The organism is Colwellia sp. C2M11 (genome assembly GCF_018860915.1).
Classification (GTDB): domain Bacteria; phylum Pseudomonadota; class Gammaproteobacteria; order Enterobacterales; family Alteromonadaceae; genus Colwellia.
The window spans coordinates 1-57,671 of record NZ_JAHKQD010000039.1; the positions used below are offsets into that span (position 1 = coordinate 1).

Here is a 57,671-nt window from a genome sequence, read left to right on the forward strand (position 1 = left end):
ATCTTGATATAAATAATAAAGACGACCTAAGTCGCCCTTATTATTTATAGCAAATTAAACCTTACTTTACAGATAGTTCGTTTAGAGCAAAAAGAAGGCGCAGCATTAATATTACTCAATGAAGACCTTCGATACAGCTATTGGACGAAATAACAAAAGATTCAGCTTAATTAGCCACCGAAGTCATCTAGCATGATGTTTTCATCTTCAACACCAAGATCTTTTAACATATGAATAACCGCAGCATTCATCATAGGAGGACCACACATGTAGTACTCACAATCTTCTGGAGCTTCATGGTCCTTCAAATATTCTTCGAAAAGAACATTATGAATAAAGCCGGTTAAGCCATCCCAGTTGTCTTCAGGCTGAGGATCACTTAATGCAACATGCCATTCAAAGTTATCATTATCAGCAGCTAAGCCGTTATAATCATCTTCATAAAACATTTCACGAAGTGAACGAGCACCATACCAGAAACTCATTTTACGTTTAGACTTCAAACGCTTAAGTTGATCAAAGATATGAGAACGCATTGGAGCCATACCTGCACCACCACCAATAAATACCATTTCATTATCAGTGTCTTTCGCAAAGAACTCACCAAACGGACCTGAAATTGTTACTTTATCGCCTGGCTTCAAGCTAAAGATGTACGATGACATTTTACCTGCCGGTAAATGCAAACGTCCAGGAGGTGGCGTAGCAATACGCACATTAAGCATAATAATGCCTTCCTCTTCTGGATAGTTAGCCATTGAGTAAGCACGTAATGTGTCTGTATCTACTTTAGACTCTACATCGAAGAAACCAAAATGGTTCCAATCACCACGATATTGTTCATCAATATCAAAATCACTGTATTTAACGTGATGCGCTGGTGCTTCAATTTGAATATAACCACCGGCTTTAAATGGTACTGATTCGCCATTAGGAATTTGTAGCTTAAGCTCTTTAATGAAAGTTGCTTTGTTATCATTAGAGATAACTTCACATTCCCATTGTTGAACACCAAAGATTTCATCTTCTACTTCAATTTCCATGTCTTGCTTAACAGCAACCTGACAGGCTAAACGACAGCCTGATTTTGCTTCACGCTTATTGATATGACCTTCTTCCGTAGGAAGAATATCACCACCACCTGAATGCACTTCAACACGACATTGACCACAAGTACCGCCGCCGCCACATGCTGAAGGTATAAAAATACCTTGATCAGCTAATGCGCCTAATAATTTACCACCTGCAGCAGTAACAACTGCTTTAGATGGATCACCGTTTATGCTAATCGTTACGTCACCACTTGATACTAACTTAGATTTAGCAAATAAAATTACTAATACTAAGGCAATAACTATCGCTGTGAACATCGATACGCCGAGAATAATTTCCATCGACCTTTCCTTAAAGTTATCTAAGGGTGCAACGCATAGAAACCTGCGTTACACCGACCAAATTTATAACGAAATACCACCGAAAGACAAGAAGCCAAAAGCCATTAGTCCAGCAGTAATAAATGTGATACCTAAACCTTTCAAGCCGTCTGGTACATCAGAGTATTTCATCTTCTCGCGGATACCAGCGAGTAAAACAATCGCTAATGCCCAACCAACACCAGAGCCAATACCATAAACAACTGATTCACCAAGCGTTAAGTTTTTAGATACCATAAATGATACCGCACCAAAAATCGCACAGTTAACGGTTATAAGTGGTAAAAATATACCAAGGGCTTGATACAAAGAAGGAAAATATTTATCTAATACCATTTCCAAGATTTGAACTAAGGCAGCAATTACACCAATAAAGGTAATAAAAGATAAGAAGCTTAAATCAATCGATTCACTTGGATCGGTAATGCCTAATACAGCATCAAGTGCACCTGGTGCTAATACTGCTTGGTAGATAATTTGGTTCATTGGCACAGCCAAACCAAGTACTACAACAACAGCAACACCTAAACCAATTGCCGTATCTACTTTTTTCGATACCGCCAGGAAAGTACACATACCTAAGAAAAACATTAATGCGATGTTTTCAATAAAAATAGACTTAACTAATAATGCAATATAATGTTCCATGGTATTAATCCTTCTCTACTTGTTCTGGTTTCCATTGGCGAATAGCCCAAATGATTAAACCAATAACGAAGAATGAACTAAATGGTAATACTAATAAACCATTCGCCTGATACCAGCCATCATTTTGAATCAATGGTAGAATTTCAATACCAAATAAAGTACCAAAACCAAATAATTCACGGAAAAAAGCAACTAGCATTAATATTAAACCGTAACCTAGACCGTTACCGATACCATCGATAAAGCTCACAACAGGTTTTTCTTTCATGGCAAATGCTTCCGCACGCCCCATTACAATACAGTTAGTAATAATCAAACCAACGAAAACCGATAGTTCTTTAGATAACTGATACGAAAAAGCTTTAAGCACTTGGTCAACTACAATTACTAAAGATGCAATAATAGCCATTTGTACGATAATACGCACACTTGAAGGTATATAGTTACGAATACTAGAAATGAATAAGTTAGAGAATGCCGTTACAAAAATAACAGCTAAACTCATAACCAAAGCATTTGCCATCGAACTGGTTACCGCTAAAGCAGAACAAATACCTAATACTTGTAATGCTATTGGGTTATTGTCAACAATAGGACCCGTTAATACTTTTTTAGCATCTGAAGACATTATTTAACCCCTTCTGCACGATATTTAGTAATGAAAGGAGCATAACCTTCTTTACCAAACCAAAACTGTAATGTATGAGTAACACCGTTACTTGTTAAGGTTGCACCTGATAACGCATCCACACCGTGAATATCATTAGGTTTAGCACCGCCTTTAACTAGCTTAACTTTAACTTCACCAGCGTCGTTATATATTTTTTTACCTGGCCATAAGGCTTTCCATTTAGGGTTAAGTACTTCCGCACCTAGTCCTGGAGTTTCCTTATGATCAGAGTAAATAACACTTTTCACTGTATTTAAGTCTGACTCTAAGCCAACGTAACCGTACATTAAGTCCCATAAACCAGAACCTATGATAGGTAATACAACAGTATCAATAGAACCTGAATCTGATTTGATTAAGTAAACAACCGCTGTATTAGAACGACGATTGATACCTGCTATATCATTTTCCGGTTTAATTGATAAAGCTTTATCACGAGCATTACGACGCTCATCAAATAATAATGGGTCACTATCAATGAACTCACCTGAATCAAGGTCAATCATTCTAGCATCAACATATTTATTATATGTACCAACAATATCGCCGTTTGCTTTTTCGATTAACTTTGCAGCTTCTAAAACTTTAGTTTGCTGATCAAGTAACTTGTTTGCGTCTTGTTTATCTTTTAAGCCAACTGCTGAAATAGATACTAAAGCAGCACAGACTAAACAGATCGCTAGAACGAATAATATCGTTCCTAATGGAGTTTCTTTATTACTAGACATTACGTGCAAGCCTCCGTTTAACATTGCTTTTTACCACAAAGTAATCAAACAATGGTGCGAACAAATTAGCGAATAAAATAGCTAACATCATACCTTCTGGGAATGCAGGGTTTACTACACGAACTAGTACAACCATGACACCAACTAAAGCACCAAACCAATATTTACCTGTATTGGTAAAAGATGCTGAAACAGGATCTGTTGCCATAAACATCATACCAAAAGCAAAACCACCAATAACTAAATGCCAATGCCAAGGCATAGCAAACATTGTATTAGTATCACTGCCAACAGCATTGAATATTAATGAAGTAATTACCATACCACCGAACACACCTAAAACGATGCGCCAAGAAGCAATACCTTTATAAAGTATGTAAGCACCACCAAGCAAGATAGCAAAAGTTGATACTTCACCTACAGAACCAGGGATGAATCCCCAAAAAGCGTTCCACCAATCTGCATTAATTGAATAATCAACAAGGCCTTGATTAGCAGCACTTAACATTGTAGCGCCAGAGAAGCTGTCAGCAGCAACCCATACAGCATCACCTGAAATTTGTGCAGGATAAGCAAAGAATAAAAACGCACGACCCGCTAATGCAGGGTTTAAGAAGTTTTTACCTGTACCACCAAAAATTTCTTTTGCAATAACGATACCGAAGGTAATACCAATAGCTACTTGCCATAAAGGAATACTAGCCGGCAGAATTAGTGCAAAAAGAATAGAAGAAACGAAAAAACCTTCATTCACTTCATGCTTACGTACTGCAGCGAAAAGTACTTCCCAGAAGCCACCTACAATAAAAGTAACGGCGTAAATAGGTAAGAAGAACATGGCACCATAGAAGGTCATATCCAATAAGCCTGAGCTTGCTGTTAATGAACCACCTAAAAAGTTGAATAAATCAACCTGCCAAGATTGTGGTAAAGAATAACCAGCTGCCAAAGCATCAACTGCCTGATAACCTATGTTATACATACCAAAAAACATGGCTGGGAAAACCGCAAGCCATACTGTGATCATAATACGCTTTAAATCAATGCTATCACGAACGTGAGTTTTACCCTTACTTACATAGCCAGGAGTAAATAAACCCGTTGCAACAGCTTCATATAATGCAAACCACTTTTCATGTTTACCGCCTTTTTCAAAATGCGGCTCTATATCTTCAATAAACTTTTTCAAGCCCATGACTAACCTTCCTTCTCGATAGTAGTTAGACAGTCACGAAGAATGACACCGTAATCTGTTTTGCCTGGGCAAACAAATGTACACAGTGCTAAATCTTCTTCGTCTAGCTCTAAGGCACCTAGTTGTTGCGCACTATCAGTATCACCTGAACAAATATCACGTAGCAACAAGGTAGGTAAAATATCTAATGGCATAACACGTTCAAAATTACCAATTGGTACCATTGCACGTGAACTACCGTTAGTGGTTGTTGTCATGTTGAACAACTTCTTCGGGAAGAAGTGAGACATATAAGCACGTGTCACTGAGAATTTATTTGGGCCTGGATACATATATCCCAAAAACTCTTTATCGCGTCCTTCAAGAATCAAAGACACTTGCACATGATAACGACCTAAATAGCTATGTACTGCTGTTGCCGTTGCGCCCATTAATAATGAACCTGAGACTACACGCACTTCACCATCAATAGTTTCACCGGCAGTTAATTCACCTGTATTAGCACCTAAAGTAGTGCGAATTAAACGAGGATTTTTAGCTGCTGGTCCGGCAATCGAAATAACACGGGTGTTATCAAGTTCACCTGTAGTAAATAATTTTGCAATAGCAATCACATCTTGATAACCGACATGCCAAACGAATCTTTCAGCACTTACAGCTTTTAAGAAATGAATATGCGTACCCACTAAACCAGCAGGATGTTTACCTGCAAATTCAGTTACAGTCGCATTAGCATCAACAGGAATATTAGCCCCTGGTGCTTTATTCACAAAAACTTCACCTTCAGTTAAACGAGACAGAATCGTTAAACCTTGTTGGAAAGCTTCTGCTTGCTCAGCAATAATTACTTCAGGGTTAGCAGCTAATGGATTTGTATCCATCGCACTAACAAAGATAGCTTGAGGAGTACTATCAATTGCTGGAATCTTACTGAATGGGCGAGTTCTAATTGCAGTCCAAAGACCAGATTCAACTAAGTTTTCAACCACTTTCTCACGTGATATAGCACCTAATTCATTGGCAGAGTAACTAGCAAATATTTCTTTATCAGAGCCATCAATATCGATAACGACTGACTGTAAAATACGTTTTTCACCACGGTTAATTTCTTTAACAACACCGGAAGCTTGAGCTGTGAATTTAACGCCAAGGTTCTTTTTATCACTAAAAATTACTTGACCTTTTTTAACGCGATCACCCACTTTTACAAACATGGTTGGACGCATACCCACAAACTCTTCACCTAATGTTGCAACGGTTTTGATGGACGGACCATCATGGATTACCTGCTGTGGAGCTCCCTTAACAGGAACATCTAAGCCTTTTTTTATTGTAATCATAAACACTTGCACTACTTTTGATGGGAGTAAAAAATCAACGACATATTTATCCTTAATAATTGGCATAACCCAACAAAAAAAGACATATAAGTAATTGATTTCAGTGTATTTCAGTAAAGAACTTATTCCTTCATATGAAAAAATAAGACCCACTGGCTCTAAGTTAAACTTTTCTGACACAAATATTACCACAAAAAAGTCTTTTCATTCTACGCCCATTAACAAATTTTCACTACAATTTAGACTATAGTGGTATCTTTTGGACTAAAAAAAGAACAAAAGCTTCTACTTGAGCATTTATTGAATAAAAAAGGCTGGTTTTATGATACAGATCAATTAGTTTTTTAGGATATTCTCTAATAATGAAGATTACAATAAAATACGTTAAGTCGTTAATTTAATACTATTGGCACATAAAAATAGTCAGTTAACTAAATTTTAAAAAATACAATTACGCCCACTATTTTTTGCTTGGTAGAGCTTTTCATCTGCTTCTTTTAACTTACTTTCAATTTCGCTATATGTATGAGCAATCGTTACCCCAAGGCTCATTGTTATTTTCAACTCTTGGTTTTCATCTTTTAGCTTCATTTCACTGACCGCACAACGGATTTTTTCAGCTATTTTCATGCCGGTATCATAGTCCGTATTTGAAAAAATAATTAAAAACTCCTCTCCCCCAACTCGAGAAACAATATCTTCATCACGAATCGACTTTTCCATTGTACGCGCTAATTTTTGTAAAATACGATCACCGGTGTGATGACCATAATGATCGTTAAAGCTTTTAAAGTTATCAACATCAGCCATAATTAGTACCATAGGAAACCTGTTTGGCACTTTCGCTTTGCTAGCAGGGAAAAAAACGGCATCAATAAAACGGCGATTAGGTAAATTAGTAAGTATGTCAGTATTCGCTTGCTGCTCTTTAGATATATTAATATTTGTCATCGCTGAATGACTGTGCTCGCGAAAATATTCGTTAATAAAACTAAGAATGTTGACGACAAAAAAAGAAGAAAGGAAACGAATAACTTCTGAGTCAGAATAATGCGCGATTAATATTTCCTGATTATTAAGCATAAGTAACAAGGATACAAATACAAATCCGTTAGTAATAGACCCATAAAGATAACCAAGCATAGCAAAAAGTACTAGCGGAAATGGGAAGGTCCAATAAAGCGCAGTGTTATCAATTCCTCCTTGATAAACTAATACTATACAAAAAATAACAATACTTAAACTAATGACATTACAACTTAAATCTAAGCATTTATATAAGTAAAATAACGCTAAATTAGCAAGAAAAATAAGAAGGGTAACAAAGACAGTTAAGAAAATGACTTTATCGTTATTGATATAATTAATATAGCTAAAGAATGATAGTGCTATACAGCCAAAACAACTAAAACCTAAAAAAGAATACAGACGTCTATTGTAATCGACATAATTACTATCATTACGTTCAAAAAAATGTGAAAACAAAGAAGTAGACATATCATTAGCTAAAAAGTTTTAAGTTATCTTCATTATAGTTGAGTATATTAAGTCCTTCAAAAAGAAAAAACCGATGACATGCATCGGTTTTAAATATTCACTATTTCAAAAGATATTAACTCAGATTATTAATGCCGACTTCCGGACTGATATCTGCGTCATAATCAACCCCATCCACATCAAAACCGAATAATTTTAAAAATTCGTGATGATAGCCAACATAATCTGTTAAATCATCAATAGTCTCTGTTTCTACAGTATTCCAAATGTCAGTTATACGTTGTTGAACGCTATCTTCTAGCTCTTTGTAGTTTTGACGAAAACGTCCCTCTTCATCAAGACGAGGACTATTACTATAAATATTCTCTTTAAACAAATTAGCTATTTGTTCAATACAACCTTCATAGGTACCATCAGCTTTCATTACTTTAAACATAGCTGAAATATATAAAGGCATAATTGGGATGGCTGAGCTTGCTTGCGTTACTACTGCATTAAGTGATGTAACACGCGCTTGACCATCAAGACTCGCCGTTGCAGCATTAATAGCTGTAGCCGCGCGATCTAAATCTTCTTTTGCTTTACCAATAGTCGCTTTACCGTATATTGGCCATGTTAACTCTTTACCAATATAAGTATAGGCAACAGTTTTAACACCTTGTGCTAACACATCAGCTTCTTTTAATGCCTTTAACCAAAGCTCCCAATCAGCGCCACCCATAACATCGATAGTACCTTGAATTTCTTCTTCATTTGCTGCTTCTACTGAAACTGAATCAATAATGCGTTTAGAAGTATTTAAGTTTCGGGTGGTAACACTTTCACCAATTGGTTTTAAAGTAGAAGAGTATACTTCACCCGTATCAGGATCAGTTCTACGTGGAGATGCTAATGAGTATATAACTAAATCGATTTTACCTAAATCAGCTTTAATTGTTTCAATTGCTTGCGCTTTAATTTCGTGAGAAAAAGCATCACCATTAATATTTTTAGAATAAATTCCTGCGTCGTCTGCTGCTTTTTGAAAAGCGGCAGTATTATACCAACCTGCTGAGCCTGTTTTCTTTTCTGTTGGTGGCTTTTCAAAGAATATACCTAATGTACTAGCATTATGACCAAATGTTGCAGTGATACGAGAAGCCAAACCATAGCCAGTAGATGCACCAATAACTAAAACGTTTTTAGGACCGTTATCACTAAATGATTGATTTTTAACATAAGAAATTTGTTCGTTAACATGTGCTTCACAGCCTACTGGGTGAGCATTAGTACAAATAAAACCACGAATTTTTGGTTTGATAACCATAAGAAAACCTTTTAAATTACTTTTATAAAGAATAAATTTATTCTCATATTACACCACGATAGTATGAGAATTTTCCGCTATTGTACCTTGCTAATAACTCAAAGAGGTACGAGCAGTTAAAAAAAGAAGTAATAAGTGGTTAAATTACTTACCTCCACCTAAACAGTTCGGTGACAACGGCGTATTGTCAGCATAATAATCATGCCACTCTTTTTCTGTATATGTATGTAGTGCAAGTGCGTGTATTTTTCCTGCTAGCTCTTCAGCTAATAAAGAGTTAATTGCGCGATGACGCTTAATTAAGCGTTCTCCCTCAAACTTATTAGAAACGATTGTCACTTTAAAGTGTGACTCACTTCCTGGCGGTACATTGTGATTATTGCTTTCGTTAATTACATCTAAGTGTAACGGGGAAAAAGCAGAGAGAATTTTTTCTTCAATGACGGTAGCTATAAACATTATTATTCTCGAGAAAATGAAAGGTGTACTAATAATTTTAGTCGATTAAATTCTATATGCCATAAACAAGGAGACAAAAGTAAAAATTTAACAGTAAATTTAGTTTGGTATTATTAATCTATTTAATTTTTTATTAAATCTTTTTTTATTTTAGTTACTTTTATGGGGATGAAGCAACATTTAAACAAGTATATTTTGAAGTCGCTTGCGGATATGTCACAATAACTCATATTAATTTCTCTCCAACATTACTTTTAAAATGCTTAGCCCTTTTTTTCTTCATGATAAACAATTAACACTGGTTCGTTTTCCATTAGCCCAAGTAAATCGCAGTTTACAAGCATGGGATGCTGCTGATGAATATTTACTCAATTATATTAATACTGAACAACTGTTCTCTGAAAAATCTCGCATAGTCATTTTTAATGATGCTTTTGGTGCATTAACGACACACTTTTGCCTTCCCAAAACGACGAGTATCACTCAACCAAATAACCCAGATGTCTATTGTGTTAATGACTCCTATATTAGCAGCCAAGGAATTGCTTGTAATATTGAGCAAAATTCATTGAGTAATAACAATATCACGCAACTGAATTGTTTAGACACTCTTCCTCAAGATATTGAGGTTATTCTATTTAAAATACCTAAAAGTAAATCGTTGTTAATAGAACAATTAATCATGATTAAGGATAGTGTTGATCAAAATGTAACAGGACAAAAACCTATCTTTATTGCAGCTGATCGTGCAAAAGATATTCATAGTTCGACACTGAAATTATTTGAAAAATATTTAGGTACAACAACAACCTCGCTTGCGGTAAAAAAAGCCCGTTTAGTGTTTTGTCAATTTGATCAAAAACAAAAGCATAAATCACCTTTTCCAACGATATGGCCACTCCCGAATAAAGCGCTAAATTGTGATTTTACTATTAGTAATCATGCCAATGTGTATTCACGAGAAAAACTCGATATAGGGGCTCGATATTTTATTGAGAACTTACCCTGTGTAGCAGAAAATAGTGAAGTAATAGACTTAGGTTGCGGTAATGGCGTTATCGGTTTAAGCATATTAGCTCAACAACCTAGCGCAAAAATACAGTTTTTTGATGAATCTCATATGGCAATAACATCTGCCAGAGAAAATATTAGTAATAACTTACCTAATTTAATCACGCATTGTCAGTTTCAGCTCAATGACTGTTTAAGCAATGTTGAAAGTAATAGTGTTGACTTAATTTTATGTAATCCACCTTTTCATCAGCAAGCCGCGACGACAGACCATATTGCATGGCAAATGTTCAAAGATAGCCATAGAGTATTGAAAAAAGGAGGAGAGTTACGCATTATTGGTAATAGGCAATTGGCATATCATATAAAACTAAAACGGATTTTTGGTAATGAAAAGCTAATTGCCAGTAATGATAAATTTGTTACACAATCGGCAATAAAGCGATAGTCCGATATGATACTCTAGTCTATATACTGATGTTGAAAATAATGACTCATTGCAAAAAATTGATTAACAAGAAAAGCGACGACCTCTCATGAAATTTAATACTGTTATCCATCAAGTTACGGCATGTCTACTTTTATTAGGGTTATATGGATGTGCCAATGTTCCTAGCCACATAATTATTGCCCCTGAAATAATGAACGTATCGAATACTGTGCAAAGCAATAAAAAAGCTCAGCTTGATGTTGTCGACATGCGCACGTCAAATCATATCGTGCAAATTATGCGAGAGGGTAAAGCAGCTATACTCGTTTCAGCTCAAGAAAGGCTTGAAAATACGATTCAAGATACTTTAACCGAACATTGGAAAAAGCAACATTTAACACTGAACAATAATGCTATTAACAACATTAATATCAGTATTGATAAAGCGATTATCAATGTTGAACAAGCAACCTTCGAATATAAAGTACAAACAGAAATCATATTAAAAGTGATCGTGAATAATGGCTCGGAAACACTCACGAGTACCTTTAAAAACCGTGGTAATAGTGATGGGCCATTCAAGGCTGATATTGCCGTATTAGAACGTAATTTTAATGAACGTTTAGCCAAATTATTACAGCAGATTATAGCAAATCAAAAAATCAATGATTTTTTAATATAACTCCCTTAGAGGAATTCATACAATGCGAATGTTTTATAACTTAATGACTACTCATACATTTACCCGTGCACTGCTACTTAGTTTGACTTTATTTAGTGCAGTAACCTTCTCTAAAAACCTTGCCATTGATCCAACCAATATTTACCCAAAAGTGAAATTAGAAACTACAATGGGAATAATTGTTATTGAACTAGATCGTGTTAAAGCACCAATAACTGTTGATAATTTTTTAACTTATGTTGTTACCGGTGAATACAACAATACTATTTTTCATCGTATTGTCGAAGACTTTATAGTACAAGGTGGTGGCTATGATGTTGACTTTGTTCCTAAAAAAACGAACGGCGACATTATTAACGAATCAGGTAATGGTTTAAAAAATGAAGTAGGCACGATCGCTATGGCAAAAGAAAATAGACCGCATACAGCCAACAGACAATTCTTCTTTAATATTAATGACAACTCTAACTTAGATCCCGGTAGACGTTGGGGATATGCTGTTTTTGGTATGATTATGGAAGGTGAAGAAGTACTGGAAGCGATAGCTAAGGTAAAAACTGAATATAACGAAGCTGTCGGTTGGGAAAATGTACCAGTAAAGCCTGTAATGTTAATTAAGGCAACACTGTTACCCGCGGAGTAATGACCTAAAAGACACTCAAGTAATAGCGTCATAAGGTCGCTTTAACGTATGAATGTTTTCTTGTTAACTAGCTAAAAAATTGCTTCGTTCTATAATGAATTAATATAATGTTACATATTTATTAAAAATAATAGCTAGTTTTTTTTGACAAAAAAACCTTTAACATTAATAAATGTATATACTTAATTCTTTTAATCCTTCGTTGTCGAGCATGACAACTTATAAGTTTCATCCATTAAATTTTTCGGGAAGCAAGGATGTCTTCATGGGGTCCTTCATGATAATTGAGCAATTTATCAATGCTAAAGTAATACAAATGGTGGCGTATGTTAACGCCGTTATCAACAGGACTATTCACTATACTGAATTAGATAATTTTATTATAGATACTATGAGTGAATGGACTTTGTTAAATGTAGTAGATGAAACACCGAGTAGCGCGCAAGAACGTGTTTTTTGGCATTTAGTTCATGAAATAAGTGTCAATGGTGCGCAAGCTTTAAAAGATGATTTATTCTTTAAAAGTGAAATTAACACCTGCCTTGATTTTTTTAATGGTGTTGGTAGTTATCCTATTGATTGTATCGGCTGGCGGCCTATTGCTTAATCAACATTGAGCTTAATCATATTAATGTTCTTCTGCTCAGCTCAACTGTCTGATAAGCTTGTATAATCAATTTTACACAGTAGTAATTAATGTCGAATACATCGTTTAAACAAGCTATTTTAAACAAGCGTATGCTAATTTGTATTTTTACAGGTTTTAGCTCTGGCTTACCTTTATTTGTACTTTATCAATTAGTACCTGGTTGGCTTCGTGATCAAGGCGTTAGTTTAGCAGAAATAGGCTTATTTTCTTTAATAGGCATTCCCTATGTATGGAAATTTATTTGGTCTCCCTTGATAGATCGTTATTCGTTAGGCGGCCTTGGTAGAAGACGAAGTTGGATGCTAGCAACACAGCTATTATTACTTGGTTCAATCGCTGCTTTTGGTTGGCTAAACCCCGTAGCCAATATTTGGTCTGTCGCCTACTTGGCTGCCGCAGTAGCTTTTTTTAGTGCTAGTCAAGATATTGTCTTAGATGCATATAGACGAGAATTACTCCCTGATAATGAATTAGGTCTTGGAAACTCGATCCATGTTCAAGCATATCGTTTATCTGGCCTTGTACCTGGCTCATTAGCCTTTATCCTTGCCGATCATATTAGTTGGCAATCTGTTTTTATGATTGTTGCTGCATTTATGGTTGTCGGTGTTTTATTAACCTTATTTATTAAAGAATTAGATACTGAGCAAAGCGCCCCTAAATCCTTAAAAGATGCAGTTATTCTACCTTTTAAAGACTTTATACAAAGTAATGGCTTTAAACCAGCCTGCTATACACTCGCCTTTTTAGTGTTATATAAATTAGGGGACAATATGGCCACAGCCCTACAAACGCCATTTTTTATTGATATGGGATTTAGTAAAACAGAAATTGGTGTTATCGCTAAAACATCCTCACTCATTGCTATGACAGTCGGTATAGTTGTGGGTGGTCTTGTCATGATAAAGGTCAGTATAAATCGTGCCTTGTGGTTGTTTGGTTTTGTCCAAATAGCAAGTATTCTTGGGTTTGCTGCCCTTGCTGAAATTGGTCATAATAATTATGCTTTAGCCATAGCAATGGGGTTTGAATATTTAGGTGTAGGTTTAGGCACTGCGGCTTTTACCGCTTTTATAGCACGTACAACCAACCCTGCTTTTGCGGCTACACAAATAGCTCTTTTTACGGCATTAGCTGTACTGCCTCGAACATTTGCTAATGCCACAACAGGTTTTATTGTTGAACAAATAGGTTGGACTCAATTTTATTTTCTATGTACCGCATTAGCTGTGCCCGGTATGTTAATGCTTTTGAAAGTAGCTCCCTGGCATGAAGTGGTTAAACCAATAAAAACAAAGAAATCTGGGCTTACAACTAATTCATCAGGACATTAACATGATTAAATTTTTCTTTATATTACCTATTCTCATGAGTGCTATTTGGTGGTGGTACCTCGATAACCATGGCTATAGCTTAAAAGAAGGTATTAAAGGTTTTACATATATTTTAATATTTAATGCGGTAATTATACTTTTTTTCACAACAATGATTTATATAACACGTTAGCTACTTTGCTATATAAATTATAAGTATGCTGTAAAATAAATATAATGCCCATAAATATAATATTTAAGGGCATTATACATAAGAATTAATCATCTATTTTAGCTAGTTTCTCTCATCCGTTTAACAAAAGCCCCCGCAAAGCTATCCGCTGAATTTTTATCCATATTAAAGTAAAGTGAAGGTTCTATTAACTCAGCTTCCATTAAAGCAAACCCTACCTTAGAATTATTATCTCGAACAAAATCTATACGTGCATATAAAGGGATCTCTCCTGTTAACTTGGTAATCGCAGTTAAAGTATATTGCGCTTGTGCTAATAGCGATTTCTCAGGAGCTATTGATTGTAACTGCCCACCATGCTCTTCTTGCACTCTAAAATCATCGGATTTTGGCGTTTTTAAAATAGCATGGCTATACTCGCCATCAAAATAAAATAATGAAAACTCGCCCTCCTCAATGACACTATTCATAAATGGTTGAACCATAAACTCAGCTTGTGAAAAAATAGCTTCCAGTTGACTTAAAACCGTTTCAAAGCTTTCTTTTTTTAGCCAAAAAGTATTATCTGCATTAGCACTTACTCTTGGTTTTATCACAATTTGTTGACAATTAAAGTAGTCAAAAAAACTAAGGATGTCTTTAGCTGAAAAGTTACTCCTCCACAAAGTTGGCACAATATTGACTTGTTGTTCGGCGAGTGATTTTAAATATATTTTGTCAATATTCCAACGAACAGTAGCTAACGAATTCTGTAAGACGGTACTTGAAAGCTCAATCTCTTCTAATACCGAAATAAAAGAACTAGCATCATCTTGATAATCCCATGGACTTCGAATAATAACAGCGTCAAATTGTTGCCAGTCTACATTTTCACTACGCCATGACACTAGTTGAGTTTGCCAGCCTCGCTGTGCTAAAGGTTTATCAAGTAAACTGTCATAACACTCAAAGTCAGACAGGTTTTCCATTGTTAAAATTGCGCAATTTTTCATAAAAACCTTAAAAATATGCAATATAAAGATAAACTTTAACAAATTTACTTATTAATATTAATATTATTAAGTAATTATCATTAATATGCTTTAGAATTTACCACTCTTTTAAATTTACATTACTATTCTTGTTATGCTTATTGTTGATCAAAATGTTTTAGATGATATTAGCAAAGGCTTTGCGGTTCCTGCACAGCCTCAATTACTTCTTAACCTTTTAAAATTAATGGCCGACCCCTACCCTAACATCAATGCTATTGCCGATTGTATTAGCCAAGATATTGCGGTTAGTGCTGCCATTTTAAAAGCAGTTAACTCGCCATTATATGGATTAGATAGAACCATTACTGATATCAAAATGTCAGTAAAATATATCGGTATTTATGGCGTAGTAATGCTGATCACGAACAGCCTCATCAAAAAAAGTTTTGATCCTAAAAATTGTAGTATTAATCTAGAAGATTTTTGGCGTACCACAACAGACATTTCTAATGCTACTGTAGCTATAGGGAAAAGATTCAAACAAAATATTGCGATGGATAAACTCTCTAGTTTAGGATTGTTCCATGATTGCGGTATTCCAGTGATGGCCATGAAACACACTAACTATCAAGCGGTTGTAGAGCAATTAACATTGACTTCTGACTTATCATTAATCACGTTAGAAGAGCAACATTTTCAGGTGAATCACGCTATTTTAGGCTATTATGTGGCTAGCTCATGGCGTTTACCAAAAGATGTATGCCAAATAATATTGCAACACCACGAAAGAGATTATTTAGATAAAATAAATGGCTCACCAGAGCAAGATTTATTTGCGATATTAAAGCTAGCTGAACATGTAGTATCATTAAAGAATCTAGATGAAGCATCTTCTGACTGGCCTTATTTAGAAAAGCCGATACTTTCTATTTTAGGAATAAAGAAAGAAGAATTACCAGAAACTATTCTTCAAATTAATGGCGCTATATAAGCTAAAATATTGTCTTATTACCTTTAAATGCGTTAAAAATCATCGTTATAGATTTTTGTTAAATTTTGCCCATGAAACTAATAATTTTTTAAAATCATCAATGCCGCAAGCAGCTCCTTCACTTTCATCAAAGTGAATGTGTTCCGTTGTTAACATTTCGGGTAATGACTCTATGCCATCTAGGCTTGCATTAGTATGTATTTCAACATCATCTTGATTGATTGATATTGTATATTCATGCCCAGTAATAACAACCTCATTTTGAGAACCCTTTTCAATATCATCAATCACTGTTAACAGGTGCTTTAATTTGGTGTGATCACTTCCTAATTCGACTTCAATCCATGGGCCTATTACCTCATGCTCTAAGGAAAATCGCGCTTTTGCATCACCCGTTATTGCATCATGTATAAATTCGTATTCCATAAGTTAACCATCTCATTTTTTCATCAGCCTTGTCACTAATTATAGCAAAATAAAGACAGTAAAGTTAGCTTGCTTCAAGAAGTTTAAAATATCTTAATCACGAACATAATCATCACTTCAAACAGTTAATTCAAGGACGAATATGAGCCCTATTAAAAGAACTCAGATCAGGAAAAAGCTCTCTTAAAACCCCATTTCTAGCTAACTCTGCTATATTTTTATCGAAATAATATTTTAAAAATCGACCTTTCTCTGTGTTATGAAAAACTAGAAATAAAGGAGAGCTTTCTATTAACACCATCTTAGGTAAAGCCTGTGTAGATGGCTCCAAGTTATAATCATACTCAATCAAAATATCTATTTTGTTATTTTTTAATAACGTTTCGCATTGTATAAATGATGTCTCAACAATATTATCTGTCGCAATAAACGCAATATGTTTATGCAAAGAGCTTCCTGAGTCGACACAAGCAGTCAAGGTAGTATCTTTTTGTTTAATCCGCTCTAACGTATTGTTATTACGAGCAAAGGCATAAAGAGGATATTCATAATCAAGGTGAAATGAAGAAAAAAGAGCGTCAACTGACACATCTGTTTTATATGCACCGATCAATACATCAACTTGCTCTTGCTCGAAAGAATGAACGGCCCTAGCCCATATTGAGGTACTTTTAGTCAGCGTAAAGTCATCCTTAAATACCTTTTCAATAATATCCCAATAGATACCACTGCTATCAGCATTACTATAATCATCCCAAGTCCCTGAAATGAAACTTACCTCTTTAGGTGGTGCACTTAAATGATAAACAGAATTAATATTATACTTTTGTTGTAATTTAGCCACAGTCCCATTGGCATCTAATGTTTTAAAAGCGGCAAGAAGTGGTTTTGCTAAGTGTTTATATTTTGGTGATAAGTAGTGATAATCATATTTATGCATAATTGTCTCTACAATAAAGTGTGGATTATCATACACTTCAGGAGATAATAAAAAATCCATGATTAAAACAGAATCTGCTCGTCTTTTTAAAATCATCTCATTCAGGTAATTAGAGGTATTCAGCCCTAACTTTTCTACATCATCACGTAAGGATTCTGCATAATTTACGGATAAAACAGCTCCTTTAGGATAAACAATAGACTTTATATCTTCATTTAAACAATAACCACAGCGACGCCTATCGCTCACTTTAAGTAGGGAAAAATCAAATAATTCATAGGGGACTCTGACCAGTCTAGGGAATTGACCTTCAATGATAGAACTTCTTGCAATAGCTGCAGCTAATCGACCACTATTAACAAGCTCTAACTCCTGTGAGCTAGTGAAGTTTACCCAATTGATTTCATAATCTATTAATGCATACGCTTGTGTTAAAAGTTCTTTGGCATATGCAGCATGGTTAGAGGTAGCAGATAATTTTAAATCAATTACAGTATTTTTTTTCGGAATCACGGGCTCCGCCCATAACACCATAGGTAAGAAAACTAAAAAAGTATAAAATATATATTTCATCTTTATTGATAACCTGAAAAATAATTAATCAGAGAATATGAGTATGGATAAAATAATAACTTTGATCAACTTAGTTTAATTAACAATGATAACTCAACTGATAATTAAAACGATGTTAACTTACTAGAGTAGTGCTGATTATGACAGGAGAATAACTCGCTATTATTTTATTTAAAGGGTAAAAAAACGAGCTATTCTGGGCTTTATTGCAATCTATTTAAGTAGATTTAGAGTTAGGTTAATTGGCCGATTAAGAGTTTATAAATTGATAGCCATCATGAATTTTAAATTTTATCACTTTATATTAACTGGCATTAACCCCAAGTAAAGTACGAATCGATTGTGATATTTCTTCTATTCTTTCCGCTTCTACCGGTGCAATAAAAATAGTGTCATCACCTGCAAGTGTTCCTAAAATTCCCGCGGATTCACCCATGCTGTCAAGCATTCTGGAAATTAAAGGTGCGCCGCCAATACCTGTTTTTAATATAATTTGCATACCATTATGTTTAACACTTAGTACTACTGATTCAATAGAGTGCTTCGACTTTGGCACAGCTAATTCATCAGGTAAAATATAAATCATTTCATTTTTAGCATTACGTGTTTTTACTGCACCTAACTTAGATAACAAGCGAGATATCTTAGCTTGAGACATATTTTCAAAGCCCTGCTCAGCTAACGCTTCAGCTAATTGTCCTTGCGAACCATAGCATTGTCCTTTTAATAATCGCTTAAAAGCATACACCAAATTCGATTCATTTTGTTTTCTAAGTGTGGTCATCTTTATGCTGTCTCAAAGTGCAAGTAAGTAGAAATATAATTACAATAATATTTCTACTATTCTACACTAAAAATTTTTAATTAGTATGACTTGCTTAATCTTAAAAAAACGCCTGAATACCAGTTTGAGCTCGACCTAAAATGAGTGCATGAACATCATGTGTACCTTCATAAGTATTTACCGCTTCTAAGTTCATCACATGACGAATAATATGAAATTCATCGCTAATACCATTACCACCATGCATATCTCTAGCTGTCCTAGCAATATCTAATGCTTTACCACATGAATTACGCTTAATTAAAGAGATAGCTTCAGGGGCTAATTGCCCTGAATCCATTAGTCGTCCTGCTTGTAAACAAGCTAATAACCCTACACTAATATCTGTTTGCATATCCGCTAATTTTTTCTGAACAAGCTGTGTTGCAGCTAACGGTTTACCAAATTGTTCACGGTCGAGGGTGTATTGGCGAGCTCCATGCCAGCAAAACTCTGCAGCACCTAATGCCCCCCATGCAATGCCATATCGAGCCTTATTTAAACAACCAAATGGACCTGACAGCCCTTCAGCCTTAGGAAGCATATTTTCCTTTGGCACAAAAACATCCTCCATCACTATTTCACCGGTGATTGACGCACGTAATGAGAATTTTCCTTCTATTTTTGGGGCGCTTAAACCAATCATTCCCTTTTCAAGAATAAACCCTTTAATCACACCATTTAATTTAGCCCAAACAATAAATATATCCGCAACAGGTGAATTAGTGATCCACATTTTACTTCCGTTAAGTTGATAACCACCATCAACCTCAATCGCTTTAGTTGCCATACTTGCAGGATCCGAACCTGAATTAGGCTCAGTTAAACCAAAACAACCAATCGCTTCACCACTCGCCAGTTTAGGAAGAAATTTCATTTTTTGCTCTTCACTACCATAAGCATGTATTGGATGCATCACTAATGATGATTGCACACTCATTGCACTACGATAACCACTATCTACTCGCTCTATTTCTCGGGCAATTAAGCCGTAAGTTACATAGTTAACCCCGGCACAACCATACTTTTCATCGATAGTTGCCCCGAGTAAACCTAATTCACCAAGCTCTTTCATAATGCCAATATCAAAACGTTCGTGCCGATTCGCTAATAAAATACGTGGCATTAACTTTTCTTGGCAGTACTGATGAGCACTATCACGTATCATACGCTCTTCTTCAGTTAATAATGACTCTAGCAGCAGCGGATCTTGCCAATTAAAACGAATTTTATTTTGTTGTGATTGTTTTAAATTATTGAGTTCTTCTGACATAGGTATAAACACCTTAAATGTATATCGAGTAAGTGAAATTTTATTCGTGTATTCGTTTGTATCAAATTCTAATTCAACGCTGAAGCAAGTCAATATTTGTCTAACAAGGAACGTGACTTTGATGACTAAAATCAATAAACCATGTATTAACCTGTAAATGAGTTTACTCATTAACCGATAAAGCAAACTCTAGATAGAACTAACCAATATCAGGAAAGTATAATTTTATGAATACTGAATAATATGCGTATTGCTCCATAGTTCGCGTTAAAGTAATTTTTTAGGTAATTATTCAGCTTTATTTTCTATATAATACCAGTCAGGAGTAAACTAGGTTGAACTAATAAATAGTACTTTATGTCTAAGTAGCTCACGATCTAGGATAAAAATAAGTTAACCGTATGAAAGTAACCTTTATAAAAATCATCATATTCATACTTCTATCACTACTACTAAGTGCTTGTAGCACTAGTGCATTTAATGACTTATTCAGTAATTATAATCAGCAAATGCGAGAAGTAAAACAAGCGCAACAACAAGGTGATTTTCAACAAGCTATTAACTTGATACCTACACGTAAAATAGGCGATAGTAGCTACAATTTGCATTTACTGGAAAAAGCTCGCCTAGCTTTTTTAGCAGCAGATGTTAAACAGAGCAAGGTAGACTTCGAGCAAGTATACCAGCTCATTCAACAAGCTCAGCTTTCTGCAAAAGTTGAACTTAGTAGAGGTGTTGAAAATGTTGCGGCAATAATGAGTAATGACAACGCTACTCGTTATGATATTCCATTCTATGAGCAAAGTATGCTACATACCTATCAAGCACTTAATTACTTAGCCCAAAAAGATTTATCCGGTGCTCTGGTAGAGGTTCGTCGTGCTAACTTAGTACAAGAGCAAGCACTGAAGAGTAACGCTGACAGTATTTTAAAAAATCAAGAGCAAATGTCAGCGCAAGGTTTAAGTATTAACGAACTCGACAGTAAATATCCAACCATGAATAATGCTATTGGTAATGTTAAAAATGGTTTTCAAAATGCTTACACTTTTTATTTATCAGCCTTACTTTATGAAGCTGCAGGCCAAAGCAATGATGCATACATTGATTACAAAAAAGCTTTGGAAATCTATCCTAACAATAGCTATATACAGCAAGATGTTTGGCGATTAGCAAATAACTTATCTATGAGTGCTGATATAAGTTTATTAAAAACAACGTTACCTGACACCATCATTAATAAAAACAACAAATTAGATAAAAAAAACAATGGGCAAGTTATTGTAATTACAGAAAATGGCATAGTAGCAGCAAAACAAGAAATAGCACTAAACTTACCTATTTTTACTCGTTACAATCAAACGCGCTTTTACAGTGTCGCTTTACCTAGCTACCAGAATTATTTAACGAGTTATTCACCATTAAGCTTACAGTACCAAGGTAAACGCTATCAATCAGAAGAAATAGTACGATTACAATCTTTAGCAGCAAGGCAATTAAAAGATGATTTACCCGCAATGGTCACTAGGCAAATAGTTCGAGTAGTTGCCAAAGAAGAACTTAGACAACAGCTATCGCGAAAGAATGGAGAGCTTGGAAACTTTTTTGCTAGTATTTATAACCTTGCAACAGAAAAAGCGGATACGCGAAGTTGGAGTACTCTACCTGATAGCATTCATATAATGCGCTTAGACTTTCCGGTAGGTGAGCATAATATTTCGCTTAATTTAAATGGGGTCAACCAATCCGTTGAGATATCAGTTAATCCCAATAGAATTACATTAATAAAATTAACCGCTATAGGTACTTTTCATCAATATCAAACCTATAATCTTTAGCATATAAATTGTAACTTATAATGCTAAAATAGACCTAACTTAGGAGTTTACTTATGAACCATAAATCTCGCACCATTTTAGCCTTAATAGTGGGCACTTTTTTGCTCAGTGCTTGTCAAAACATAGCACCGGTTACTTCAGGTGTTGGCAGTAATCAAATAGCACCAGAGCAAGCGTTTAGTGAACACTTACATATAGACAACAAACAACTTGCTTCAAAACTATATATTAGCGATATCAAGTCACGCACTAATAATGGTTTATTAGAGGTCAACGCAATTTTAACGAGCACTTATAAAAAATCATTACAATTACAGTATCAATTTCAATGGTTTGATCAAGACGGTTTTGCTATTGAAGTAGGAAAAAGTCCATGGAAAGCGCTTGAATTACACGGTATGCAAACAGCAACTGCCACAGGCTTAGCGCCATCAAACAAGGCGTCGACCTTTAGCATTTATGTCCGTGAAGTACCCGAAAAGTTTTTTAAGTTTTAATTAACAGCACAAGTTATTAAGGAAAAAATAATGAATAAAATAGTATTAGCAACAAGCTTATGTATTGCCATAGCAGCACTAGGTGGCTGTACCAATAAATCAGTCGTTCGATATGGTGATGCCACAGCGGTAGAAACTACCGATATTAACTTTGGCTCAACTGATTTACAGAAAGTTGCCAGCCAAATGACTGACTCTTTATTACTATCACCCGTTGTTGGCACATTAACGGCCAATACTCGCCCAATTATTTTTGTAGAAAGCATCAAAAATAAAACCAGCGAGCATATAGACACCGAATCAATTACTGATTCTATTTCTACCAAACTATTACGCTCAGGTAAATTCCGTTTTGTTGATATGGGGCGTGTTGCTGCGGTACGTGAGCAACTTGAATTTCAACAAAGTAGTGGTATGGTTGATGCTAGTAAAGCTATCGCTTTTGGCCAGCAAGTCGGCGCACAATATATGTTATACGGAAATTTAGCCAGTATTGTGAAATCAAATAAAGATAAGTCTGATGTGTATTATAAATTTACTATGCGCCTGATGGATTTAAAAAGCGGCTTAGTAGAATGGGCCGACGAAACAGAAATCCGTAAAACGAAAGAAAAAGAGTTTGTAAGCTGGTAATTCAATAAATAGAAGGCAAATAATATCATGAAATTAACAAGTCTTAAAATATTGGCTTTATTTATCATATTTTTATTTAGCAATGATAGCTATGCCAACTACGATAGAAATAAAGCGGTACCTGTTGAGAAAGTTTTATTTGGCACCGTAATATCAGTACGTAACATTACAAATGAAACACTTGTTCAAGATAAAAGGAATGGTTGGCATACCTTTGGTGGTGCGCTAATAGGTGGTGCTATTGGTCATCAATTTGGCGGTGGTAGTGGTAAAGATGTAGCCACAATATTAGGCGCCATTATTGGTGGTTCCACTGCCAATAATCATCATAACCAGCCTAAAAAAGTTATTGTTCGCTTGGTTGAATTAATGATAGAAATTGACAATGGTGAAAAGTTTATGGTGATACAAGATGTAGATCCACAAATGACATTTCATTCTTCAGATAAAGTGAGAATGATTTATTTAGAAAACAGTACTGTCAGAATAGATAAACAACGCTAATTTTGGCAACATTAGCTTTGAATTAAACGTTAGTGTTGCTAATGCGAAACAATAAATAGACTGCGAACAATTACTTTTACAAATGAACTTAACAACCTGAATGATCTGAAATAATTAGCTTAACTGGAAACGTTAACTGGCACTTAAACTAATAAAGTTGTAGACCAAATACTAGTCTACAACAATTCAGATAAGCAGTTACTCCACCAAAGTAGTCAATACTTGGGGATTGTTGTGTAATGTTCTATGTACCGGGCATCGGTTAGCTATTTCCATAAGCCTTTCTTTTTCTTCCTCACTTAGTGGACCTAATAATTGTACCTTACGGATTAGTGCTTCCACCTTTTCATCATGCCCAGCAGCAGTACCATCCTCTCTTTTTAAAGAATCACGTACATGAGATAAAGAGACCTCTACATGCTCGAGTGGTATCTTTTTATGATCAGCATACATGCGAATAGTCATCGCGGTACAAGCCCCCAAGGCAGCAAGTAAATGTTCATAAGGATCAGGGCCTGAATTTTTACCACCTTGCTCTGTTGGTTCATCGGCATACCAATGGTGATGATCAGTAGAAATATCTAACTGGAATTTATGATCAAGCTCGGCAACTAATACATGCCCTTTGCTAACACTTTGACTTGTCGTTTTCGGCATAGGTATATAACGACTTGCCCACCCCGAAATAGTTTGTGCTACATATTCACTGTCTATTGATTTGGATAAAAGGTGATCAGCGGTATCCAAGCTAACAAAGCTTTTAGGATGTTTAGCCGCTTTATAAATTTTTTCCGCATCAGCAATATCGACAGTTGAATCAATAGGTGAATGTAATACGAGTAAAGCCTTGTTTAGGTGTTGAATATGAGCCGTTGTTTGATTACGTAAGTCATCTAAAAATTGCTTTTTAATGGTAAACTCTCGTTTTCCCAAGCTTACTTTTGCTTGCCCGTCATTCTCTATTGTTTCAATATGTGCATCAAAGTTGTGTATTACATGACTTGCTTCATACGGAGCACCAATGGTCACAACAGCTTTTACGTTTGGAAGTTGGTCAGCCATAGCTAATACAGCCGCTCCGCCAAGACTATGCCCTATTAATAATTGTGGCGCTTCATAATGTTGCTCTAAAAATTTTGCAGCCGAAAGTAAATCTTCCGTATTAGAGGAAAAATTAGTGTTCGCAAAATCACCATCACTGTTTCCTAACCCCGTAAAGTCAAACCTAAACACAGCAAAACCATGCTGTACTAAAAAGCGACTAATTCTTGAAGCCGCTGCGACATCTTTACCGCACGTAAAACAATGAGCAAACAAAACATAGGCACGTATTGCTTGATCTGGCGTTTCTAATAAGCCAGCCAAGGATTGGCCTTGACTAGGAAATTCTACTTTTTTTCTCATCTACTACATCCTCAGTTAATAATTAGTTTCACATACAAAAATACGATTCAAAAGCTAACGTGAAAATGATAACAAAGGCTTAACCTCACCTTATCAGTCAACTAATGTTAATTGTTAAGCACCAGCTACCATATCAGAATTATTAATAAATGGTATTGATGTTATCGACACGACCTTAAGTTAATTCGTAACAAAAAAAGCACACTTAAACATATAAATAATCATAAATAATACAACCACTAGCATAGCCAACTTTTACTGTTACTTTATTAATAATAGTTCGTTAAGGATAGTGCCTTAATAGCAGTAAAATATAGTGGCGACAGCTAGACTTACTCATTATTTATTAATGCCTGAACTAAGCTTTAAATGATATAAAATAATAATTAAGTAAGCCGCTCTAACCATTGCATTAATTGTTGTGGCGGTAAACCACCAACACGTTGATCAATAATTACATCGTCCTTCACTAGCATTAATGTTGGTACACTACGTATACCGTAATCTGAAGCAACTTGTGCTACAGTATCAACATCAATTTTAATCGTGCTAAATCGATCACTCATCAATCCAGACACTCTTTCAACAATAGGAGACATGGATTTACAAGGACCGCACCACGACGCAGTAAAATAAAGTAATGAATATTCATTCTCTCGCAATAATTCATCAATCGAGTCGGTTAATGTTAGCTTTTTCATCTTTAATTCTTCTTATCAATAAGTAAACTCGGCTTAACAAAAACACCTTAAACCGAGTTCAGGTTAAGTACTAATCAAATACTTTTTCAATTTGTTCTTCAGTTAATCCTTTAATACCAGACCAATTCGTTTGAGCGGTATCGATATAACCAGGAATATCAGTCACCCATTGTTTTTGTATATCTTTATTTAGATTTAAATACAGTTTACCTTCACGAATGTGCCAAGCAGTTGGGTCTGTATCAAACTTTTTGTTCATCGCGACTCCCATCGCACAGTAACCACCATATTGTGGTGCATATTTAGCTGGCTCTGATTGAAATAAGTCACGATTATCAGCGGTTGAAAATTGATAGATTGCACCGTTATACGCGGCTGTATATTTATTAGATCCCTTCGTTGGAGAGCTTTTTGTAAAATATGAAACGGCGTCATAGCCTTTAATCGCAATATCATTGTCGTTTACATTTACTTCAATATTTGCGGAAAAACTTAAGCTACTTAGTAATAAAGCTGAACTGGCAAAAGTTGATTTGATGATTGTTGAAAGTTTCATTTTGTTGCTCCGATATATAATATTTAAGGTTAGCTATTAATAAGGATCTGTTCCTTGGTTAATAATATAGTCCTTTCAATCAACTTAAAGGAATGACATAGTCTAAACTTTGAACCCAATCGTCCAAAACAGTTAAAAGAGAATAAAATGGATCAACTATCAGTTATCTTGCAACGCTTTTCGATGAATACCTCAGTATTTTTTACTGGCAATTTATGTGGCATTAGTAGCTTCAACAAGTCACCAAACCAAGGTCATTTACATTTACTTCGGGGCGGTGCGTTAACATTGATCGATGAACATGGAAAATCATTGTTCATTAATGAGCCCTCCGTACTATATATCCCCACACCTCATGCACATCGTATTATTGCCAGTGAAGAAAATCCTCCTGAACTCGTTTGCGCCAATATTATTTATAACGAGAATACATCTAACCCTATTGCAGACGCCTTACCATCGTTATTAATATTTAAGCTTAACGACGGTGAAAAGCTAAACCAAACGGCACAATGGTTATTCGAGGAAGCATTTCAAGAGCGATGTGGGCGGCTACCGATGATTGAGTCATTAACCAATATATTTCTTATTCACATACTTCGACATGTGCTCGACAATAATATTATTCAACACGGTTTACTAGCAGGGTTAGCTCACCCTCATATATCAACTGCTTTATTAGCTATACACGCAACACCTGAAAAACAATGGGGGTTAGAGGAACTGGCAGATTTGGCATTAATGTCACGCTCAAAATTTGCAGATATTTTTAAACGTACTGTTGGTCAAAGTCCAGGAAATTACTTAATTGATTGGCGCATTAATGTCGCCAAAGTATTATTAAAACAAAATAAACCTGTAGCAATAGTGGCTAATGCCGTTGGTTATGAAAATGGCTCGGCATTAGCAAGGGTCTTTAGGAAAAAGTTAGGGATTTCACCTAAGCAATGGCTTGAAAAAAACAACTAATTTGAAACTTGTAAATTATCTTTTCAAATACTGATCAATAAAATATTTTAGAGCCAGTTTTTAAGCCATTGTTCAGGCGTTAAGGGCTTAGAAAAATAATACCCTTGTATTATGTTACAGCCACGCTCAGATAAATACTCAAGTTGTTCTTTTGTTTCCACCCCTTCCGCAACTACCATAAGACTTAATGCCTTAGCCATATGAATAATACTATTAATGATGGGAACTTCATCAATAACATTAATAATATTATCAACAAAAGATTTATCAATTTTTAGTTCTGATATAGGTAAATGATTAATATAACTTAGGCTTGAATAACCTGTCCCAAAATCATCTAACGAGAAATTAATTCCCTTTTCTTTTAATGACTGCATTTTACTAATGACAAGATCAAAGTCTGCAATCAGCGCGCTTTCCGTCAATTCTAAAATCACCATTGAATAAGGTATTTGGTACTTATCAAGTTTAACTAACAAGTTATGATTAAAGTTGGGCTGAGCAATTTGTTTGGCACTGAGATTAATAGAAACTGGAGTCACTTCCGCTGAAAACTTTTGTCTTTGCGCTATTAACATACACACTTTTTCAATTACCCAATCACCCAGTTTGATAATTGCGCCATTTTGTTCAGCTAATGGTATGAACTCTGCTGGAGAGATAAAACCTAATGTTGGTGAGCGCCACCTTACTAAAGCTTCGGTTCCAACAATATCTCCCGCTATTGAATATTGAGGTTGTAATGCCAGATCAAGTTCGTCGACAAAACTTTTACTTTTCATCGCGAGTGATAATTCAGAGTATCGTTTTAAAATAAGTGTTTCATTTTTATTTGAAAACACATAACTATTCCCACCATTATTTTTAGCATTAGAAACGGCTAACTCTAATAAAGGTTTGATATCAATATAATTCATTTCTGCGGTAGGTGTATTCAATATACCAATACTTGCTTGAACATTGATTAAATGCTTTTTAATGATAATGGGTTGTCTAACGCTTTCTAATAAGGAATCAGCTAACATTTTATTGGAATGAATTGATGAATTATCACTACTAACATGTTCATTCGCGCTTAAAATAATATAAAAACTATCTGCGCCACTTCGATATAAAGCACCAACATTAGCTAAACTCTCAGCTAACCTTGCTGCCGTTTCATTAAGAACTTTATCACCGATCTTCTCACCATAAGCTAAATTAATTTGCGAAAACTTATCTATGTTTACTAAGAACACAGTTAAATTCTCATTCATTGATAAGGTTTTAGCGAACTTTTTCTCTAGTGCTTGTTCAAAAGAATAACGATTCAACACTCCAGTCGATTCATCGTAATAGGCCAGTTTATGAATCTCCTTTTCGGCTTTTTTTCTTTCAGTGATATCTCGAACAATACCAATAAATAACTTTTCTTCTGCATTTAATATTTCTGATATAGATAACTCCATAGGAAAGGTGCTACCATCTTTTTTCATTGCTGGTAGCTCTCTACCAATACCAATAATTTTTGCATCTCCTGTTTCCAAATAATTACTCATATATTTGTCGTGACGAGAAGCAAATGGCTCAGGCATTAACATTGAGACATTTTTACCTATTAATTCTTCAGGCGTGTACCCAAAAGTTTTTTCAACTATTCGGTTCGCAGAGCGAATAATCCCTTGACTAGAAATAGTGACAATACTGTCATTTAAGTTATCAACGATAGTTTTTAGGTTTTGGCTTGTTGATTTTTGCGTGTTAAGTAATCGTTTTTGTTCCGTAATATCTTCAAATGCGCCATAAATATGTGTCGCAATACCTTTTGAGTTATTTCTTATTTGACCTGTTGTTCTTACCCATTTATGGCGACCTTTTCCATCAATAAAAGGTAACTCTAATACATAAGGTTTTAATTGTGACACCGCTAAATTAAAGCTTTGTTCTATTAATTTTTGAGCCTCGACATTATAAAAATTAATACACTCACTCAAACCAAGATTATGGTTAACAGATAGCCCATGGATACGAAACGTTTCTGCGGTCCAATGAATTTTACCTGTAGATATTTCATAATCCCAACCACCGACTTTAGCAAGTGACTCTATTTCCTTCATTAATTGATATTGCTGTAATAACTCCTTTTCTACTACTTTTTTATCTATAGCCATTACCGCTCGGCTAAATAATTGTACTAAAATTTTACAAACAAAAAGAGTTTCAGTGCTCCATTGAATAGCCTTTTTACTATCTCCTAAATAAATAAAACCTTTATTTATTCCTTTGATGTGAATGGGAATTAACAAAATAGAAGTGACATTAAAAATCAGTGCCATCTTATTTATATTCAGATCAAGAGAGGTATGACTATTCTCATTATCAATGAGAACTTCAGAGGTACTCATTAAAAATCGGAAAAACTCTGGATCATCTATTTTATTAACTAATTTAGGTGCTATTACACTAAGGTTACTATCAAAAAGATTAGCTTCACATTTATAACTTTTATTATCTTCACTCAACAACCATAAGGCGGCGCTATCAATCGATAATAATGATGCTAAAGAATAAAAACCATCTTCAACTAGTGGTGTCATATCACCAACATTTAAGGCATCATTAAGCAAAGCATTATCCGTTAGTGACATAAGAAGTTCTACGTATTTCATCATTACCTTATCTGTTCGAATTCGTAAACGCTTTCCCTAATGAACCAAGCGCATCGGCACGGCTACGAATTTCGTCTGTTTCATATTCAACGGTATTAACCTGTTGTAGGTTTTCTTGAGACGCATCACTAATATTAATAATATTTCGGCTTATCTCTTGTGACACCATACTTTGCTCTTCTGATGCGCTTGATATTTGAAGTGTAAGATCAGATATATCGGTAAGTAGTGCATACACCTTATTGACCACATCACGTGCTCCTGATGCTTTATCAACACATTCATCAGCAGAGTCTTTGCCTTTGGCCATTGTTTTGGACCATATTAGTAATGTATTTTGAATTTCTGAAATAGATGTTTGTATCTGCTCTGTTGCGGCATGTGTTCTACTAGATAAAGCTCGTACTTCATCTGCAACAACAGAAAAGCCTCGACCGTGCTCACCAGCTCTTGCTGCTTCGATGGCAGCATTTAACGCTAATAAATTAGTTTGATCGGCAATACCTTGAATTTCATTCATAATACTCCCAATTTTTTCTGCTTCGCTCGCGAGTTCAGAGGCTGATGAAGCAGATTCAGCAACTTCTTGGGCAAGTAAGTTAACTTGATCCATCGTATGCTGCATTGCATGAGTAGCTGTTTCACAGTCGTTATGTGCCTGATTAACTTTTTGCGAGGTGAATGTTGTACTTTTAGCAACTTCTTCAATAGTGACCACCATTTCTTCTACTGCAGTTGAAACTTGATGAAGTTCATGAGTTTCTTTTTCAGTGCCTTCTTTCGCCTTTTTCGCAGCTTCAGATAAATTAACAGCACCTGACGTTAATATTTTACTACTATCAAAAATACGCCCTAAAATTGTTTTTATTTTTCCATCCGATATTTTGAAATGAAAATCAGCAATACCTTGTGGTTTATTTCCTGAATATATAGCACGAGAAAGGCTGTCATACTCTTGCGTTAACCTACTAAAATATTGAGGTACACTAATCAGTTCGTTTTTGTATATAAAAAAGGGAATAAAAGGAAGTAAAAACATCGTGTATGGGTAATATAATGCACTGCATATAATTGCAAAGCTGCTTCCCCAGTAGGCTAAGTTTTTAATTAGAGTATTTTCATACCATTTGTTCAGTGATTTACCGCTATTAACGGCTTGATAAGCTTTAATTGCATTGAGCTTAGTTTCTTCATTGAGTTTTGTTCGAACAGACTGATAACCAACAAGGCTACCTTGTTCAAAAATTGGCGTTATAAAAGCATCAACCCAATAGTAACGACCATCCTTACAACAGTTTTTTACTGCACCACGCCAAGGTAAACCAGCCGCTAACTTTTTCCATAAATCTTTAAATGCTACGGCAGGCATATCAGGGTGCCTAACAATATTATGGTTTTGTCCTACTAGCTCCTCAAGAGAAAAACCAGAAATTCGACAAAAAGCAGGGTTTGCGTAAGTAATGACACCACTTTTGTCGGTTGTTGAAACTAACTCATCGTCCTGCTGAAAATTAACTTCTTCATTAATTATTGATTTATTTCTCTTATTCATTTGACTTCTCGTTGTATAAGTATATTTATTTACACTAATTTACTTCATCCGTGTAAAACGACAAAAACGACAAAACACACCATATTTTACAACAAATGAAATAAAAACACATTATATTGATCTAAGTTAATATATAAGCTGAACAGAGAGTTAGAATGAATTAACTTACAATGACGTATGGTTTGAAGATGACAAAAAAATCCCTGTTAACAACTTCTGAAGCGGCAGAATTATTAAACGTTGTGCCAACAACTATACGACATTGGGCTAATATCGGGCGCTTACCCTTTATAACGACACTTGGCGGCCATCGACGTTTTGATAAAAATGATATTTTACCTTTATTATCAAAAACTAAGAATTCAAAAGATATTAACACTACGTTTACAATTCTCATTATTGATGATAATGAAGAATTTTTAAATATGCTGGCTAAATCTCTAAAAAACGCTCTACCTTTCGTAACAATCATATGCGCAAATAATGGCTTTGATGCAGGCGACTTACTACATCGATTCAAGCCTGACTTAATAATGCTAGATTTAATGATGACTAATATTGATGGCTTCTCGATGTGTAATAGAATAAAAAGTACGCCGAGTACCTGTAATATTAAAATAATAGCAATGAGCAAAGTACTAACCGATAAGAGCCTTATGCATATTAATGAACTAGGCATTGAAAATTGCGTACAAAAGCCTTTTAATCCTCAGCAAGTAAAGCAAGTAATTGTCCCGATTATCTTTCAATAGCGCTGTGATAACTTTGTGATAATTAAGTAATGAAACCGTGATAACTTTGTGACCTTCCCACAACAACTCTCCTGCATACTTTCTCCTGAGTTTAAAAATAAACCATAAATATAAATATTAAGAGAAGGTATACGGAACCATGAAAATAGCATCTAAAAAATTAACTACTTTACTTAGCGTGAGCGCAATCGCATTTTCGAGCTCTGCGGTTATGGCACAAGATTTATCAATTACAGTCACTAATTTAACGCAAGGCTTACATTTCACCCCCATCGTTACATCTGCTCACTCAAGTGACAATCATATTTTCATGTCTGGTACTACTGCTACTGCAGAGCTACAAGCAATGGCTGAAGGTGGTGATATATCAGGCTTAGTTAGCTTATTATCAAATATCGATGCTAATACTAATGAAAACCCTGCGGCAGGTCTTTTGGCTCCTGGTTTATCAACTACTTATACTTTAACAAATGACAGTACTAACACGCATTTATCATTAGCAGCAATGATTTTACCTTCAAATGATGGTTTTGTTGGTTTAGATAGTTGGAAAATTCCAACTGAAGCTGGTACTTACACTATTAACTTAAATGCTTATGATGCAGGTACTGAAGCCAACAATGAACTAGTAAATGGTGGCGCGGCTCCTGGAGTATTAGGAATTCCAGCTGCACCAGGTGGCGATGCTGGCACAAATGGGACAGGTGTTACTGATACAGAGAGCAATACAACTATACATATTCATCGCGGAAACTTAGGTGATGAGATGGCTGATGGCGGCAAAAGCGATTTAAACAGTAGTATCCACCGTTGGTTAAACCCTGTTGCTAAATTAACTATTACTGTTCAATAAGGAGAAGAATATGTTGAACTTTTCTTTAAATAACAATAGCGCCAGAGCCAATACTTTGAAAAAAAGTAAACGAATAATTGCATCAAGCTTATTATTAGTTTTATCAGCTTGTGGTAGCGACAATAATGATACAGCCCCCGTTATTGAAACACCGGCTACACCAGATGAATATAGTTATTCAGTTACTGTAACTAATTTAACTTATGCGCAACCACTTTCACCACTTGCAGTTATGTTTCATGGTGACAGTAAAATGTGGATGGCAGGTGAAGCGTCTTCAATAGCTTTAGAGCAATTAGCCGAAAGTGGTGATAACAGTCAATTAATAGCAGACTCAAGTGTACTTGCTTCTGGATCAGGCGAAGGAGTTATTATACCTGGCTCAGCGGACACTGTCGCAATCACAACAACAGATAGAAATGCTATTTATTTCACTGCTGCAACAATGTTAGTGAATACAAATGATGCTTTTACGGGTCTAACTGGTATAGATATATCTACAATGGCAATTGATGACGTAAAATCATGGAACTTAAATGTTTATGATGCAGGTACTGAAGCTAATAGTGAAGCGATGGGAACCATCCCTGGCCCAGCAGATGGCGGTACTGGTTTTGATGAAGCAAGAGATGATGTTGACTTCGTTACTATTCACTCAGGTGTTGTCAGTCAAGACGATGGATTATCTAGCTCAGTTTTAACTCAGGCGCATCGTTTTGATAACCCTGCGATTAAATTAACTATCACACGTACACAGTAAGTTGAACTTGGCCAGTTATATCAGGTTAAATTAACTTGCGCTACTAACTGGCCAGTAATATGAAAGATACCGTTTTAATTGTTGAAGATGAATATGATATTGCCAACTTGATCCAAGTGCATTTGTCAGAGTTAGATATTGATAGTGATATTTGTTGTCACGGACAACAAGGGCTTGAACAGGCATTAAAGCAAAATTACCAGCTAATTATGCTTGATGTAATGCTTCCTGGCATCAATGGATTAGATATTTGTCGACAAATTCGTCAAGAGAAACCATTACAGGCAATCATAATGCTAACGTCAAAAACATCGGAAACAGATCGAGTGCTAGGGCTCGAACTTGGTGCTGATGACTACATGACAAAACCCTTTAGTATTAGAGAATTACAAGCAAGAGTTCGGGCACAATTAAGACGAGCTCAAGCTTACTCTCAAAGAAACCAAACAAGTGTTCCTAAAGAAAACAAAAAAGATGAGGTAGCACAAAAGCATAGTACTTGCATAGGGAAACTATTAGTTGATCAGCGTTATCATCAAGTAACTTATAAAGACAATGCGATTAATTTAACTTCTACAGAATTTGAATTACTTGATTATTTGTGTAAAAACCCTGACCAGGTATTTTCTCGCGCTCAATTACTTGATGGTGTTTGGGGCTATAATCATAGTGGTTATGAGCACACGGTAAACTCTCATATAAATCGTTTACGTAATAAATTAGAAGAAAACTGTGCAGAGCCGCAAATTATTCAAACAGTTTGGGGGGTTGGCTACAAGCTAAACTCTGCAGCCGTTTTATAGTCATCCATTAGTAATTAAAGAGTTCTTCATGAAATTTTCACTTTATCAACGGCTAGCATTATCGGTGTGCTGTGCTTTCATTATCTTAGCATCTATGCTTTTTTATTGGAGCAACTCCTTAGCTGAACATTCAAAATTACAAGCAGAGCAAAAATTACATAGTCAACTTGCCGAACATTTAGCACATGATAATCCGCTATTACAAGATGGTGTCTATGATAAAGCGGCATTAAAAAACTTATTTCATACGCTAATGTTATTGGGTCCTTCATTTGAGTTTTACTTTCTCGACCCTGCTGGAAATATTATTACTTATTCAGCTGATGCTAACAAAATAAAGCGCCAGAAAATTAACTTAAGCCCCTTAGTTAACTTAATCTCGAACCCTGACATTATGCCTGTGCTAGGTGATGATCCTCGTCATTTAAATAAACAAAAAATATTCTCAGCCGCACCAATCTATCGTGGTGATAATTTACAAGGATATTTATATATTATTATAGGCGGAGAAATATACGACTCTATTTTTAGCCAAGTGAAAAGTGATGAACATTTACAGCAGTTTGGTGCAATTTTTATTGGTTCCTTATTACTGCTTCTACTTATTCTTTTAGCAGTATTTCGTTACTTCACAGCACCAATAAAACAACTAGCAAATGAGATGAAAGCCATTAACGAAGTTAAATTTGATCAATCTAAGGTTAAATTAACACATTGGAAAAACCCTCAAAGCAATGAAGTTCATATGCTTGGGTCAAGCTTTAATGCCATGGTTAATCAAATTAACCAACAACTATCACAACTTACTGAAAATGATCGTGTTAGAAGTGAGCTATTAGCCCATTTATCTCATGACTTGCGTACACCATTAGCGACTATGCAAGGATATATAGAAACAATAGTCATAAAGGGTGACAAATTAACAGAATCTGCTCGTGCTGATTATATGGCAACAGCTCAACGAAATGGTATGCAATTAAAACGCTTGATTGATCAAATCTTTGAATTAGCACATTTAGAAGATGGTCAAGTAACCGTGAGTCTTGAGACCTTTGCTGTTGGTGAATTACTACATGACATTATTGCTAAGTTCTCACTCAAAGCACAAGAGAAAGGTATTCGTTTAAGCCTGCAGCCGCAACAATGCCGTTTTGTAGTTTATTCTGATATCGCCAAACTTGAACGTATAATCACAAACTTATTGGAAAACGCGATAAGACATACTACAGAGAATGGAGAAGTTGCAATTATTGTTAATCAGTTAGCAGACAAAATAAAAATTGCAGTAACCGATAACGGCTCGGGCATTAGTAAAGAAGATATTGCCTATATTTTTGATGCTAGGTATCGAGCAAGTAATGCTATTGAAGATAATACAACGCATGCCGGCTTAGGCTTAGCCATTAGTCAAAAACTGAGCAAGATATTAAATTCTGAACTAGTTGTTGAGAGTGAATTAGGCCAAGGCAGCTGTTTTTCTTTGTCTTTACAGCAAGTACATCATTCATAATAAACGGCTAGCAATATCAGGGCAAAGGGACGCTAGCTCCCTTTGCCTTCCAAAACTTATTTTTTAATCCATTGTCCTGAAGTATTTTTTATAAAATGACCAGGCTTTGTTTTAGCTAATGCTTTCTTTCCCGCCAACGCCGTCACTTGCTCCATAGTAATTTTATTTTTACGTGCTAAATCCATATAAATTTGTTTACGTTTTTGATTAACACTATTAACTAAGCTTTTAGCTTCAGGGCTATTCACAACAACACCTAAATAACCATTAGACATTTCACCCACTAAACCTTGCTGCTTTGCTGCACCTAGCGATATAGCCCAAGCAGAGAAAGTGATTGTTGAAATAAAAAGAACACCACTTAATTTTTTTATTAATTTTTTCGTTACATTATTCATAATATCTCCCTAAAAAACATCGCTTTCATCACTAAAAATGTCATCTAATTCTTTATCTACTTTGACTTTTATTTCATGATCTATTTTTAAATTTAAATTTATAGTAATTGGCTCTTTTGCGCTAACTTCTACTTTATGTGTACAAGCACTCATAGTGAAAACAATGGATACTGCTATTAGTATTTTACGCATACTTACTCCTTATTTTTTTGTAAACCTTTGATAATTATTTCTTCAAAACGTTGTGTTATTGACAAGGATTCAAGCAAGCCTAACAAGTCGTAAGTTAAATTCAAATTCAAGTTTACATCGTTATCAATATCAGGATTTCGACCTTTTATTATTGTATCTAACTGCATATAACCATCATCTAACATTGAAACTGTAGAGGAAAGCTGATGATAATGCAGGTTTTGCAGTGCATCAAATGCTAATTGTAACTGACTATTATTAGCTTTTAACTCTGCTACTGCAGGATTGTTAATCACTTGTATTAAGCCATTACTAACATTGTATAGTTCGCCTGCTTCAATAATGAGTTTATCACCATCAAACATAACAGGAATTTGCCCTGAAATATCACCTGTAACAACAATACCTTGCTTTTTATCTAATGCCAACACTTGCGCTAAGTCTATACTATCTAGCTGAACATTAGCTGAATGCCCTTTGACAAAAGGCCAGTGCATATCAGGAACAAAAATGCTTCCGCTAAAAGCATCAGCTTTAAGATTGTTAACAGCAAGTTTGAAGTTATTATCACTAAACGACCAACGAGTATTAACAGAAAGGTTTGAAATAGGCGTAAATGACTCAATTAACGCTATCGTTATATTCTCTTTATTATTAGCGTTTGTAGTTATATTTCCTGATTCTATGGTGAATTGTTGCTGCCAATTTAGGTCCTGTAGCCAAATACCATCAACTTCGCCACTAAGTGATTTAATACCTACATTGGCATCAAAGTGAGTTTGAGTAATATGATTTAAGTCTGGTAGTTGACCCGATACATTGTAGTTTAATGTCCCCTCAATAAGCTCAACACTAATAGGCAATTTAATATTTAATGAGAGTAAATCAGTCAGCGGTAAACCTGTTCCGATTACTTCTATTGCCGGCGATTGTACTGTGCCAGTAATAAAAATATTACCCAAATCCACACCATCAGCATTAGTACTGGTTTTAATACTTATATCATCCAAAGAGCCTTTTACCTCACTAAACAACTCAAAAGAGTTCACTTGTATGGCCTTAGGTACATTCATTTGTTTCGCTTTATTTAGAACGGATATATTCATATGAAGCTTATTATCTTCTAACAATGCCACATGTCCCTTCAGTTCTGTTGATAATGCTTTTACACTGAATAATGTTTGACTACCTTGTTCTGAGTTCCCTACCACCTTTATATTGTTAAGCTCGATCACAGAGTCTTCCGCTAAGTTTAGCCTTGCTTGATTATTTAGTGACTGCAATGACCCTGCCAAATGTATATTAATTGGCGTAGTTGTTAGCTTTGCTATACTAGGTATACTTATCAAGTTAACTTCACTATCAAGAACAAAATCTTCAACAGTAAATGCATTAAACCTTTCGGTGTTAGCCAAGGCTACTGCACTATTATCTAATACAACTTGATGTGTGACTTCATCATTACCCGCATTCATTTCTAGATAGCTAAGCTTTAGTTCATCTTTGATAAAGTTAACTACTGCATCGCCTTGGAGCTTAAGTGCTAATTGCGGTATTGGGTTATCTTTCATTACCGACATTATTATTGGAGAAACTTGAATTCTTTCGAGTAGCGCCAACAGCGATACTTGCTGATACTCCAACAGTAATTCATTTTGTTCTATAAATTGGAGAGTCAGTGCCTCATTATTGTTATTCGATGATGTATTATTATTCTTTTTAAAGGTTTCATTGTTTTTACTGTTCACCTCGTTGGAATCTAAATCAAACTGATTATTAAAATTAAGCTCCCCTGAGAGTTTAAATGCACCACTATCACCTATACCAGTAGCGGAGTTTAATACAAAGCCGGTAATATGATTTTCCATACTGAGCTTATCAGCTTGATACTTTATTAATGAACTAATACTTCCTGTGACTTCATGAGCATTTAAATCCTGTTGTAATCTAGTGCTGATCGGTAACCGGTGCTCACTAACAAATGTTTTTAATGGCTCTAACTCACTTGAAAACGTAATAGAAAAACCTGCTAACTCATGAACTAATGTAAGGTTCGCAAAGGCAATATTGTCTTGGTTTTTCAATGAAAATAACCAGGTATTATCTAGGCTTGAGATCTGAGCAATATAAGGTGATTGAGCTTTTTCTAAAGTCACCCCTTTTGCTATTGTAGTTTTATCTTGTGCAGTAAAAGGTAAATAAGAAATTTGTTCCACATTCAAGTTTAACGGCAATTGAAGTTGCTTAATCTGCTCGACATACGTTCTTAGTGTCGTCGATAATAAGTCGTTAATACTTTCATTAGTAGTACTTTCTTTCTTATTTAAAGAAACCTGATTGATGTTTGAAAAAAAATGCTCTTTAGCGTTTATTTCAAGCAGATTCACATCAATATTAGTGATATTAAAAGGAGAGTACTGCCACTGAATAATGGTATCAACAATGTTTATATCCGCCTTTGGGCTTTGTAAACATAAATTATCCACAGCAATTGACAGATCACTTGTCAGACTAAATTCAAAACATGTAGCTTTTACGGGAACTAAACTAAATTGGTTTTGTGCGATGTTATTTATAATTGAAATGCGAGCATTATAAATACCGGCAAAAATGACAGTAACAATGATAAATAAGGAAACAAGCGTTATCGTAATCAACTTGAAAAATCGCACTTACGTTTCCTTACTCTAAATATCGCCTATTTAATTAATAAGAATACACTAATTAGTAATAAAAGGCTTTAAAATCAGTGATACGTTATGAATAACTCACCGAGACAGGGATCGTTAACACCTTACGTCCCTTATGTTTAAGCCAAAAATATATCCCAGTAAAACTCAGTAATACAGCAATAATATAGAGGCTGGCAATTAAAGGCGCAGCGAAAAAGTTTCCGACTTGAAAACATAAAGTTGCCATTAAATAAGCCAAGGTAAAACTCCACAGGCCGGCAAAACCTGCCCAACGGCTTCCAACTTCATTTTTTATTGCTCCCATTGCAGCAACACAGGGCGTATATAAAAGAATAAAGAGTAAATAACTAAATGCTCCTAACTGACCAACAAATGCAGCTTGCATTACTTGATAAGTACTTAACTCTACTCCTTGCTCTTGAGCAACAGCTTCTATATCCGTCAAGTCACCTACATTAATACCTAAAGGATCATCTGGCGCAATACCTAGCAGGTTTTCTTTAATACTGGCTGTTGCTGCTTGCCAACTCGCCTCAAAAGAAGGTTCACCTTTATCCGGCACATTTTGTGGGGAATATAAACTATTAAAGGTGGCAACAAGTACTTCTTTTGCGAAAATACCAGTAATAATACCAACGCCAGCTTGCCAATTTTCTTCTTCAATTCCCATAGGAGCTAATACGGGCATCACTACTTGTGCACTTCGGCTTAAAATAGATTGCTCGCTATCTTGATGACCAAAGCTACCATCAGTACCAATAGAGTTAAAAAAGGTTAATAAACACACAACAATAACAATTGTTTTACCAGCCCCAGTAACAAAACTATAAGTTCGTTGCCATACGCGTTTACTAATAGCACGAATATGCGGAACTTCGTATGGTGGTAGCTCCATAATATTAAGCGAACTGGTACCCGACAACACCGTTTTTTTCAGTAAAAAACCTGTAAAAATAGCAGCGGCGATACCAATTAAATATAAAAGAAATACCAAGTTTTGACCACTATCAGGGAAGAAAGCTGCGGCAAATAAAGCATAGACAGGCAAACGAGCCCCACATGACATAAAAGGGGACATCATAACCGTAGTGATACGCTCTCTTTCACTATCCAGCACTCTAGCCGACATCACTGCAGGAACAGTACAACCAAAGCCAACAATTAGTGGTACAAACGCTTTACCCGGCAAACCAATTTTTTGCATTACGCTATCAACCACAAAAGCAGCCCGCGCTAAATAGCCTGAATTTTCAAGTAAAGATAAACCAATAAATAAGCAAGCGATAACAGGAATAAAAGTAGCAACCGTTTGCATACCACTTCCCACCCCTTCAATGATAGTTAAAATCCATGGCGGTAAATTTAAAGGCTCAAGGAGATGGAGCGGGTAAGTAACAAAAAAGGTACCACTAAGAATATCAAAAAAATCAATAAACGCACTTCCTACATTAATAGCAAACATAAAAAGTAAATACATCATACCTAAAAATATTGGTACACCAGTAAGTGGATGTAATGCAACATTATCTAAGTAATCAGAAAAGCTTGCGCCACCACCAGTTACACTAACTCTAGCGATGATATCAGATGCAAAATCTTGCCTCGCCTGAATTGATGATAAACTTTCTGGTTGAAGACTTTCTTGACTTGGTGCTGATTTTTCTTGTGTAGAGCAAACAAGTAGTTTTCTTTCTATAATATCAAATGTGCTTTTATTTTGAGCGCTTACAGCAACAACAGGACAGCCTAATTCTTCACTTAACTTATCAATATCAACCCAAGCATGCTTTTTTCTATCGGTTTTATTTAATACAAGCATCATAGGTATACCCAATTCAAGCAATTGGGTAGTAAGGTACAGCTGTCGGCTTAATTGATTAATATCAACAACATTAATAATGCAATCGATATCTTTTTGCTGAATAAATTGCTGTGAGATAGATAAATCTTTACCTTGTTCGCCACGTTGAGAAAGTGAACTTAAACCAGGTAAATCAGAAAGGTAAGCATCAACATTATTTAATTGTAGTGAGGCTTTTTTAGCAGATACTGTAATACCAGAAAAATTACCAACGTTTTGCGTAGACGATTTATTATGGCGAGATGTTAAAAGGTTAAATAACGTACTTTTACCTGAATTAGCAAAACCAACCAAAGCGTAATGTAGATCTTTAGAGGGTGATACCTCCTCGGAACAGGATGAAGAATTAGAACAACAACTCATGAAAAAAAACTCATATAAGATTTACTGAAAACAGTTTTATTTAAAACTGATAACCCTAAGTTTAATTAGATAGACTTAAACGGCAGTAACTTGAATTTGTGCAGCTACAGAACGTTGAATACATATTTTGGTGTTGTGTAAACGATAAGCTAATGGGCCATTAAAAGGTGCTTTATGAGCTAAAGCCACTTCAGTTCGTAACGTAAAACCTTGCTCTAAAAGTTGAGCGGATAATGTTTCATCAAGTGGGAGTGCACTAATTTTAACTACTTGGTTTCTTGCTACATCAACTAAAGTCATTGGTTATGCCTTATAGCTACACTTATCACACAAACTATAAAATAAAGTGATCAGTAAGGTAAAAATGGAATATTCTCTGCTTTTAGATATGCGTTAAGCACAGTGAAAATATCTAAAACTAAACTTAAGATTAAGGTTAATGAGAATTACTATTGTTAAAATGATACTCCTAAATCAGAGATTAAACAATGAAAACAATTGTTATTTACACTTTAGTTAATTGCGCTTAAATAAAGCTTTTAAGAGAGATCCTCCCCCCTTAAAAGCTTTATTTACTATGGCTATTCTGTTGGTGTGCTATCGTTATTATTATCAGGCTCTAACGCTGATTCTTGTACAAGATTAGCATTAACAGGTTCAATTTCTACATAATCAACTCGTTGTAAACCTCGTGGCAGCTTATTACCTCGACGCCCTCTTTCACCACGATAATGATCAATATCAATTGATTTTAAAGTTAACTTACGACGACCAGCATGAATTGTTACCGAAGCGCCATCTGGCACTATTGCCAATACCGTTACAAACTCTTCTCTAGATTTTGCTCTAGCAGTTGGAATATTTATAATTTTATTCCCCTTACCTTTACTCAGTATCGGTAGATTTTGTACAGGAAAGACTAACATTCGTCCTTCGGTTGTAATAGCAAGACATGAATCACTATCAATATTTTCAATTAATTGTGGTGCTAATACTTTTGCCGCTTGCGGTAAGGAGATCATCGCTTTACCATTTTTATTACGACTAATCATATCACTAAAGCTACTAACAAAACCGTAACCAGCATCACTCACTAATAAATATTTAGCGTCATCTTCAGCCATAACACAATGAACGAAGTTTTCGCCTGCCGCCAAACTAAACCGTCCAGTTAGTGGTTCACCTTGGCTTCGCGCTGTCGGTAATGTATGAGCATCCGTAGTAAAAGCTCGTCCTGACGAGTCAATAAAGGCAACAGGTCGATTACTCCGTCCCTTAGCTGAACATAAATAAGAATCACCCGATTTATAACTTAACGCAGTAGCATCTATGTCATGGCCTTTGGCACAACGAGCCCAGCCTTTATCTGACACAACAACAGTTACAGCTTCACTTGGCACAAGATCTTTCTCAGTTAATGCTTTTGATTCACTGCGCTCTACTAATTTAGAACGGCGATCATCACCATATTCTTTAGACGCCGCTAATATTTCTTTTTTCATTAACGTATTCATACGTGCTTTTGAGTTAAGAATTTTTTCTAAATAATCTTGCTCTTTACGTAACTCGTCTTGCTCTGCACGAATTTTTACTTCTTCTAATTTAGCTAATTGTCTTAATTTAATTTCTAAAATAGCATGTGCTTGTATTTCAGATAGCGCAAAGCGTGACATTAATTCTGCTTTTGGATCATCATAACCACGGATGATCTCAATCACTTCATCAATATTCAAATAAGCAACGAGTAAGCCATCTAAGATATGTAACCGTGCAAGTACTTTGTCTAAACGGTATTGTAAGCGTCGGCGTACTGTTTCCCGGCGATACTCAAGCCACTCAGATAATATTTCCCTTAGGTTTTTAACTGCTGGACGGTTATCTAAGCCAATCATGTTGATATTAACACGATAACTTTTTTCTAAATCTGTGCTGGCAAATAGGTGCTGCATTAATTGTTCAATATCAACTCGGTTTGAGCGAGGAACAATAACCAAACGAACAGGATTTTCATGATCAGACTCATCACGAAGATCAATAACCATAGGCAATTTCTTCGCCGTCATTTGTCCTGCTATTTGTTCTAATATTTTGCCGCCTGATGCTTGGTGAGGTAAAGCTGTAATAACAACTTCTCCATGCTCAATATCATAAACGGCTCGCATTTTGATACTACCTCGCCCAGTTTGATATATTTTTTCAATATCAGCCTTAGGTGTTATGATTTCAGCATCTGTCGGGTAATCAGGGCCTTTAACAAAGGTTAATAAATCTGAGACTTCAGCTTTAGGCTCATCAATTAAATGCACACAAGCATCCGCTATTTCACGTACATTATGCGGTGGAATATCTGTCGCCATACCAACGGCAATACCTGTTATACCGTTAAGCATAATATGTGGTAAACGAGCAGGCAAAGTTTTAGGCTCTTCCATAGTGCCATCAAAGTTTGGCACCCAGTCAACCGTTCCTTGCCCTAATTCAGCCAGTAAAATTTCACTAAAGCGTGATAAACGAGATTCTGTATAACGCATTGCCGCGAATGATTTAGGATCATCTGGCGCCCCCCAGTTCCCTTGACCATCAACCAACGGATAACGATAAGAAAATGGTTGGGCCATTAACACCATAGCTTCATAGCAGGCGCTATCACCATGCGGGTGAAATTTACCTAGTACATCACCAACAGTACGCGCAGATTTTTTATACTTTGCCGTCGCCGATAAACCAAGCTCTGACATCGCATAAACAATACGACGTTGTACTGGTTTTAAGCCATCACCGATATGCGGTAAGGCTCTATCCATAATAACGTACATTGAGTAGTTTAAATAAGCTTCTTCTGTAAAACGTCGTAGAGGAACTTGTTCTACCCCGTCTGGACTATATTCGAGCACATCAGACATGAAATGATTTTCCTATTCCCATAAACATTAGTATCGCAAAAGTTAATGCGATTAATTTCTCTTGTAACAATTAATAAACGCCAATATTAACTACAGCTTATATGATTTTGATAGCCAAGTGAATTCAAATAGTTAGTCTAATTGTTAGAACGCCTTTCTCTGTCCCTAACAATAGCTTCATAACTAACCATTTGGTTTCTTCCTTCGGCTTTTGCTTGATACATAGCTAAATCAGCTGCATGTAAAATATCATCAAATTCAGGGTTAGTATCTTTCAGATTAGCCACACCGATACTTACCGTTATATTCTCGTTAACGCCTAGTTCATTAAAATTATATTGTGCTATTTTCTCTATTACACGCATAGCAATTGCTTTGGCATGATCAAGATTAGTATTAGGTAAAAGAGAAACAAACTCTTCTCCCCCTAAACGAGAAAAAACGTCTCGGGCTCTCATGGTTTCACTTACAAGGCTGGCTATTTTTTCTAACACTAAATCGCCAACAGAGTGACCATATTTATCATTTATCAATTTAAAATGATCAATATCTAACAGTAATACACTCAGCTCTAAACCTTGCTCTTTGGTGTCTTGAACTAGTTTATGCCCCTGATTAAATAGCTCGGTTCTATTCAATAAGCCGGTAAGACTGTCTGTTTTCGCTAATACTAACAGTTTCTTTCTAACTTTAAGTTTCCTTAACAGTAATAAAATAAACAATAAAATAGTACAAAAAATGAATAAAAATCGTCTTTGTTGATCTTCTTGCTGGGCATGTACATCGGCAATACGCAATTCTTTTAACTTGTTTTGATTTGCCAGTAATTTATTTTCTGATATTTTTTGTGCAACTTCAGAGTTCTCAGTTAATTTCTCAATATTTTTTTGGCGTGTCTTATCGCGATACTCGTTATATTTATCGACAAAAATCTTCTTGTTTTTATAAGCATTATCATAATCTTTAACTTCAGCGTAGCTATCAGCGAGAACCAAATAAGCGTTTGCAAAGAGCGGGCGAATTAACTGCTCTTTAGTAATATATTTTGATAATAATTTAGCTTGTTCTATTAACAAAATCGCCTCGTTATGTTGCTGAGCTTGTTGCTTTACCTTTGCTTTAATCAATAAAATCAAATACTGTTCAGCATAGTTAACAGCACTATTTAATATTGATATATCATTCAATAAAGCACTTACATTCTCCGGTAAAGGGACGGATTGTTCAGCTAAATCGACAATATCCTTACGAAGTTTAAACTCTTTAGCTGGTATCACTTTATTATGCTCACCTGGTAAGCCTTCTGCCGCCACAGCAGCATTTAACAAAATAGATGCAATAAAAAATAAGAACAGAGCCCAACGCATAATCATTAGCTACACACCCTATTTCGGCCTTGCTCTTTTGCCTGATAAAGTAGCTCGTCCGCTTTTTTAATTAAGGTGGAGAGATCAGTCGACTCGCCATTAGTAAAGTCGATACTATTAGCGACACCAATACTAATAGTGACATGCAATGATTCCGGTAATGAACCATTACTATCCCAAATATATGCTTCAACAGCGACCCGAAAACGTTCGGCAATAATATTAGCTTGAGATTTAGACGTATTTGGTAAAAGTGCAACGAATTCCTCGCCACCAAAACGACCAAAAACATCTGTTTTGCGCATTAATGCTTTGCCAAGTTCTACCACTTTTTTCAGCACTAGGTCGCCACACTCATGACCAAATTGATCATTTATCTTTTTAAAATAATCAATATCAATCATTAGCGCGCTAAATTCTGTATTGCTGGTTTTCGATTGTTGAAATAGTTTTTTACCTTTCTTCATCAATTCACGGCGATTTGAAATACCTGTAAGCATATCAATACTCGATACTTGATATAACCTATGTTGACCTTGTACTAACTTAACTAATAACCATGCAAATATTAAGGCAACAACGGCGATATAAAGTAAATAAAGCTTCTGTCTTTTCTGCTTTTGCTCTGCTTCTAACAACGATATTTGTTGCAAGGCCTGTTTATTTTCTAATACTTTTTTGTGTAGGTCCGCCTCTTTAGCTTCAAGCGCTAAGCGTACTGCTGCAATTGACTGTGTTTCTTTTTCATCACGTAATAACCGAGTTAGCACTAAGCGGTGTTCTTGTAACTCATAAGCTTTTTGATAATCACCTAATTCAAAATATGTTTTAGATTGTAAATCAACAATATTGATACGTGTTTGAATTTTTAAGTGACCTAACGGCATTTGACTTACTAAAATTTTATCAATTCGATTAATACTATCAATAACTTCATTAAAGCGTTTAAGTTCAAACAATATAAAAGCTTCATCGACATAATATTGTAATTCAATATCATATTGTTCAATATTCCCTATATACTGCTTAGACAGTAATAAATATTGATAACTTGCTTCAGGGTTAGGATTATTTTTCTTTAAATTAGCCCATGATAATCCCAAATAAGCGCTGTACATAATTTTATTAACTTCAGCACTATCTGGTTCATTAATAATGGTTTCATAGGCAATTATCGCTTGTTCATACTCATTTTCAGAAACATGATTCATACCAATATTCACTAACGCGTTCAGTGATAATATTGCTTGATTAGAACGTTTATAATGTTCGTAAGACTGCTGATAATAAACCATTGCTTGCTTATTTCTATTTAGGTGAGTATATAAAGTCCCTAACTCAAAATTCACAGCTCCCTTGAGCTTTTCGTCATCGGTTTGCTTAGCAATACTGTAAGCATCATTTAAGACGAGTAACGAATTTTCATATCGATCAGTTAAATAATATATTCCCCCTAATTTCATCAACCCCGTTGAGATTAAAACATTATCATGCAGTGATTTAGCTAATGCTAAGCCACTTTCATAATCTTTAGCCGCCAGCTCAGTTTCACCAATATTTTCATAGGCTAAACCGCGGTTATAAAGTAATTCAGAAATTAATAAACTAGGGCTAGAAAGTTGTAAGGTTAGTGATAGGCCGTCGGTGGCACTTTGTTTTGCTAAATGAAACTTCCCTTGCAAAATATAAATATCAGTCAACAAGTGCTGATAGGTAATTTGTTGCTCTAAAGGTAATTTACCAATTAATTTAGCATATTTTTCTAATTCAAATTTCGCTAAAGGTATATTGTTATCAATTAATTGTTCTATTTTTATTGCGGCTTCATCAAAGCCAACAACACTATCTTCTTTCTTTGGTATAGCTACAGCTAAGCTCGTTGCAATATACACAAAAGAAAATAGTAAAATCAAACACTGTGAAATACGCTTAAATAACAATACAATTGGCCTATAAACGTGATAATTATCAAACTAGTATAAAGTGAATTTTTTAAACAAATGCTATTCAAGCTAAACGACGTTAAATTTAATATTTAATAACATCAACTTCGAGTAACATCGATATATTTATTTACACAAAAGATCATTGGCATTGAAGAGTATAAGTTGCCATAAATTATCGCTTAAAAATAGTAAGAAAATAGCATAAACACTTATTATTAATTACAGGTTTATGTACTAAATTTGTCAATTTATGGCTAAAACATTATTGTACTACAGCCATATCGCCTTTAGTTTGGAGCCATTCTTTACGATCTCCTGAGCGTTTTTTGGATAGAAGCATGTCCATCATTTCAATGGTTTCGCTGTGTTCTTCATCTAACGCAGTCAGTTGTACTAAACGACGAGTATTGGCATCCATCGTCGTTTCTCTAAGCTGAAGAGGATTCATTTCACCCAAACCTTTAAAGCGTTGTACGTTAACTTTACCACGCTTTTTCTCTGCAGCTATTCGATCAAGAATACTATCCTTTTCCGCTTCATCTAGGGCATAAAATACTTCTTTCCCAACATCAATACGATACAAGGGCGGCATAGCAACATAAACATGTCCGGCTTGTACTAAAGGTAAAAAGTGTTGTGTAAATAAGGCACAAAGCAATGTCGCAATATGAAGTCCATCCGAGTCAGCATCGGCCAAGATACACACTTTACCGTAGCGTAATTCTGATAAGTCATTACTATCAGGGTCAATTCCTAAAGCAACAGAAATATCATGTACTTCTTGTGAAGCAAGAATTTGCCCAGATTCTACTTCCCAAGTATTAAGAATTTTCCCTCGCAATGGCATTATCGCTTGTGTTTCACGGTCACGTGCTTGCTTGGCACTACCACCAGCAGAGTCACCTTCAACTAAAAATAATTCCGTACGAGATAAATCTTGGCTACCACAATCAGTTAACTTGCCTGGTAGCGCAGGACCTTGTGTTATTTTTTTACGCACTACTTTTTTACTAGCACGCATACGTTTTTGGGCGTTACTAATACAAAATTCAGCTAACGATTCAGCTATATCGGTATGTTCATTTAACCATAAGCTAAAAGCGTCTTTTACAACGCCAGTTACAAAGCCTGCACATTGACGAGAAGATAAACGCTCTTTAGTTTGACCTGCAAATTGCGGATCTTGCATTTTTATGGATAAAATATAACTACATTTATCCCAAATATCGTCAGGCGTAAGTTTGATACCACGCGGAATTAAATTACGAAACTCGCAAAATTCACGCATAGATTCTAATAAACCTTGGCGCAAACCATTAACATGTGTACCACCAGCGACTGTTGGGATTAAGTTTACATAACTTTCGCCAACACTTTCACCACCTTCAGGTAACCAAGTTACAGCCCAGTTTGCTGCTTCGGTTTGCGTAGTAAAGTCACCCACAAAAGGCTGTTCAGGTAAGCTTTCATAGCCTTTAACTGATTCTTTTAGGTAGTCAGTTAATCCGTCTTCATAACACCATTCATGCTTTTTATTTTCAATTTTATCATGAAACTTAATCGTTAAGCCTGGGCATAATACTGCTTTAGCTTTTAATAAGTGTGTTAATTTTAATACCGAAAATTTTGCTGAATCGAAGTATTTAGGATCAGGCCAAAACTTGACACGCGTTCCGGTATTACGTTTTCCTACTGTGCCTGTTTCAGCTAGCTCTTCAACTTTATAACCATTCTCAAACGCCATTTCATAAACTTTACTGTCGCGCCTAATCGTTACATCAACCCGGGTTGACAAAGCATTAACAACCGAAATACCTACACCATGTAAACCACCAGAAAATTGGTAGTTTTTATTGGAAAATTTTCCACCTGCATGTAATTTACAAAAAATAAGCTCAACACCTGATACCCCTTCTTCAGGGTGAATATCTATTGGCATACCTCGACCGTCATCAGTTATTTCAAGTGACTGATCGGTATCTAAAATAACACTAATATTTTGAGCGTGCCCAGCGAGAGCTTCATCCACTGAGTTATCAATAACTTCTTGACCCAAGTGATTAGGACGCGTGGTATCAGTATACATTCCAGGGCGGTGGCGTACAGGATCTAAGCCGCTAAGTACTTCAATGGAATCTGAATTATATTGGTCGGTCATGGTTTATTTTCTATCTATGTAAGTATATGTATCGTTTTTATTTTCCCAACTTGGCTTATAGTTGAAAAAATTCTGCAATCATTGGAAGTTTTTTATCAAATCCAACAAAACTATGATTACCGCCCTGTTCAATGATAAGACGGCTATATTTAAATTTCTCAACTGCTTGTTGATAATCTAACACTTCATCACCTGTTTGTACCATAATTAGGTAATTATTTTTTTTCTCATCACTATCCATTGGAGCACTTTGTTCAATCGCTTTAAGATCAAGCATATGTTGCTCTGTTACTTGATAAACTGTATTGGTATAAGGGTTTATTTGTTCACCAATATAGTGCTCTAATAAACTATAAGGCTTAATTGCTGGATTGATCAATACCGCAGAAAGTTGATATTTATTTGCTAAATAATGAGAGAAGTAACCACCTAATGATGAGCCGATTAAAAACCAAGTGCTATTATTTACACCCATTAAGCTATCTGATTTAAGAATGTGCTCTAACTGCAACAATACTTCCGTAGGTGAATTAGCTAACTGAGGACAAATAAAATTAATATCTGGAAAATTATCCTGAAAATACTGGCGAGCTTGCTCCGCTTTTGATGAATAAGGAGATGAATTAAAACCATGTAGATAAAGAATATTTTTTTTCATATTGTTATATATTTCATCCTAAATAATATTTCCCTATATTCAATAGTCTTTTATATAAAAAAGCTATATTAAAACACAATAATTTCACGACTCATTGTACCATCTCTTTCAAGATAAAGGAGTTGATAACTTGGTAAAATAGAGCCTATTTCTTCTTTTGTATCACCAAACTGCACAGAAGTTGCCGGGCAAGTATAGACATCAACATTTTGTTTAGATAAATGCACTCCTCGATGAACATGTCCACATGCAATCCCTTTAATTTTAGCGTTTTTTTCATTTAACTCTGCAATTTTATTCCAAAAATCCTCTTGTGCTAATAATCCATGCTTATCAATATAGTAGCCGACATCAATAGGATGGTGGTGCATCATTAACAATTGAAATTTAGTACGATCCATTTGCTGCGATACTCTTTGTAATTTTTGTGCGGAAATTAAGCCTGACGGTGTATCACTTTTACTATCTAATAATTGTATTTGCCAAAAATCATTATCAAGTGTTTTATTGGTTTGAAAAGTAGGCGCTATTAAATGTTGCGTCAATAAATCACGATCATCATGGTTACCCGCTAAGAAATATACCGGCATAGCGAATTTTGCTTGCTTAACAGCATGCACAAAATGTTGATAAGAATTTTCACTATGATCTTGAGTAAGGTCACCAGTAAAAACAATACTATCAATATTTGTTCGTTGAGCAATATCAGTTAATACTCGACTCAAATTTTGCCAAACATTGGCACCTAGATGCTTAGCTTGCTTATCGGAAAATAAATGACAATCACTAAATTGAGCGATAATAAAAGTTTTTTTTGAATTGTTCATGTGTTTATTATCCGTTCGTTTTTAGCGCTAAATGAACCTGACCATGCTCTAGACAAAGATGTAACCACTCGTTTAAAAATTGATTGATTTGTTGTTTTTCATCTTGTTGATGCATATCTTTATTTGGGTAATCATAACGAGGTTGCACTTGAAAAACATCTTGATTACTAATGACTTCAGCCATACGAGCATCGTGGTATAAACGAATACTCATACGAGGTTGAAGCGACTGAGTATATGTTTTACTTTTATTGGCCGTTTGAGTAAACATTTTTTGTTCAAAAGTAATCAGTGATGTATAGCGAGTGACTTCATTCACCGTAACCACATAAGTAAGATGCTCATTAATAAAAAAATGGCGTTGTTGATTAAGTGCTGTTTGATCAGCTTGTACTTTCAATAATAAAAAATAATTGTTAGCACACAAGGTCATCAAGCTAACTAAGTTAGGTTGATACCTTGTTCTTCTATTTACTGTGCTATTTGGGAAAAAACTCACTAATATCCTATGCTGGGCTATGCTGTTGTATTTTTTATACATATAGTTGTACTGCGTGTACTATATGTATGTCATTTATTAAAACCGAGGAATAGTTGATCTTGAAGCATATGCCTCATAAATTCAACCTACAGGTTGGGATAATTCATCGCTAACCATTGCAAACCAATAATGGTGGATGCGTTAATAATTTTTCCCTCTTTTAATAGTGCTAAAGCCTCTGTCCGCGAAATAATATGAAGTAATATATCTTCGTTTTCATCATCTAAACCATAAATACTACCCGGTGATACTTTATTGCTATCGAACTTAGCCCAATATAGATGAATACATTCACTCATTCCGCCAGGGCTCGAAAGGTATTTCATTATAGGCCTCACAGCGCTAGCTTCTAAGCTAATACCCGCTTCTTCTTTCGTTTCCCGTATCGCCACATCAATTGGGTCCTCGTCACTTTCAAACATCCCAGCGACAAACTCAAGTAACCAAGGAGTTTGTTCTGTACGTAATGCACCTGCTCTAAATTGTTCTAAAAATAATAAATTATCTTCGATAGCATCATAAAGCATCACTACAACTGCATCACCACGTTCAAATACTTCACGTGTAATGCTTTCACTGAATTTTTGTGAAAACAGTTTATGCTTAAGCTGATATTCATCTACTTTAAAAAAACCTTGATACTTAGTATTAATTGCTGCTATTGATACGTCATTTTGGTTATATTGCAACATAGGTATTGATTTACTTTGATTATCTTGCATAAACACTCTCTTTTTAATCATAATTTGTTACACTATCAATTATTGATTTTATTTGGTTAGTTTTAAAACCCCTGTAACATAATCTTGTATATATAACGATATTTCATTATATCACTATAAACGGGAACTCATATCCCAAGGAAAGCTCGACTCATGAAAAAAACTTTAAGTACAATAATTATAGCTCTTGTAGGTTCAATTACAGCAACTAATACTCAAGCCGAAGACTTATTATCGGTTTATCAACAAGCTTTATTAAACGACACCGTTGTTTTAAAAGCTCGAGCTCAATTTGAAATAGTCAAAGAAGACATTACACTGGCACGTTCAGCATTATTACCACAAATCAGCGCATATGCGAATTACAGTGATGGTGAAAGCGAAAGTTATGACTATGATCTGAACGATGTATACACAACAGAGTTTAAATCGTTAGGTTATGGCGCGAATTTAAATATGCAACTTTATCATCATGATAGTTGGTTACGTTTAAACATAGCTGAAAAATCAGCACACCAAAGTGATTTGGTTTATCAAGTAGCAAAACAAGATTTAATTGTACGTGTTGCACAAGCGTACTTTTCTTTATTAAGCACCAAAGATGACCTAGTTTTTGCTCAAGCAGAAAAAGCCGCTATTGCTCGCCAACTTGAACAAACCAAGCAACGATTTTCTGTAGGTTTAACAGCAATAACAGATGTACATGAAGCTCAAGCTCAATATGATACTGCGGTGACAGAGGAAATTCGTGCTAAAAATGCAATTTTTAGTGCAGAAGAAGAGTTGCGTGTTATTACTAATAACTACCCTAAAAGCATCAATGTATTAAATACAGATCGTTTTAGCACATCAACACCTACTCCAAATAGTGCTGATGAATGGCAAAAAGCAGCTGAAGCAAAAAACTTAGATTTAATTGCATCGCGAGTTGGTATTGAAATTGCCAAGCAAACAATTAGTTCAGCTAAAGCCGGTCATTATCCAACTTTAGATTTTGACGCTAGTTATAACAGTAATGATAGCGACTCCAATATAAACTCAATTAATGTGAATACTCCAGCTTTAAATGATTATTCTGTAGGCGTAACTCTTAATGTACCTATTTATTCTGGTGGTGCAATAGAAAGCAGTGTCCGTACAGCGCAAAATAATTTTGTCCTAGCGAGCCAAGATTTAATGCAAACACACCGTTCGGTCGTTCGTACTACTCGTAATGCATACAACACAGTGGTAGCAAGTATTTCAAGTATTAAAGCTTTTGAACAATCAGTGCTAAGTGCAACCAAAGCATTAGAAGCCACCGAAGCTGGTTTCGAAGTGGGTACGCGTACTATTGTAGACGTATTAGATAGCACACGTAACTTATACAATGCCAAACGTAACCTATCGTCAACGCGTTATGCTTACATCCAAAATGTATTATTATTAAAACGTGCTGGCGGTACTATTACCGATGAAGACATCACAGCTATTAATACAGGATTAATGGCTGCAAAGTAATATTCAAAAATAAAGTAACTAAGGGGACCTATTTAATACGTCCCCTTTTTTATAATAAAAGCACCTTAATTACTAATACCGTTTTACTTAAAATACATTGAACAATTAGATTACAACTAAAAGTAACCGCACTTTTAATAAAACCGTCAGTTCTTCTTTCACATAACTGCCGTTAATCGATATAATCAACATCAAATAATCTCCTTAATCCTATCAAGAGAAAACACTGTGAGTAAAAATAAAGTTTTACAGCCTGATTTTAAACTAGCCTTTTTATTGCCTAAATACTGGTTAACTTGGCTAGGGGTTTTTATTCTTTATAGTATTTCGTGGCTCCCTTACAAGTGGCAATTAGGCTTAGGTCGAATGCTAGGACGTCTACTTTATAAAATAGGATCCAAAAGAAAACATATTGCGGATGTTAACTTAAAGTTGTGCTTTCCAGAAATGAGCGAGCAAGAAAGAGAAGTAATATTAAAGAAAAACTTCGAAAACACGGGCATTGCATTATTTGAGACTGGCATGGGTTGGTGGTGGCCGGATTGGCGTATTAAACGAAAGTTTAATGTGATTGGATTAGAGCATATAGAAAAAGCACAAAGTGAAGGTAAAGGCATTCTGCTGCTTGCAATGCATTACTTAAGTGTAGAAATCAATGCTCGTGGAATAGGCTATGGACACCCAATGGTAGTGTTTTATCGACCACATAATAATCCTTTAATGGAGTTTTTCCAATTTCGTGGACGTGGGCGTTCAAATAAATATATGTTGGGTAAAAAAGATGTTAAAGGCCTTATAAAAGCGTTGAAAGATAAAGAAGCTTGTATTTACCTACCCGATCAAGATTACGGTAGAAACCGTAGCTTGTTTGTACCCTTTTTTGGCGTTAAAAAAACCGCGACAACAACAGGTACATTAATTTTTGCTCGACAAAAAAATGTTGAAACAATGATGATTGTTCCCATTAGAAATGAAGATGACAGTGGCTATACTTTAACAATTTCACCACCATTCGATAACTTTCCAAGTAAAGATGACGAAGCTGATTTAATTCGTGTAAACCAAGAATTAGAAAAAGCGATATCTCAAAGACCAGAACAGTATATGTGGTTGCATCGACGATTTAAAACTCGCCCAAATCCAGATGAACCTTCTTTTTACAAATAACTCTTACTACAAGTAATGAATAATCAATGACACTATATACGATTATTCTTTGATAATTTTTTAACTATTTTGTATGGTATAGCCTTATATTATATTTAACATTATAGCAATTGGAAGTGTACCTATATGGGGTTTTGGATTCGAAGTGCTATTATTGCAGCTATCTTAATTGGGCTTGCTATTGCTTTTTTTCTCAATAAGGATTTACTGCTTTCGTCAAATCAAGATGATGCACAATCATTAACAGCTGAAGCTAGTGACGCGATAAAAAAGCAACTAAAATCTAAAAGGCCAAATGCTGCAGCGGAAGGACTATCTAATTTTTATGCTAAAGTGTATGGCGATAAAGAAGACAGAAAAATAGTAAATAATGTTATCTTTTTGCCTGAGCCCGAAGGTGATTTAGTTAAAATATTACAAGCTAAACAGATAAGTACCCGTTCTTACCCTAGAAACTGGCGTGGCACTGAAGAAAATCGTCCTTTTAGAAAAGGGGAAACACTTTATCAAAAACTTTCTGAATATTCATCGAGCGAAGGCTTAGATATTATGTGGCGTCTCAACAAAGATTTTATTATAAAGCACCCTTTTCGTATTGATAACGACATCATAAATACAGCAAAGAAAATAGGTAATACCATATCTGGGCATTTTCCTGAAGGTATTAATAGCTATTTTTGTTATCGCCAGCGAACTTTAGTGTTTGTTAATGAGTCTATGGAATACCTGAATGATGAATGTCTTCACTTAAAAAACTAGTAGCAAGTTATATAAATACCATTTATATAACTGATAAAAAAGGGATTAACTTAGTAATCCCTTTTTGGGTTGTCAATGTAGCCAAACGTTAACTAAAGAGTGACTTTACTTATTCAACAAGAATTCAATATACCAAGGCATTGCTTTATCAATGCCTTGTTGAATTTTAAATTCAGGCTCAAAACCTATCATTGATTTTGCTTTTGAAATATCAGCCTGCGAATGACGCACATCACCCGCCCTAAAATCACGATATACTGGTGACTTTAGATATTTGACTCCATTAGTTTGTAACGCACTCTTTAAACTGTCAAATAAGGTGTTTAACGTGGTTCTATCACCTAAAGCAACGTTATAAACTTGGTTTTTGCCACTGTCAGGTGCTGTTGCCGCTAAAATATTTGCCTGTACTGCATTTTCGATAAAACAAAAATCTCGGCTTGTTTCACCATCGCCGTTAACTTGAACGTCTTGATTTTCAATCATAGCAGCAGTCCATTTAGGAATAACAGCTGCGTAAGCTCCATCCGGATCTTGTCGTTTCCCAAAAACATTAAAGTAACGTAACCCCGTAGCATTGAGTCCGTAAGTTTTGTTAAAAACATCCGCATAGAGTTCATTTACATACTTAGTAACAGCATAAGGTGATAATGGTTTACCAATATTTTCTTCTATTTTGGGTAATGCAGGATGATCACCATAAGTTGAACTAGAAGCTGCATAAACAAAGCTACTCACCATAGCTTCTTTAGCTGCAACTAACATATTTAAAAAGCCTGTAATATTAGCTGAGTTAGTTAAAATAGGGTCAGCAATAGAACGTGGTACAGATCCTAATGCGGCTTGGTGAAGAATATAATCAACTTTTTTATCAATGGTACCAACAGCTTTTTTACAATCATCAAGACTACGTATATCACCTTCAATAAAGGTAAAGTTTTGCCATTGCTCAGCAGAAACTTGTCCTTTAACTTCGTCTAAATTATGTTGATGCCCTGTAGCAAAATTATCTAACCCTACTACCTTCTGATTTAATAGTAATAAAGTTTCTAATAAGTTAGAGCCGATAAAGCCTGCACAACCAGTGACTAACCATGTTTTAGGTGCAGATGTTAATTGTATTTTTATTTCTTGATAACGAGTCATAAAGTAAACCTGAAATTAATAAAGTTGATTGTTAAATTTCGCATTAAACACATACGAAATGACGAAAATAAGATGGTAAAGACGTGATTATTATTCAGTAAGTTTAATGTACAACACCTTTATTCTGCACTTGATTCAGGATCTTATTATTCATATTATTCATCTTTAAATGTTTCGAATTAACTACCTTATAAAGAAGGAACGAAACATCTAAAGAATGAAAATTTATCTAGTTTATAAACGAATATCGGCTAATTGAGGATCAAGCATATATTTCAAATCATAAATAACAT

Annotated in this window: 53 protein-coding genes (1 of these 53 running past the window's edge); 19 read left to right on the top strand and 34 right to left on the bottom strand. The window is 35.2% G+C overall.

Annotated features, from left to right (window positions below; translation table 11 throughout):
* Positions 1-170: 170 nt before the first annotated feature.
* From nqrF to bolA, 9 genes are all read right to left on the bottom strand, one after another.
* Entirely contained in the window at positions 171-1,394 is a 1,224-nt protein-coding gene (gene nqrF, locus KO509_RS10490) for an NADH:ubiquinone reductase (Na(+)-transporting) subunit F (protein ID WP_215973230.1), read from the bottom strand.
* 63 nt (positions 1,395-1,457) lie between these two features.
* Positions 1,458-2,081, bottom strand: a complete 624-nt coding sequence (gene nqrE, locus KO509_RS10495) for an NADH:ubiquinone reductase (Na(+)-transporting) subunit E (RefSeq protein WP_215973231.1) — start codon at positions 2,079-2,081, stop codon at positions 1,458-1,460.
* A gap of 4 nt (positions 2,082-2,085) precedes the next feature.
* Positions 2,086-2,709: an NADH:ubiquinone reductase (Na(+)-transporting) subunit D gene (locus KO509_RS10500; protein ID WP_215973232.1), complete on the bottom strand. Its 624-nt coding sequence runs from the start codon at positions 2,707-2,709 to the stop codon at positions 2,086-2,088.
* A complete protein-coding gene (locus KO509_RS10505) occupies positions 2,709-3,479 on the bottom strand; it encodes a Na(+)-translocating NADH-quinone reductase subunit C (RefSeq protein ID WP_215973233.1) in 771 nt (256 codons plus the stop codon). The genes KO509_RS10500 and KO509_RS10505 overlap by 1 nt, the downstream gene beginning before the upstream one ends.
* Positions 3,472-4,674, bottom strand: coding sequence for an NADH:ubiquinone reductase (Na(+)-transporting) subunit B (locus tag KO509_RS10510; protein ID WP_215973234.1), 1,203 nt, complete (start codon positions 4,672-4,674; stop codon positions 3,472-3,474). Before KO509_RS10510 ends, KO509_RS10505 begins: the two co-directional genes overlap by 8 nt.
* Positions 4,675-4,676: 2 nt before the next feature.
* Positions 4,677-6,014 carry a Na(+)-translocating NADH-quinone reductase subunit A gene (locus KO509_RS10515; RefSeq protein ID WP_215973366.1) on the bottom strand — a complete coding sequence of 446 codons (1,338 nt, stop codon included), beginning with the start codon at positions 6,012-6,014 and terminating at the stop codon, positions 4,677-4,679.
* A gap of 438 nt (positions 6,015-6,452) precedes the next feature.
* Positions 6,453-7,511 (bottom strand): GGDEF domain-containing protein, encoded by a 1,059-nt coding sequence (locus KO509_RS10520; RefSeq protein ID WP_215973235.1) that lies wholly within the window; start codon positions 7,509-7,511, stop codon positions 6,453-6,455.
* Between the two features lie 115 nt (positions 7,512-7,626).
* Entirely contained in the window at positions 7,627-8,817 is a 1,191-nt protein-coding gene (gene fabV / locus KO509_RS10525; RefSeq protein WP_215973236.1) for an enoyl-ACP reductase FabV, read from the bottom strand.
* A 144-nt stretch (positions 8,818-8,961) separates the two neighbouring features.
* Entirely contained in the window at positions 8,962-9,276 is a 315-nt protein-coding gene (gene bolA, locus KO509_RS10530; protein ID WP_215973237.1) for a transcriptional regulator BolA, read from the bottom strand.
* A 259-nt stretch (positions 9,277-9,535) separates the two neighbouring features.
* Between bolA and KO509_RS10535 the strand changes: the two genes are divergently transcribed.
* The 5 genes from KO509_RS10535 (at position 9,536) to KO509_RS10555 (ending at position 14,025) form a co-directional block, all read left to right on the top strand.
* The gene (locus tag KO509_RS10535) at positions 9,536-10,735 is read left to right on the top strand and encodes a methyltransferase (protein ID WP_215973238.1); all 1,200 of its coding nucleotides are present in this window, start codon (positions 9,536-9,538) and stop codon (positions 10,733-10,735) included.
* A gap of 88 nt (positions 10,736-10,823) precedes the next feature.
* Positions 10,824-11,399 (top strand): YajG family lipoprotein, encoded by a 576-nt coding sequence (locus tag KO509_RS10540; RefSeq protein WP_215973239.1) that lies wholly within the window; start codon positions 10,824-10,826, stop codon positions 11,397-11,399.
* A gap of 22 nt (positions 11,400-11,421) precedes the next feature.
* Entirely contained in the window at positions 11,422-12,042 is a 621-nt protein-coding gene (locus KO509_RS10545) for a peptidylprolyl isomerase (protein ID WP_252727503.1), read from the top strand.
* A 277-nt stretch (positions 12,043-12,319) separates the two neighbouring features.
* A complete protein-coding gene (locus tag KO509_RS10550; RefSeq protein ID WP_215973240.1) occupies positions 12,320-12,649 on the top strand; it encodes a hypothetical protein in 330 nt (109 codons plus the stop codon).
* A gap of 89 nt (positions 12,650-12,738) precedes the next feature.
* The gene (locus KO509_RS10555; protein WP_215973241.1) at positions 12,739-14,025 is read left to right on the top strand and encodes an AmpG family muropeptide MFS transporter; all 1,287 of its coding nucleotides are present in this window, start codon (positions 12,739-12,741) and stop codon (positions 14,023-14,025) included.
* A 270-nt stretch (positions 14,026-14,295) separates the two neighbouring features.
* Here KO509_RS10555 and KO509_RS10560 read toward each other — a convergent pair whose 3' ends face one another.
* Complete coding sequence (locus KO509_RS10560; RefSeq protein WP_215973242.1) at positions 14,296-15,189, bottom strand: hypothetical protein; 894 nt, start codon at positions 15,187-15,189, stop codon at positions 14,296-14,298.
* Positions 15,190-15,322: 133 nt separating this feature from the next.
* Between KO509_RS10560 and KO509_RS10565 the strand changes: the two genes are divergently transcribed.
* Positions 15,323-16,162, top strand: a complete 840-nt coding sequence (locus KO509_RS10565; RefSeq protein ID WP_215973243.1) for an HDOD domain-containing protein — start codon at positions 15,323-15,325, stop codon at positions 16,160-16,162.
* Positions 16,163-16,207: 45 nt separating this feature from the next.
* On the opposite strand, the gene KO509_RS10570 is transcribed toward KO509_RS10565, so the two are convergent.
* The 4 genes from KO509_RS10570 to KO509_RS10585 all read right to left on the bottom strand — a co-directional run bounded on the left by KO509_RS10570 (position 16,208) and on the right by KO509_RS10585 (position 20,197).
* On the bottom strand, positions 16,208-16,588 hold the full coding sequence (locus KO509_RS10570; RefSeq protein ID WP_215973244.1) for a YacL family protein: 381 nt from the start codon (positions 16,586-16,588) through the stop codon (positions 16,208-16,210).
* Between the two features lie 130 nt (positions 16,589-16,718).
* Positions 16,719-18,041, bottom strand: coding sequence for a hypothetical protein (locus KO509_RS10575; RefSeq protein WP_215973245.1), 1,323 nt, complete (start codon positions 18,039-18,041; stop codon positions 16,719-16,721).
* Between the two features lie 364 nt (positions 18,042-18,405).
* On the bottom strand, positions 18,406-18,885 hold the full coding sequence (gene argR / locus KO509_RS10580; RefSeq protein ID WP_159818530.1) for a transcriptional regulator ArgR: 480 nt from the start codon (positions 18,883-18,885) through the stop codon (positions 18,406-18,408).
* A 100-nt stretch (positions 18,886-18,985) separates the two neighbouring features.
* Entirely contained in the window at positions 18,986-20,197 is a 1,212-nt protein-coding gene (locus tag KO509_RS10585) for an acyl-CoA dehydrogenase (RefSeq protein WP_215973246.1), read from the bottom strand.
* A gap of 401 nt (positions 20,198-20,598) precedes the next feature.
* Here KO509_RS10585 and KO509_RS10590 point away from each other — a divergent pair, with 401 nt between their 5' ends.
* From KO509_RS10590 to KO509_RS10605, 4 genes are read left to right on the top strand one after another with little or no spacing between them, the layout of a single operon-like run.
* Positions 20,599-22,035 (top strand): hypothetical protein, encoded by a 1,437-nt coding sequence (locus KO509_RS10590; RefSeq protein ID WP_215973247.1) that lies wholly within the window; start codon positions 20,599-20,601, stop codon positions 22,033-22,035.
* 53 nt (positions 22,036-22,088) lie between these two features.
* Complete coding sequence (locus KO509_RS10595) at positions 22,089-22,532, top strand: YcfL family protein (RefSeq protein WP_215973248.1); 444 nt, start codon at positions 22,089-22,091, stop codon at positions 22,530-22,532.
* A 30-nt stretch (positions 22,533-22,562) separates the two neighbouring features.
* Entirely contained in the window at positions 22,563-23,165 is a 603-nt protein-coding gene (gene lpoB, locus KO509_RS10600; RefSeq protein ID WP_215973249.1) for a penicillin-binding protein activator LpoB, read from the top strand.
* Between the two features lie 27 nt (positions 23,166-23,192).
* Positions 23,193-23,669: a glycine zipper 2TM domain-containing protein gene (locus KO509_RS10605; RefSeq protein ID WP_215973250.1), complete on the top strand. Its 477-nt coding sequence runs from the start codon at positions 23,193-23,195 to the stop codon at positions 23,667-23,669.
* A gap of 198 nt (positions 23,670-23,867) precedes the next feature.
* On the opposite strand, the gene KO509_RS10610 is transcribed toward KO509_RS10605, so the two are convergent.
* The 3 genes from KO509_RS10610 to KO509_RS10620 form a co-directional block, all read right to left on the bottom strand.
* Positions 23,868-25,073, bottom strand: coding sequence for a bifunctional alpha/beta hydrolase/OsmC family protein (locus KO509_RS10610; RefSeq protein ID WP_215973251.1), 1,206 nt, complete (start codon positions 25,071-25,073; stop codon positions 23,868-23,870).
* 386 nt (positions 25,074-25,459) lie between these two features.
* Positions 25,460-25,774: a thioredoxin family protein gene (locus tag KO509_RS10615; protein WP_215973252.1), complete on the bottom strand. Its 315-nt coding sequence runs from the start codon at positions 25,772-25,774 to the stop codon at positions 25,460-25,462.
* Between the two features lie 70 nt (positions 25,775-25,844).
* Complete coding sequence (locus tag KO509_RS10620) at positions 25,845-26,330, bottom strand: YHS domain-containing (seleno)protein (protein ID WP_215973253.1); 486 nt, start codon at positions 26,328-26,330, stop codon at positions 25,845-25,847.
* Between the two features lie 147 nt (positions 26,331-26,477).
* On the opposite strand from KO509_RS10620, the gene KO509_RS10625 reads away from it, so the two are divergent.
* Positions 26,478-27,299, top strand: a complete 822-nt coding sequence (locus KO509_RS10625; protein ID WP_215973254.1) for an AraC family transcriptional regulator — start codon at positions 26,478-26,480, stop codon at positions 27,297-27,299.
* 47 nt (positions 27,300-27,346) lie between these two features.
* On the opposite strand, the gene KO509_RS10630 is transcribed toward KO509_RS10625, so the two are convergent.
* On the bottom strand, positions 27,347-29,950 hold the full coding sequence (locus tag KO509_RS10630) for a GGDEF domain-containing phosphodiesterase (RefSeq protein ID WP_215973255.1): 2,604 nt from the start codon (positions 29,948-29,950) through the stop codon (positions 27,347-27,349).
* Positions 29,951-29,954: 4 nt separating this feature from the next.
* Complete coding sequence (locus KO509_RS10635) at positions 29,955-31,499, bottom strand: PAS domain-containing methyl-accepting chemotaxis protein (protein ID WP_215973256.1); 1,545 nt, start codon at positions 31,497-31,499, stop codon at positions 29,955-29,957.
* A gap of 188 nt (positions 31,500-31,687) precedes the next feature.
* Here KO509_RS10635 and KO509_RS10640 point away from each other — a divergent pair, with 188 nt between their 5' ends.
* The 5 genes from KO509_RS10640 (at position 31,688) to KO509_RS10660 (ending at position 36,177) form a co-directional block, all read left to right on the top strand.
* On the top strand, positions 31,688-32,251 hold the full coding sequence (locus tag KO509_RS10640; RefSeq protein ID WP_215973257.1) for a response regulator: 564 nt from the start codon (positions 31,688-31,690) through the stop codon (positions 32,249-32,251).
* A gap of 139 nt (positions 32,252-32,390) precedes the next feature.
* Positions 32,391-33,104, top strand: a complete 714-nt coding sequence (locus tag KO509_RS10645; RefSeq protein WP_215973258.1) for a spondin domain-containing protein — start codon at positions 32,391-32,393, stop codon at positions 33,102-33,104.
* A 10-nt stretch (positions 33,105-33,114) separates the two neighbouring features.
* Entirely contained in the window at positions 33,115-33,864 is a 750-nt protein-coding gene (locus tag KO509_RS10650) for a spondin domain-containing protein (RefSeq protein WP_215973259.1), read from the top strand.
* A gap of 59 nt (positions 33,865-33,923) precedes the next feature.
* Positions 33,924-34,667, top strand: coding sequence for a response regulator transcription factor (locus KO509_RS10655; protein ID WP_215973260.1), 744 nt, complete (start codon positions 33,924-33,926; stop codon positions 34,665-34,667).
* Between the two features lie 28 nt (positions 34,668-34,695).
* Positions 34,696-36,177, top strand: a complete 1,482-nt coding sequence (locus KO509_RS10660; RefSeq protein WP_215973261.1) for a HAMP domain-containing sensor histidine kinase — start codon at positions 34,696-34,698, stop codon at positions 36,175-36,177.
* A gap of 56 nt (positions 36,178-36,233) precedes the next feature.
* On the opposite strand, the gene KO509_RS10665 is transcribed toward KO509_RS10660, so the two are convergent.
* The 13 genes from KO509_RS10665 to KO509_RS10725 form a co-directional block, all read right to left on the bottom strand.
* On the bottom strand, positions 36,234-36,575 hold the full coding sequence (locus tag KO509_RS10665) for a YdbL family protein (RefSeq protein WP_215973262.1): 342 nt from the start codon (positions 36,573-36,575) through the stop codon (positions 36,234-36,236).
* 9 nt (positions 36,576-36,584) lie between these two features.
* Positions 36,585-36,767, bottom strand: a complete 183-nt coding sequence (locus KO509_RS10670; RefSeq protein WP_159818498.1) for a YnbE family lipoprotein — start codon at positions 36,765-36,767, stop codon at positions 36,585-36,587.
* A gap of 2 nt (positions 36,768-36,769) precedes the next feature.
* Entirely contained in the window at positions 36,770-39,439 is a 2,670-nt protein-coding gene (locus tag KO509_RS18290; RefSeq protein WP_215973263.1) for a YdbH domain-containing protein, read from the bottom strand.
* An 85-nt stretch (positions 39,440-39,524) separates the two neighbouring features.
* Positions 39,525-41,684, bottom strand: a complete 2,160-nt coding sequence (gene feoB / locus KO509_RS10680; protein ID WP_215973264.1) for a ferrous iron transport protein B — start codon at positions 41,682-41,684, stop codon at positions 39,525-39,527.
* A gap of 75 nt (positions 41,685-41,759) precedes the next feature.
* Entirely contained in the window at positions 41,760-41,984 is a 225-nt protein-coding gene (locus KO509_RS10685; protein WP_215973265.1) for a FeoA family protein, read from the bottom strand.
* A gap of 281 nt (positions 41,985-42,265) precedes the next feature.
* Positions 42,266-44,587, bottom strand: a complete 2,322-nt coding sequence (gene parC / locus KO509_RS10690) for a DNA topoisomerase IV subunit A (protein WP_215973266.1) — start codon at positions 44,585-44,587, stop codon at positions 42,266-42,268.
* A 137-nt stretch (positions 44,588-44,724) separates the two neighbouring features.
* Positions 44,725-45,960: a GGDEF domain-containing protein gene (locus tag KO509_RS10695; protein ID WP_215973267.1), complete on the bottom strand. Its 1,236-nt coding sequence runs from the start codon at positions 45,958-45,960 to the stop codon at positions 44,725-44,727.
* Positions 45,960-47,894, bottom strand: coding sequence for a GGDEF domain-containing protein (locus KO509_RS10700; protein WP_215973268.1), 1,935 nt, complete (start codon positions 47,892-47,894; stop codon positions 45,960-45,962). The genes KO509_RS10695 and KO509_RS10700 overlap by 1 nt, the downstream gene beginning before the upstream one ends.
* Positions 47,895-48,162: 268 nt before the next feature.
* Positions 48,163-50,058, bottom strand: a complete 1,896-nt coding sequence (parE, locus tag KO509_RS10705) for a DNA topoisomerase IV subunit B (protein ID WP_215973269.1) — start codon at positions 50,056-50,058, stop codon at positions 48,163-48,165.
* A 55-nt stretch (positions 50,059-50,113) separates the two neighbouring features.
* On the bottom strand, positions 50,114-50,716 hold the full coding sequence (locus tag KO509_RS10710) for a YqiA/YcfP family alpha/beta fold hydrolase (protein WP_215973270.1): 603 nt from the start codon (positions 50,714-50,716) through the stop codon (positions 50,114-50,116).
* Between the two features lie 68 nt (positions 50,717-50,784).
* Positions 50,785-51,543, bottom strand: coding sequence for a metallophosphoesterase (locus KO509_RS10715; protein WP_215973271.1), 759 nt, complete (start codon positions 51,541-51,543; stop codon positions 50,785-50,787).
* A 7-nt stretch (positions 51,544-51,550) separates the two neighbouring features.
* The gene (locus tag KO509_RS10720; protein ID WP_215973272.1) at positions 51,551-52,042 is read right to left on the bottom strand and encodes a DUF1249 domain-containing protein; all 492 of its coding nucleotides are present in this window, start codon (positions 52,040-52,042) and stop codon (positions 51,551-51,553) included.
* Between the two features lie 128 nt (positions 52,043-52,170).
* Positions 52,171-52,806, bottom strand: coding sequence for an NUDIX domain-containing protein (locus KO509_RS10725; protein ID WP_215973273.1), 636 nt, complete (start codon positions 52,804-52,806; stop codon positions 52,171-52,173).
* Between the two features lie 153 nt (positions 52,807-52,959).
* On the opposite strand from KO509_RS10725, the gene tolC reads away from it, so the two are divergent.
* The 3 genes from tolC to KO509_RS10740 all read left to right on the top strand — a co-directional run bounded on the left by tolC (position 52,960) and on the right by KO509_RS10740 (position 56,232).
* Complete coding sequence (gene tolC, locus KO509_RS10730; RefSeq protein ID WP_215973274.1) at positions 52,960-54,306, top strand: outer membrane channel protein TolC; 1,347 nt, start codon at positions 52,960-52,962, stop codon at positions 54,304-54,306.
* A gap of 228 nt (positions 54,307-54,534) precedes the next feature.
* Positions 54,535-55,473 carry an LpxL/LpxP family Kdo(2)-lipid IV(A) lauroyl/palmitoleoyl acyltransferase gene (gene lpxL / locus KO509_RS10735; protein ID WP_215973275.1) on the top strand — a complete coding sequence of 313 codons (939 nt, stop codon included), beginning with the start codon at positions 54,535-54,537 and terminating at the stop codon, positions 55,471-55,473.
* 126 nt (positions 55,474-55,599) lie between these two features.
* A complete protein-coding gene (locus KO509_RS10740; RefSeq protein WP_215973276.1) occupies positions 55,600-56,232 on the top strand; it encodes a TcpQ domain-containing protein in 633 nt (210 codons plus the stop codon).
* A 105-nt stretch (positions 56,233-56,337) separates the two neighbouring features.
* On the opposite strand, the gene KO509_RS10745 is transcribed toward KO509_RS10740, so the two are convergent.
* Positions 56,338-57,378: an NAD-dependent epimerase/dehydratase family protein gene (locus tag KO509_RS10745; protein ID WP_215973277.1), complete on the bottom strand. Its 1,041-nt coding sequence runs from the start codon at positions 57,376-57,378 to the stop codon at positions 56,338-56,340.
* A 234-nt stretch (positions 57,379-57,612) separates the two neighbouring features.
* Positions 57,613-57,671 carry the 3' end of a Vi polysaccharide biosynthesis UDP-N-acetylglucosamine C-6 dehydrogenase TviB gene (gene tviB, locus KO509_RS10750; protein ID WP_215973278.1) on the bottom strand. 1,222 nt of this gene lie beyond the right edge of the window, so the window shows 59 of its 1,281 coding nt (coding positions 1,223-1,281); its start codon lies off the right edge, out of view; the stop codon is at positions 57,613-57,615.

Bases quoted from the DNA above. Each gene is read 5' to 3' on its own strand.
- nqrF (WP_215973230.1), bottom strand. From the start codon at position 1,394: ATGGAAATTATTCTCGGCGTATCGATGTTCACAGCGATAGTTATTGCC.
- nqrE (WP_215973231.1), bottom strand. From the start codon at position 2,081: ATGGAACATTATATTGCATTATTAGTTAAGTCTATTTTTATTGAAAAC.
- KO509_RS10500 (WP_215973232.1), bottom strand. From the start codon at position 2,709: ATGTCTTCAGATGCTAAAAAAGTATTAACGGGTCCTATTGTTGACAAT.
- KO509_RS10505 (WP_215973233.1), bottom strand. From the start codon at position 3,479: ATGTCTAGTAATAAAGAAACTCCATTAGGAACGATATTATTCGTTCTA.
- KO509_RS10510 (WP_215973234.1), bottom strand. From the start codon at position 4,674: ATGGGCTTGAAAAAGTTTATTGAAGATATAGAGCCGCATTTTGAAAAA.
- KO509_RS10515 (WP_215973366.1), bottom strand. From the start codon at position 6,014: ATGATTACAATAAAAAAAGGCTTAGATGTTCCTGTTAAGGGAGCTCCA.
- KO509_RS10520 (WP_215973235.1), bottom strand. From the start codon at position 7,511: ATGTCTACTTCTTTGTTTTCACATTTTTTTGAACGTAATGATAGTAAT.
- fabV (WP_215973236.1), bottom strand. From the start codon at position 8,817: ATGGTTATCAAACCAAAAATTCGTGGTTTTATTTGTACTAATGCTCAC.
- bolA (WP_215973237.1), bottom strand. From the start codon at position 9,276: ATGTTTATAGCTACCGTCATTGAAGAAAAAATTCTCTCTGCTTTTTCC.
- KO509_RS10535 (WP_215973238.1), top strand. From the start codon at position 9,536: ATGCTTAGCCCTTTTTTTCTTCATGATAAACAATTAACACTGGTTCGT.
- KO509_RS10540 (WP_215973239.1), top strand. From the start codon at position 10,824: ATGAAATTTAATACTGTTATCCATCAAGTTACGGCATGTCTACTTTTA.
- KO509_RS10545 (WP_252727503.1), top strand. From the start codon at position 11,422: ATGCGAATGTTTTATAACTTAATGACTACTCATACATTTACCCGTGCA.
- KO509_RS10550 (WP_215973240.1), top strand. From the start codon at position 12,320: ATGATAATTGAGCAATTTATCAATGCTAAAGTAATACAAATGGTGGCG.
- KO509_RS10555 (WP_215973241.1), top strand. From the start codon at position 12,739: ATGTCGAATACATCGTTTAAACAAGCTATTTTAAACAAGCGTATGCTA.
- KO509_RS10560 (WP_215973242.1), bottom strand. From the start codon at position 15,189: ATGAAAAATTGCGCAATTTTAACAATGGAAAACCTGTCTGACTTTGAG.
- KO509_RS10565 (WP_215973243.1), top strand. From the start codon at position 15,323: ATGCTTATTGTTGATCAAAATGTTTTAGATGATATTAGCAAAGGCTTT.
- KO509_RS10570 (WP_215973244.1), bottom strand. From the start codon at position 16,588: ATGGAATACGAATTTATACATGATGCAATAACGGGTGATGCAAAAGCG.
- argR (WP_159818530.1), bottom strand. From the start codon at position 18,885: ATGACCACACTTAGAAAACAAAATGAATCGAATTTGGTGTATGCTTTT.
- KO509_RS10585 (WP_215973246.1), bottom strand. From the start codon at position 20,197: ATGTCAGAAGAACTCAATAATTTAAAACAATCACAACAAAATAAAATT.
- KO509_RS10590 (WP_215973247.1), top strand. From the start codon at position 20,599: ATGAAAGTAACCTTTATAAAAATCATCATATTCATACTTCTATCACTA.
- KO509_RS10595 (WP_215973248.1), top strand. From the start codon at position 22,089: ATGAACCATAAATCTCGCACCATTTTAGCCTTAATAGTGGGCACTTTT.
- lpoB (WP_215973249.1), top strand. From the start codon at position 22,563: ATGAATAAAATAGTATTAGCAACAAGCTTATGTATTGCCATAGCAGCA.
- KO509_RS10605 (WP_215973250.1), top strand. From the start codon at position 23,193: ATGAAATTAACAAGTCTTAAAATATTGGCTTTATTTATCATATTTTTA.
- KO509_RS10610 (WP_215973251.1), bottom strand. From the start codon at position 25,073: ATGAGAAAAAAAGTAGAATTTCCTAGTCAAGGCCAATCCTTGGCTGGC.
- KO509_RS10615 (WP_215973252.1), bottom strand. From the start codon at position 25,774: ATGAAAAAGCTAACATTAACCGACTCGATTGATGAATTATTGCGAGAG.
- KO509_RS10620 (WP_215973253.1), bottom strand. From the start codon at position 26,330: ATGAAACTTTCAACAATCATCAAATCAACTTTTGCCAGTTCAGCTTTA.
- KO509_RS10625 (WP_215973254.1), top strand. From the start codon at position 26,478: ATGGATCAACTATCAGTTATCTTGCAACGCTTTTCGATGAATACCTCA.
- KO509_RS10630 (WP_215973255.1), bottom strand. From the start codon at position 29,950: ATGATGAAATACGTAGAACTTCTTATGTCACTAACGGATAATGCTTTG.
- KO509_RS10635 (WP_215973256.1), bottom strand. From the start codon at position 31,499: ATGAATAAGAGAAATAAATCAATAATTAATGAAGAAGTTAATTTTCAG.
- KO509_RS10640 (WP_215973257.1), top strand. From the start codon at position 31,688: ATGACAAAAAAATCCCTGTTAACAACTTCTGAAGCGGCAGAATTATTA.
- KO509_RS10645 (WP_215973258.1), top strand. From the start codon at position 32,391: ATGAAAATAGCATCTAAAAAATTAACTACTTTACTTAGCGTGAGCGCA.
- KO509_RS10650 (WP_215973259.1), top strand. From the start codon at position 33,115: ATGTTGAACTTTTCTTTAAATAACAATAGCGCCAGAGCCAATACTTTG.
- KO509_RS10655 (WP_215973260.1), top strand. From the start codon at position 33,924: ATGAAAGATACCGTTTTAATTGTTGAAGATGAATATGATATTGCCAAC.
- KO509_RS10660 (WP_215973261.1), top strand. From the start codon at position 34,696: ATGAAATTTTCACTTTATCAACGGCTAGCATTATCGGTGTGCTGTGCT.
- KO509_RS10665 (WP_215973262.1), bottom strand. From the start codon at position 36,575: ATGAATAATGTAACGAAAAAATTAATAAAAAAATTAAGTGGTGTTCTT.
- KO509_RS10670 (WP_159818498.1), bottom strand. From the start codon at position 36,767: ATGCGTAAAATACTAATAGCAGTATCCATTGTTTTCACTATGAGTGCT.
- feoB (WP_215973264.1), bottom strand. From the start codon at position 41,684: ATGAGTTGTTGTTCTAATTCTTCATCCTGTTCCGAGGAGGTATCACCC.
- KO509_RS10685 (WP_215973265.1), bottom strand. From the start codon at position 41,984: ATGACTTTAGTTGATGTAGCAAGAAACCAAGTAGTTAAAATTAGTGCA.
- parC (WP_215973266.1), bottom strand. From the start codon at position 44,587: ATGTCTGATGTGCTCGAATATAGTCCAGACGGGGTAGAACAAGTTCCT.
- KO509_RS10695 (WP_215973267.1), bottom strand. From the start codon at position 45,960: ATGATTATGCGTTGGGCTCTGTTCTTATTTTTTATTGCATCTATTTTG.
- parE (WP_215973269.1), bottom strand. From the start codon at position 50,058: ATGACCGACCAATATAATTCAGATTCCATTGAAGTACTTAGCGGCTTA.
- KO509_RS10710 (WP_215973270.1), bottom strand. From the start codon at position 50,716: ATGAAAAAAAATATTCTTTATCTACATGGTTTTAATTCATCTCCTTAT.
- KO509_RS10715 (WP_215973271.1), bottom strand. From the start codon at position 51,543: ATGAACAATTCAAAAAAAACTTTTATTATCGCTCAATTTAGTGATTGT.
- KO509_RS10725 (WP_215973273.1), bottom strand. From the start codon at position 52,806: ATGCAAGATAATCAAAGTAAATCAATACCTATGTTGCAATATAACCAA.
- tolC (WP_215973274.1), top strand. From the start codon at position 52,960: ATGAAAAAAACTTTAAGTACAATAATTATAGCTCTTGTAGGTTCAATT.
- KO509_RS10740 (WP_215973276.1), top strand. From the start codon at position 55,600: ATGGGGTTTTGGATTCGAAGTGCTATTATTGCAGCTATCTTAATTGGG.
- KO509_RS10745 (WP_215973277.1), bottom strand. From the start codon at position 57,378: ATGACTCGTTATCAAGAAATAAAAATACAATTAACATCTGCACCTAAA.